The 57,671-nt window shown below is 51.7% G+C and carries 50 protein-coding genes and 1 pseudogene (1 of these 51 only partly in view); 16 read left to right on the top strand and 35 right to left on the bottom strand.

Going from position 1 to position 57,671, the window contains the following annotated elements; all coding sequences use genetic code 11:
- Positions 1–171 precede the first annotated feature (171 nt).
- Both KQI79_RS06135 and KQI79_RS06130 read right to left on the bottom strand, forming a co-directional pair.
- Positions 172–1,164 carry a PstS family phosphate ABC transporter substrate-binding protein gene (locus KQI79_RS06135; RefSeq protein WP_216537341.1) on the bottom strand — a complete coding sequence of 331 codons (993 nt, stop codon included), beginning with the start codon at positions 1,162–1,164 and terminating at the stop codon, positions 172–174.
- A gap of 101 nt (positions 1,165–1,265) precedes the next feature.
- Positions 1,266–2,393, bottom strand: a complete 1,128-nt coding sequence (locus tag KQI79_RS06130) for a methyl-accepting chemotaxis protein (RefSeq protein WP_301287888.1) — start codon at positions 2,391–2,393, stop codon at positions 1,266–1,268.
- A 342-nt stretch (positions 2,394–2,735) separates the two neighbouring features.
- Between KQI79_RS06130 and KQI79_RS06125 the strand changes: the two genes are divergently transcribed.
- The 3 genes from KQI79_RS06125 to cydS are packed head-to-tail and all read left to right on the top strand — an operon-like array spanning position 2,736 to position 5,249.
- A complete protein-coding gene (locus KQI79_RS06125; RefSeq protein WP_216537340.1) occupies positions 2,736–4,079 on the top strand; it encodes a cytochrome ubiquinol oxidase subunit I in 1,344 nt (447 codons plus the stop codon).
- Between the two features lie 31 nt (positions 4,080–4,110).
- Positions 4,111–5,133 carry a cytochrome d ubiquinol oxidase subunit II gene (locus KQI79_RS06120; protein WP_216537339.1) on the top strand — a complete coding sequence of 341 codons (1,023 nt, stop codon included), beginning with the start codon at positions 4,111–4,113 and terminating at the stop codon, positions 5,131–5,133.
- Positions 5,134–5,150: 17 nt separating this feature from the next.
- Positions 5,151–5,249 (top strand): cytochrome bd oxidase small subunit CydS family protein, encoded by a 99-nt coding sequence (gene cydS / locus KQI79_RS28445; protein WP_483311369.1) that lies wholly within the window; start codon positions 5,151–5,153, stop codon positions 5,247–5,249.
- Positions 5,250–5,276: 27 nt separating this feature from the next.
- Here the strand turns inward: cydS and KQI79_RS06115 are convergent, their stop codons facing one another.
- The 4 genes from KQI79_RS06115 to KQI79_RS06100 form a co-directional block, all read right to left on the bottom strand.
- On the bottom strand, positions 5,277–5,999 hold the full coding sequence (locus KQI79_RS06115; protein WP_216537338.1) for a response regulator transcription factor: 723 nt from the start codon (positions 5,997–5,999) through the stop codon (positions 5,277–5,279).
- A 102-nt stretch (positions 6,000–6,101) separates the two neighbouring features.
- A complete protein-coding gene (pnpS, locus tag KQI79_RS06110; RefSeq protein ID WP_216537337.1) occupies positions 6,102–7,940 on the bottom strand; it encodes a two-component system histidine kinase PnpS in 1,839 nt (612 codons plus the stop codon).
- Positions 7,941–8,039: 99 nt separating this feature from the next.
- Complete coding sequence (locus KQI79_RS06105; RefSeq protein WP_216537336.1) at positions 8,040–9,581, bottom strand: fumarate hydratase; 1,542 nt, start codon at positions 9,579–9,581, stop codon at positions 8,040–8,042.
- A gap of 343 nt (positions 9,582–9,924) precedes the next feature.
- A complete protein-coding gene (locus KQI79_RS06100; RefSeq protein ID WP_216537335.1) occupies positions 9,925–10,818 on the bottom strand; it encodes a transposase in 894 nt (297 codons plus the stop codon).
- 461 nt (positions 10,819–11,279) lie between these two features.
- On the opposite strand from KQI79_RS06100, the gene yfbR reads away from it, so the two are divergent.
- Entirely contained in the window at positions 11,280–11,867 is a 588-nt protein-coding gene (gene yfbR, locus KQI79_RS06095; protein WP_216537334.1) for a 5'-deoxynucleotidase, read from the top strand.
- A 41-nt stretch (positions 11,868–11,908) separates the two neighbouring features.
- Here the strand turns inward: yfbR and helD are convergent, their stop codons facing one another.
- The 5 genes from helD to citZ all read right to left on the bottom strand — a co-directional run bounded on the left by helD (position 11,909) and on the right by citZ (position 18,900).
- On the bottom strand, positions 11,909–14,257 hold the full coding sequence (helD, locus tag KQI79_RS06090; RefSeq protein WP_216537333.1) for an RNA polymerase recycling motor HelD: 2,349 nt from the start codon (positions 14,255–14,257) through the stop codon (positions 11,909–11,911).
- A gap of 157 nt (positions 14,258–14,414) precedes the next feature.
- Positions 14,415–15,284, bottom strand: coding sequence for an SDR family oxidoreductase (locus KQI79_RS06085; protein WP_216537332.1), 870 nt, complete (start codon positions 15,282–15,284; stop codon positions 14,415–14,417).
- A 123-nt stretch (positions 15,285–15,407) separates the two neighbouring features.
- Positions 15,408–16,349, bottom strand: coding sequence for a malate dehydrogenase (gene mdh / locus KQI79_RS06080; protein WP_216537331.1), 942 nt, complete (start codon positions 16,347–16,349; stop codon positions 15,408–15,410).
- A 22-nt stretch (positions 16,350–16,371) separates the two neighbouring features.
- Entirely contained in the window at positions 16,372–17,667 is a 1,296-nt protein-coding gene (icd, locus tag KQI79_RS06075; RefSeq protein WP_216537330.1) for an NADP-dependent isocitrate dehydrogenase, read from the bottom strand.
- A gap of 120 nt (positions 17,668–17,787) precedes the next feature.
- Positions 17,788–18,900, bottom strand: a complete 1,113-nt coding sequence (citZ, locus tag KQI79_RS06070; protein WP_216537329.1) for a citrate synthase — start codon at positions 18,898–18,900, stop codon at positions 17,788–17,790.
- Positions 18,901–19,177: 277 nt separating this feature from the next.
- On the opposite strand from citZ, the gene ytvI (KQI79_RS06065) reads away from it, so the two are divergent.
- Complete coding sequence (gene ytvI, locus KQI79_RS06065) at positions 19,178–20,296, top strand: sporulation integral membrane protein YtvI (protein ID WP_216537328.1); 1,119 nt, start codon at positions 19,178–19,180, stop codon at positions 20,294–20,296.
- On the opposite strand, the gene KQI79_RS06060 is transcribed toward ytvI (KQI79_RS06065), so the two are convergent.
- The 8 genes from KQI79_RS06060 to KQI79_RS06025 form a co-directional block, all read right to left on the bottom strand.
- Entirely contained in the window at positions 20,274–20,669 is a 396-nt protein-coding gene (locus KQI79_RS06060; RefSeq protein WP_216537327.1) for an FxsA family protein, read from the bottom strand. The two genes, ytvI (KQI79_RS06065) and KQI79_RS06060, sit on opposite strands and share 23 nt — an antisense overlap.
- A gap of 34 nt (positions 20,670–20,703) precedes the next feature.
- The gene (locus KQI79_RS06055; protein WP_216537326.1) at positions 20,704–21,189 is read right to left on the bottom strand and encodes an acyl-CoA thioesterase; all 486 of its coding nucleotides are present in this window, start codon (positions 21,187–21,189) and stop codon (positions 20,704–20,706) included.
- A gap of 174 nt (positions 21,190–21,363) precedes the next feature.
- Positions 21,364–22,788, bottom strand: coding sequence for a pyruvate kinase (pyk, locus tag KQI79_RS06050; RefSeq protein WP_216537325.1), 1,425 nt, complete (start codon positions 22,786–22,788; stop codon positions 21,364–21,366).
- A gap of 134 nt (positions 22,789–22,922) precedes the next feature.
- Positions 22,923–23,888 (bottom strand): acetyl-CoA carboxylase carboxyltransferase subunit alpha, encoded by a 966-nt coding sequence (locus KQI79_RS06045; RefSeq protein ID WP_216537324.1) that lies wholly within the window; start codon positions 23,886–23,888, stop codon positions 22,923–22,925.
- Positions 23,878–24,783 carry an acetyl-CoA carboxylase, carboxyltransferase subunit beta gene (accD, locus tag KQI79_RS06040; RefSeq protein ID WP_216537323.1) on the bottom strand — a complete coding sequence of 302 codons (906 nt, stop codon included), beginning with the start codon at positions 24,781–24,783 and terminating at the stop codon, positions 23,878–23,880. The genes KQI79_RS06045 and accD overlap by 11 nt, the downstream gene beginning before the upstream one ends.
- A gap of 140 nt (positions 24,784–24,923) precedes the next feature.
- A complete protein-coding gene (locus tag KQI79_RS06035; RefSeq protein ID WP_216537322.1) occupies positions 24,924–25,112 on the bottom strand; it encodes a glutamate decarboxylase in 189 nt (62 codons plus the stop codon).
- 97 nt (positions 25,113–25,209) lie between these two features.
- On the bottom strand, positions 25,210–25,722 hold the full coding sequence (locus tag KQI79_RS06030; RefSeq protein WP_216537321.1) for a phosphatidylglycerophosphatase A family protein: 513 nt from the start codon (positions 25,720–25,722) through the stop codon (positions 25,210–25,212).
- 133 nt (positions 25,723–25,855) lie between these two features.
- Positions 25,856–29,449, bottom strand: coding sequence for a DNA polymerase III subunit alpha (locus tag KQI79_RS06025; RefSeq protein ID WP_216537320.1), 3,594 nt, complete (start codon positions 29,447–29,449; stop codon positions 25,856–25,858).
- A gap of 158 nt (positions 29,450–29,607) precedes the next feature.
- Here KQI79_RS06025 and KQI79_RS06020 point away from each other — a divergent pair, with 158 nt between their 5' ends.
- The 3 genes from KQI79_RS06020 to KQI79_RS06010 all read left to right on the top strand — a co-directional run bounded on the left by KQI79_RS06020 (position 29,608) and on the right by KQI79_RS06010 (position 30,809).
- Positions 29,608–29,934 (top strand): YtrH family sporulation protein, encoded by a 327-nt coding sequence (locus KQI79_RS06020; RefSeq protein WP_216537319.1) that lies wholly within the window; start codon positions 29,608–29,610, stop codon positions 29,932–29,934.
- 3 nt (positions 29,935–29,937) lie between these two features.
- Entirely contained in the window at positions 29,938–30,423 is a 486-nt protein-coding gene (locus tag KQI79_RS06015; RefSeq protein WP_216537318.1) for a sporulation membrane protein YtrI, read from the top strand.
- An 89-nt stretch (positions 30,424–30,512) separates the two neighbouring features.
- Complete coding sequence (locus tag KQI79_RS06010) at positions 30,513–30,809, top strand: YtpI family protein (RefSeq protein ID WP_216537317.1); 297 nt, start codon at positions 30,513–30,515, stop codon at positions 30,807–30,809.
- Positions 30,810–31,230: 421 nt separating this feature from the next.
- On the opposite strand, the gene KQI79_RS06005 is transcribed toward KQI79_RS06010, so the two are convergent.
- The 4 genes from KQI79_RS06005 to KQI79_RS05990 all read right to left on the bottom strand — a co-directional run bounded on the left by KQI79_RS06005 (position 31,231) and on the right by KQI79_RS05990 (position 37,068).
- Entirely contained in the window at positions 31,231–32,571 is a 1,341-nt protein-coding gene (locus KQI79_RS06005; RefSeq protein ID WP_216537316.1) for a DRTGG domain-containing protein, read from the bottom strand.
- Positions 32,572–32,685: 114 nt separating this feature from the next.
- Entirely contained in the window at positions 32,686–35,415 is a 2,730-nt protein-coding gene (locus tag KQI79_RS06000; protein WP_216537315.1) for an Ig-like domain-containing protein, read from the bottom strand.
- A 101-nt stretch (positions 35,416–35,516) separates the two neighbouring features.
- Positions 35,517–35,789: a hypothetical protein gene (locus tag KQI79_RS05995; protein ID WP_230190722.1), complete on the bottom strand. Its 273-nt coding sequence runs from the start codon at positions 35,787–35,789 to the stop codon at positions 35,517–35,519.
- 109 nt (positions 35,790–35,898) lie between these two features.
- Positions 35,899–37,068 carry a DUF445 domain-containing protein gene (locus KQI79_RS05990; protein WP_216537314.1) on the bottom strand — a complete coding sequence of 390 codons (1,170 nt, stop codon included), beginning with the start codon at positions 37,066–37,068 and terminating at the stop codon, positions 35,899–35,901.
- A gap of 217 nt (positions 37,069–37,285) precedes the next feature.
- Between KQI79_RS05990 and KQI79_RS05985 the strand changes: the two genes are divergently transcribed.
- From KQI79_RS05985 to KQI79_RS05960, 6 genes are read left to right on the top strand one after another with little or no spacing between them, the layout of a single operon-like run.
- The gene (locus tag KQI79_RS05985; RefSeq protein ID WP_216537313.1) at positions 37,286–38,653 is read left to right on the top strand and encodes a YheC/YheD family endospore coat-associated protein; all 1,368 of its coding nucleotides are present in this window, start codon (positions 37,286–37,288) and stop codon (positions 38,651–38,653) included.
- Between the two features lie 53 nt (positions 38,654–38,706).
- A complete protein-coding gene (locus KQI79_RS05980; RefSeq protein ID WP_216537312.1) occupies positions 38,707–39,825 on the top strand; it encodes a YheC/YheD family endospore coat-associated protein in 1,119 nt (372 codons plus the stop codon).
- On the top strand, positions 39,822–41,195 hold the full coding sequence (locus tag KQI79_RS05975; protein WP_216537311.1) for a YheC/YheD family endospore coat-associated protein: 1,374 nt from the start codon (positions 39,822–39,824) through the stop codon (positions 41,193–41,195). Before KQI79_RS05980 ends, KQI79_RS05975 begins: the two co-directional genes overlap by 4 nt.
- On the top strand, positions 41,192–42,304 hold the full coding sequence (locus tag KQI79_RS05970; protein ID WP_230190724.1) for a YheC/YheD family endospore coat-associated protein: 1,113 nt from the start codon (positions 41,192–41,194) through the stop codon (positions 42,302–42,304). Before KQI79_RS05975 ends, KQI79_RS05970 begins: the two co-directional genes overlap by 4 nt.
- 11 nt (positions 42,305–42,315) lie before the next feature.
- Positions 42,316–42,822 carry a GNAT family N-acetyltransferase gene (locus tag KQI79_RS05965; RefSeq protein WP_216537310.1) on the top strand — a complete coding sequence of 169 codons (507 nt, stop codon included), beginning with the start codon at positions 42,316–42,318 and terminating at the stop codon, positions 42,820–42,822.
- 42 nt (positions 42,823–42,864) lie between these two features.
- Positions 42,865–43,974 carry a YheC/YheD family endospore coat-associated protein gene (locus KQI79_RS05960; RefSeq protein ID WP_253297962.1) on the top strand — a complete coding sequence of 370 codons (1,110 nt, stop codon included), beginning with the start codon at positions 42,865–42,867 and terminating at the stop codon, positions 43,972–43,974.
- A gap of 6 nt (positions 43,975–43,980) precedes the next feature.
- On the opposite strand, the gene mnmH is transcribed toward KQI79_RS05960, so the two are convergent.
- Both mnmH and selD read right to left on the bottom strand, forming a co-directional pair.
- Positions 43,981–45,009: a tRNA 2-selenouridine(34) synthase MnmH gene (mnmH, locus tag KQI79_RS05955; RefSeq protein ID WP_216537308.1), complete on the bottom strand. Its 1,029-nt coding sequence runs from the start codon at positions 45,007–45,009 to the stop codon at positions 43,981–43,983.
- A gap of 24 nt (positions 45,010–45,033) precedes the next feature.
- Positions 45,034–46,095: a selenide, water dikinase SelD gene (gene selD / locus KQI79_RS05950; protein WP_216537307.1), complete on the bottom strand. Its 1,062-nt coding sequence runs from the start codon at positions 46,093–46,095 to the stop codon at positions 45,034–45,036.
- Between the two features lie 192 nt (positions 46,096–46,287).
- Here selD and KQI79_RS05945 point away from each other — a divergent pair, with 192 nt between their 5' ends.
- The gene (locus KQI79_RS05945; protein ID WP_216537306.1) at positions 46,288–46,914 is read left to right on the top strand and encodes a LysE family translocator; all 627 of its coding nucleotides are present in this window, start codon (positions 46,288–46,290) and stop codon (positions 46,912–46,914) included.
- Positions 46,915–47,350: 436 nt separating this feature from the next.
- On the opposite strand, the gene KQI79_RS05940 is transcribed toward KQI79_RS05945, so the two are convergent.
- The 9 genes and pseudogenes from KQI79_RS05940 to KQI79_RS05900 form a co-directional block, all read right to left on the bottom strand.
- Positions 47,351–47,920: a manganese catalase family protein gene (locus tag KQI79_RS05940; RefSeq protein WP_216537305.1), complete on the bottom strand. Its 570-nt coding sequence runs from the start codon at positions 47,918–47,920 to the stop codon at positions 47,351–47,353.
- Between the two features lie 46 nt (positions 47,921–47,966).
- Positions 47,967–48,236 (bottom strand): spore coat protein CotJB, encoded by a 270-nt coding sequence (locus KQI79_RS05935; protein ID WP_216537304.1) that lies wholly within the window; start codon positions 48,234–48,236, stop codon positions 47,967–47,969.
- Positions 48,237–48,242: 6 nt separating this feature from the next.
- The gene (locus KQI79_RS05930; RefSeq protein ID WP_216537303.1) at positions 48,243–48,458 is read right to left on the bottom strand and encodes a spore coat associated protein CotJA; all 216 of its coding nucleotides are present in this window, start codon (positions 48,456–48,458) and stop codon (positions 48,243–48,245) included.
- Between the two features lie 180 nt (positions 48,459–48,638).
- Positions 48,639–49,670 carry a sporulation integral membrane protein YtvI gene (ytvI, locus tag KQI79_RS05925; RefSeq protein ID WP_216537302.1) on the bottom strand — a complete coding sequence of 344 codons (1,032 nt, stop codon included), beginning with the start codon at positions 49,668–49,670 and terminating at the stop codon, positions 48,639–48,641.
- A gap of 30 nt (positions 49,671–49,700) precedes the next feature.
- Positions 49,701–50,849, bottom strand: a complete 1,149-nt coding sequence (gene yfkAB / locus KQI79_RS05920) for a radical SAM/CxCxxxxC motif protein YfkAB (protein WP_216537301.1) — start codon at positions 50,847–50,849, stop codon at positions 49,701–49,703.
- A 25-nt stretch (positions 50,850–50,874) separates the two neighbouring features.
- Positions 50,875–51,284, bottom strand: a pseudogene (locus tag KQI79_RS05915) (MMPL family transporter); the annotation flags it as partial.
- Between the two features lie 182 nt (positions 51,285–51,466).
- The gene (locus tag KQI79_RS05910; protein WP_216537300.1) at positions 51,467–52,555 is read right to left on the bottom strand and encodes an HD-GYP domain-containing protein; all 1,089 of its coding nucleotides are present in this window, start codon (positions 52,553–52,555) and stop codon (positions 51,467–51,469) included.
- A 94-nt stretch (positions 52,556–52,649) separates the two neighbouring features.
- Positions 52,650–53,480 (bottom strand): undecaprenyl-diphosphate phosphatase, encoded by an 831-nt coding sequence (locus tag KQI79_RS05905; protein WP_216537299.1) that lies wholly within the window; start codon positions 53,478–53,480, stop codon positions 52,650–52,652.
- Between the two features lie 45 nt (positions 53,481–53,525).
- Complete coding sequence (locus tag KQI79_RS05900; protein ID WP_216537298.1) at positions 53,526–54,992, bottom strand: bifunctional metallophosphatase/5'-nucleotidase; 1,467 nt, start codon at positions 54,990–54,992, stop codon at positions 53,526–53,528.
- A 358-nt stretch (positions 54,993–55,350) separates the two neighbouring features.
- Between KQI79_RS05900 and KQI79_RS05895 the strand changes: the two genes are divergently transcribed.
- Entirely contained in the window at positions 55,351–56,400 is a 1,050-nt protein-coding gene (locus KQI79_RS05895) for an HD-GYP domain-containing protein (RefSeq protein WP_216537297.1), read from the top strand.
- 1,064 nt (positions 56,401–57,464) lie between these two features.
- Here KQI79_RS05895 and sufB read toward each other — a convergent pair.
- On the bottom strand, positions 57,465–57,671 hold the end of the coding sequence (gene sufB / locus KQI79_RS05890; RefSeq protein ID WP_216537296.1) for a Fe-S cluster assembly protein SufB. The gene runs 1,191 nt beyond the window's last position; the window shows 207 of its 1,398 coding nt (coding positions 1,192–1,398); its start codon lies off the right edge, out of view; it ends in the stop codon at positions 57,465–57,467.

Below are 57,671 nucleotides of genomic sequence, written 5' to 3'. Positions count from 1 at the left end.
ATATTTTTATTTTTCAACTGCAGTTTGGGCCGCTTCGTTTGCAATTCCAAATCGCTCATTTTTCCTTAACCTCGCTTTGTTATCGTTTCGTGTGCGTATCCACAAAAAGGTGATGCCTCGCTTTCAAAGGTTGAGACATCACTTTTTTATGGATTCGTGTTGCGTTAAGGATTATTGACTCAGCTTCGCTTTTTCAGCGTCGTATTGCTCATCCGGGAGCGGAACGTATCCGACTTCACCCGCCACGCTTCCGGCATGCTGCATGAAATATTCGACGAAAGTTTTCACTTCCGGTTTTTCCATCGCTTGTTTGCTTACATAGATCAACAATGGGCGGGCAAGCGGAGAATAGCTGCCGTCTTTGATCGTTTCCATCGAAGGCGTTACCGTCGCCGTACCGTTGTCGACCGGAACGAGCTTCAATTGATCCGCGTTCTCTTCATAGAAGGCGTAGCCGAAATACCCGATCGAATATTTGTCGCCCATGACGCCCTGCACGACCGCATTCGTGTCTGCGCTGAACGTAATTTGGTTGTCGTTGCGGCTTTCTTTCGCCGTGCCGATAATTTCTTCCGTGAAATAATCGAACGTTCCGTGATCCGCGCCCGGCGAATAAATTTTGATCGGCTCTTGCGGCCATCCGGCGCGAACGTCAGCCCATGTTTTCACCGTGCTGTTCGGCTCGTATATTTTTTTCAGTTCGTCAACCGACAATTTATCTACCCAGTCATTATCTTTGTTAACGACAACGGACAACCCGTCATACGCTACTTTTAATTCGATATAATCGACGCCGTTCGCCTTCGCTTCTTCCGCTTCGCTGTCTTTAATGGCGCGGGAAGCGTTGCTGATCGCCGTCTCGCCTTTCGTGAAACGTTTGAATCCGCCGCCGGTGCCGGACGTGCCGACCGTTACGCGAACGTCTTTATACTCTTTGCTGAACTCTTCCGCAATCGCTTCTGCCATCGGGAATACCGTGCTGGAACCGTCAATTTCTATCGTACCCGACAGCGCCGCCGTTTCTTCCGCATTCGATTCGTTGCCTGCCGCCGGCGTTTCCGCAGCAGGCGTCTCTGCCGCTTTCGTACCGCCGCAAGCCGCAAGCGTAAGCGCGACAATAATAATTAGCAGCGTTAGCAAACTCTTTTTCCCCGGTTTCAACATCTACAACCACTCCCCTGATTCATCGTACTTTTATCCTTTTTCTTCGCTACGTTTCCAATGGTAGCGAAAGATTGTTAAGCCTGTTCGAAAGTTTTGTTAACTCAGTGTAAAAATTTCAAGATGCTCCGAATCGCCTGTTTGACTTCATCCGTTTTTCGATCGACGACGGCGGCGTTTGCGAACATTTCCTGCACTTGTTTCCGGTGGTCTTCCGCAGCGTGCAGCAGCTTCTCGAATGCTTCCGCCGCTTCGCGAACATACGCCGCGCTGTTCTCCGTCTCCGCGCGTCCCGCCTGCACCCATTGCGCCGTTTCCGCAACGGATTCCCCGACTTCGCCGAGCATGCCGGCGATAGCGTCGGCCGACGCTTTCGTGCGGTCCGCAAGCTTGCGCATCTCGGAAGCGACGACGGCAAATCCTTTGCCGTACGCGCCGGCTCTGGCCGCTTCGATGCTCGCGTTGAGCGCCAGCAGATTGCTCTGTTCGGCCAAGTCGCGAATCAATTGCGTGATCGCGGAGATGCCCGCCGTTCGCTGCTGCAAATGTCGAATATGCCGTTCCTGCTGTGCCGTATTATGCATGATGCCGGCGAACGCGTCCGATACTTTGCTTAGTTCCTTCTTCCCTTGCAGCGTCAATTCGACCATCGCTTCCGAATCTAGAATTCCGTTTCGCGCCGAAAGCGTCACGTTCGCGGCCGCTTCGTGAATTTGCGCGATCATGGCGTCCGTACCCCGGGCAATGCGATGCTGCGATTGAACGGCCGCTTGCTGCAGCGTTAACGACAATTGCAGCAGCGACCCCACCGTTACAATGCCAAGAAGCCGCCCTTGCTCCGTTACGATGACGCAATCGTAGCATTGTTCGTTCGGACGGTTCAGCGCCAAATCGATCATTTCCTGCACCGGCAGGGAGATGTCCACCTGCAGCGCATTCGCGTCCATCAGATTAGCGACCGATTTCGAATCGTACAAGTCGATTCCGTACGTTTGCCCGATGATGCGGAAAAAGCGGGTTTTCATCAACAAGCCGAGCGGCGCATCTTGTTCGTCCACAACGACCATGCACTCCTCTTCGGGCGTTTTTCCTAGCAAGGCGATCGCTTCCCGGCACGTATGAAACGGTCCCAGAACCGTCGGCGCTTGTATGTAGCGGCGAACATCCACACTCCCGCTTTCTTCCGCTTTTTGCGGAAAATCAATTATTTTTTGGAGCGCCTGCGCGGACATATCGGTTCCCTCCTCGATAGACGATGCGGCGAGCATCGTAGTTCTTTCTTCCTATCCCTACGGCACCAGTGTAGCAGCGAACGGTTAACGGAATGTTTGCGGCATATTAATTTCATGTAAATTGTGGCAAATACAAGGTTGGTGTAATAACGGAAAAAGAGGGAAAATTAATCAATATTGCAACGCACAAACTCGCGGCAAAAGACGGAGGAAGTATGACGAAACGCTATCGTTCCGATCCCATTCGCAAACAGGAGAGCAGATTAATCGCGCTCTGTTTCATTATCGCGCTGATTATGCTTTTTTCTATTATCCGGCACTTATGAGAAGGAGTGACGCGGGATGTTCCCTTACGATCCGGTCGTTTACAGCCGGATATTAACCGGTTTGACGCTGGCCTTTCACATCGTGTTCGCCACAATCGGCGTCGGGGTGCCGATCTTCATCGCGCTCGCGGAATGGATGGGCGTAAGACGCCGCGATCCGCACTACTCTTTGATGGCGCGCCGCTGGGCTCGCGGCTATACGATTACGGCGGCCGTCGGCGTCGTGACGGGTACCGCGATCGGGCTGCAGCTTAGTTTGCTGTGGCCGAGTTTTATGCGCGTCGCGGGCCAATTGATCGCATTGCCCTTGTTCATGGAGACGTTCGCCTTTTTCGTGGAAGCGATCTTTCTCGGGATCTATTTATACACATGGGATCGGTTCAAACAACCGCTGCTTCACCTGTATTTGCTCATACCCGTGGCGATCGGTTCCTCGGCTTCCGCCTTTTTCATTACATGCGTCAATGCGTTTATGAATACGCCGCAGGGATTCAGGCTCGAAGACGGAAGCCCGACGGACATTCGGCCGATCGCGGCGATGCTGAATCCGGCGATGCCGACCAAAGTGGCGCATGTGCTCGCCACCGCCTATGTCGCATGCGCGTTTCTTCTGGCGGCGATTGCCGCCGTTTCGCTGTTGAAAGGCCGAAGCCATATATATTATCGCAAGGCTTTGAAACTAACGATGACTTCCGGATTGGTGTTTGCGTTGACGACTTTTGTCCTCGGCGACCTGTCGGGCAAATTTCTCGCTTCGTACCAACCGGAGAAACTGGCGGCGGCCGAGTGGCATTTTGAAACAGGCACGCATGCGCCGCTCATTCTCGGCGGATATCTTGACCGGAATAACGAAGTGAGGCTTGGCCTCAAAATTCCGTACGCGCTCAGCATTTTGGCGCATGGCGACCCTGGCGCCGAAGTTCGCGGGTTGAGCGAGACGCCCAAGGAGCTTTGGCCGCCGCTCGTGACGCATTATTTATTCGACTCGATGGTGGCGATCGGCATGTATCTTATCGCCGTCGGCGTCTGGTACGTCATCGCCTACCGCAAACGGCGCAAGCATGCCGTTCCGCGGACGGCGCGCCTGCTTCACTATTTTATCGTCCTCGGCGCTCCGCTTGCTTTCCTGGCGATCGAATTCGGTTGGATGTATACGGAAGTCGGCAGACAACCGTGGATTCTGGTTGGCATCATGAGAACGGCGCAAGGCGCCACGACATCGGGGCATGTCGATACGATGCTATGGCTGTTCGCGCTCCTGTACGCAATACTAGGCGTCAGCAGCTCGGCCATCTTGCTGAGAATGTTCCGAAACAACCCGGCGGAAGCGGAAATTCGCGCGCGGAATATGGATGATTAACATTTGTGCGCATTGAGGGGGCCATGTTTGAATGGGCTATGAATTGTTGGGGATCACGGTGCTATGGGTGTTCTTGTTCGGCTATCTTATCGTCGCCTCGATCGATTTCGGGGCGGGCTTTTTCAGTTATTACAGTCTAATTACGGGAAAAAGACATCAAATCAACCCTGTCATCGAACTCTACTTGACGCCGGTATGGGAAGTGACGAACGTATTTCTCGTATTTTTCTTCGTCGGCATCGTCGGTTTCTTTCCGGATACGGCTTACTACTACGGAACCGCCTTGCTGGTTCCCGGCAGCGTCGCCATCGTTCTGCTCGCGATTCGCGGCTCCTATTATGTATTCAGCACGTATGGGAACCGGGAAAATACGTTCTATATGTTCTTGTACGGCGCAAGCGGCCTGCTCATTCCGGCCGCGTTGTCGACGGTGTTGTCCATATCCGAAGGAGGATTTATCGAAGAGAGAGGCGGCGGCGTGTCCATTTCGTACGGCAAATTGTTTACGAGCGGCTACGCCTGGTCGGTCGTCCTGCTCGCTTTGGTTAGCGTACTCTATATTTCCGCCATGTTCCTGACCTATTATGCCGACAAAGCGAAGGATGCCGAAGCTTTGAAAGTGCTGCGCCGCTATGCGCTCAGTTGGTCCGCGCCGACGATCGCAAGCAGTCTGCTCGTTTTTTTCGCCATTCGCGCTCATAATCCGCTGCATTTTGACAATATGGTCGCCAATGCCTGGATGTTCGCCGCTTCGTTCGTCTGTTTTGCCGTCGCGGTTTATTTCGTATGGAAGGGCCGTTTCTACAATTACGCGTTCGCACTCGTTATTTTGCAGTTTGGATTCGCCTTTTTCGGATACGGAAAATCGCACTTGCCTTATTTGCTATACCCTTACTTGACGATTTACGAGCACTTTACGAATCCGGAGATGGCCGTCGCATTAATCGCCGCGTTTCTTCTCGGATTGCTTGTGCTCATTCCGTCCTTATATTTGTTGCTCCGCCTCTTTTTGTTCGATTCCACTTACGTCCAAGGCAAGCTGGGAAGAAAATAGAAAGGAATGACGTTTCCATGCACGCGTTTTTTCTTTTTTACGCGCCGATCCTACTTCTTATCGTGTCGGTCGTTATTGTGTTTTGGTGGGCGGGACGCAGCGAGGATCCTTCGTAATGCAACGAAAAAAAGTCTCCGTATTCCTTAAACGGAATGAGAAGACTTTTTTACGACCAGTTTGTATCCGACGCCGCGAATCGAGTCGATTTGCACCGTTTGTTGATTCATCTCCAGTTTTTTGCGCAAGGAACTGACGTGAACGTCTACCGTTCGCTGACCCCCGATATAGTCGAATCCCCACACGACATTCATCAAATCGTCCCGCGAAATGACCATCCCCGGCCGCTGCACCAGATAGAGCAGCACTTCGAACTCTTTGGGCCGCAGCGGGATCGAGCCCCCGTGAAGAAGCACTTCGTAACGTTCCGGGTAAATTTTCAGTTCGCCGATTTCGATCGTTTTCTCATGGTCGGCGGCCGCTTGGAGCGGAACCTCCTCCCCGGAGAAGCGCCGCAGCACCGCCGATACGCGCGCCAGCAGCTCCGCAACGCCGAACGGTTTCGTAATATAATCGTCGGCGCCGCTTTTCAAACCTTGCACCACTTCTTCCTCCGCGTTGCGAGCGGTTAATATAATGACCGGCGTCCGTTTGCCGGCTTGTCTCATCTTCGCCAATATTTCAAATCCGTTCATGCCGGGAAGCATAATATCCAGTATGATCAAATCGAAATGCTCGCTCAGCCCCGCCTGCAGCCCTTCCGTCCCATGGTCGACCACCTTGATGTCGTAACCTTCCTGCGCTAAATTGTACGATAGCAATCTGGCGAGCGTCGGTTCGTCTTCTATTATCAGCACCTTATGCGACATGACAACCTCCTTCGTTTACCAAAGAACTGAGCCGAGTTAACATTTTTATCTTATCATACATTTGTAAACGGAGTGTAAATTTCGTGTAAACGGATCGTTAATTTACTCGATTTGCTGTTGGATGACCGGTATATCGATGATGAAGCTGGTACCTATTCCTAGCTCGCTTTCCACTTGAATCGTCCCTTTATGCAGTTCAACCAAGTGCTTCACGATCGATAAGCCCAATCCGGTGCCGCCCGAGCTGCGGGAACGCGCCTTGTCGACGCGGTAGAACCGTTCGAAGATACGCGGCAAATCCGGCTTCGGTATCCCGATGCCGGTATCCGAAATCGTAATGCGTATCGTTTCATACTCTTCGGGATCCGCATCGCTTGCCTCGTCATTCCGTTCGCCCGCGGCTTGCGCGATCGGCTCTGCGGTAACTTTCACTTTGCCGCCTTGCGGCGTATAGCTGATGCCGTTGGACAGCACGTTAATGAGAATTTGGCGCAGCCGATCCTCGTCCGCTTCCGCAAATAAATATTCGGGCACCTGCGATTCGAGGGCGATATTTTTTTTCGCCGCTTCCGTGCGCAACATTTCAACCGTCTTATCGATAAAGCTTTGCAAATGTACCGGAGAAAATTGCAGCGGCGATCGTTTCGACTCGATCTTGGACAGTTCGAGAATGTCGCCGATCAACCGGTTAAGCCGATCGCTCTCGTCGTATATAATTTGCAAAAACGCTCTTGTCGTTTCCGCGTCGTTAACGGCTCCGCTGAGCAAAGTTTCCGCAAACCCTTTGACCGCGGCAACCGGCGTTTTCAATTCATGCGACACGTTGGCGACAAATTCGCTGCGCATCCGCTCGAGGCGGCGAATCGCCGTCATATCTTGCAGCAGAACGAGCATGCCGACCCATTTCCGATCGTCGAAATACATAGGCACCAGGTTGACGTCGAGCAGTTTTTCTTCGGGCAAATATACGGTTACCTCGTCGCGCATCATTTCTTTTCGTTCCAAGCCTTCCGCAATAAACTGAACCAAAGCATGATGCTGCTTAATGTCCTTGTAATTTTTCCCGGCCAACTGTTTCGCTTCCAGCCCGAGTATCGTTTCGGCAGACTGGTTGGCAAGCACGATCGTGCCGTGCTGATCCGCCATCATGACGCCGTTGATCATATTTTCCAGTACGTTTTGCAATCGGTGCTCATTTTCGCGGATATGATTCATCTGTTCCTGCAGGCTGTCCGCCATCGTATTGATCGCCGCGCCGAGCTGGCCGATTTCGTCGATTTTACGGACGTCGACCCGCGCTTTATAATTTTTGCGCGAGATCATGTACGCCACTTTCGTAATATGCTCGAGCGGCCGCGTCAGGCCGAATGCGATGCGAAAACTGACGAGCGCCGCCAGCGCGAACAGAACGAGCAAACCGCCGAACAAATAGATCCAAAGCTGGCGGATGTCCGCTTCAACATCGTTGATGCTCATCGCAAGCCTGACGTATCCTTGAAAAGAAGGATTCTTCGCAGGGATTGCCACATACAGCATATTATGTCCCAATGTTTCGCTGAAACGAATCTGGCTGCCGCGGCCCGTCCGATCCGCCGCTATAATTTCCTCGCGTCCGGCGTGGTTTTCCATCGTACGCGGATCGTGCTCGGAGTCGCCGATCACCTGCCCGTCGCTGCGAATAAACGTAACCCGCGCTTCCGTGCTTTCGCTCAATTGTTTGGCGGCATCGGTATAATAAGCGAACTGTTCCGCTTCGTCTTCCGAAGCCGGCAGCCAAGGAAACATCTCAAGTATCATTTTAATTTCACGGTCCATATTTTCCTCTAATGCCGACAAATGCGATTGTTGGAACATGCGAACGGAGAGCATGCCGGCCGCAAGCACGGACAAACCGACGATCGCGATCAAAATCACCGTTAAGCGTACGCGAAATTTCCGCATCGAATTTTCATTCCTTTTCATGAAATCCATTATGACGTACGAAACAAGGGTAACAAAAAGAAACCCAGGTATCAACAGGATACCGGGTTTCCGCACATTTTAAAATACGCGTTCTTGAAATTGCGCCAATTTGGCAAGAGAGTCCTTCTCCACGTCGGCATGCAGGCTGTTGCCATGCGAATCCATCGTAACGATAGCGGCAAATCCTTCTACTTGCAAATGCCACATCGCCTCGGGAATGCCGAACTCCATAAAGTCTACGCCGTTCACTTGCTTAATGCATTCGGCATAATATTGCGCCGCGCCGCCGATGGCGTTCAAATAGACCCCTCCGTGCTCCTGCAGCGCTTGGAGCGTCTTCGGTCCCATTCCGCCTTTGCCGATGACCGCTCGTATGCCGAATTTTTTAATAATATCGCCTTGATACGGTTCCTCGCGAATGCTCGTCGTCGGTCCTGCCGCTTTAACATGCCAGCCTTGCTCGTCTTTCAGCATGACCGGTCCGCAATGATAGATAACCGCACCGTTCAAATCGACCGGAGCGTCGTGGTCCATCAAATATTTATGCAGCGCGTCGCGGCCTGTATGCATTTCGCCGGAGATAACGACAACATCCCCTACGCGCAAGCTGCGGATTTGTTCTTCCGTAATCGGCGTCGTCAGTACGACCTCGCGGCGCTGTTCTTCGTTTTGCTGTTCCGTTGCAGGTGCGGCCGCGGCTTCGTCCCTCATCGCCGTTTCACTGCCGCGTTCGTAGATCCATTCCTTGATTTCGCCCGTTTCGGCGTTAAGCAGAACGCCTTGGCGGCGGAACGCCCAGCAGTTATACGCGACCGACACGAAGAAGCTGGCCGGCAGCCGGTCCATCGCGCCGATTTTGCAGCCGAGAAGCGTCACTTGCCCGCCAAATCCCATCGTGCCGATGCCCAGCTTGTTGGCGTTTTCCATGACATACTCCTCCAACTTCCGCAAATCGGGATTCGGATTCGTGTCGTCGACGCGGCGGAACAATTGTTGTTTCGCTAGTTCATAGCCGGTCGTCCGGTCGCCGCCGACGCCTACGCCGATAAACCCGGCGCTGCATCCTTGGCCTTGCGCCTGGTATACCGCGTGCATAATGCATTTGCGGATGCCGTCCAAGTCGCGGCCCGCTTTGCCCACACCTTCCAGTTCGGCGGGAAGGCTGTATTGAATGTTTTTATTTTCGCAGCCGCCGCCTTTTAGTATCAAACGAATATCGATCTCTTCTCGTTCCCATTGTTCGAAATGGATCACGGGCACACCCGGCCCGATATTATCGCCGCTATTCGCTCCGGTCAAAGAATCGACCGAATTCGGGCGCAGCTTTCCGTCCTTCGTCGCCCGTTGGATCGCGCTTTGAATTTGCCGTTTCATGACGATCTGGTTGGCGCCGACAGGCGTATGCACGATAAAGGTAGGCATCCCCGTGTCTTGGCAAATCGGGGACACATTATATTCCGCCATTTCAATATTTTGCGCGATCGTGGACAACGAGAGCCCGGCGCGCGTCGCCCGATCTTCCGCTTCCCGCGCCGCTTTCACCGCTTTGCGCACATCCGCGGGCAAATTGGTGGATGTCTCAACGATCAAGTTGTACACGCTTTCTTCAAAATGGTGCATATGATTTGGAACTCCTCTCTGTTAGCGCTTCTTATATATTATTTCTTTAAAATTATTCTTATCTTTATCTTACACCTTCGACAACGTTCTTACAATGGAATTGCCCGTTTGCAGGCGAGCTTCATCGGATGTTTCCCTATTGCAACGCTCTATTAAAACATAAATTATATGCCGTAACTTTTTTGAAATGTAGGGCGGATCGGTTGTTGCCTTTTCGGTATCTCCTTTTTCCGCCCTTTGTCGATATCCCTCTCGTTCAGGAAAATGGTACTCAGTTATGTCTCTGCCACGGAAGTGATAAAAAGGGACATCTCATGAAAACAGTCGTAATAAGGATAATGGATCAGGACGCGATTTTATAAGGAACTTTACCTGTATCGACAGCACGGCCGACGAGTTTGGGATACGTAATCGTTCGAGAAGTAACGCAACTGTTGAATAGCGATTTCAGCGAGGAATTGCTATGGTTGAACATATAACAATAATGATTCAAATAAGCTTGCAGATGCTTGCTTCCAATGCCGCCGAACCGGCAAGCAAGCCACGTTTCTACTTCCCGTCCAAGCCGTATTAACGTTAGGTTCCTGTCGCGTCCGATGCGGCGCGTCACAATCGCGCAGGCAGCCGCCTTCGGATCCACGTAACGATCGATAAAATGATCGACCGGAAAAGGCTTAAAGCTAGTTTGGATCGGTTCTTTCCGTTGTTTTTCGATTTTTATTTTCACGATAACCCCGTTCTCGTCCTCCGAAGCGCCGATGAGCAGAGGTTGTTCTTGTTTATGCCAGTTCGAGCCAGGCGTGGGCCTCCAGGCATAGATCGCTTCCGAAATGCGAACCAGTCCGGACAACAGCTCCGTCGATTCCGTCTGGGACATGGCATACCGCAGCTTGTGGCAGATGAGCCAAGCGGTTTTGTAAGTTACCTCGATGATTCGGGATAATTGTATCGCGTTGATGCCCTCCGGCCTTGCATGGAGATAGATCGCCTGAAACCATTTGCGCAGCGAGGTGCGGCTGCCTTCCATGACCGTACCGGCAATGAGCGAAGTTTGCGCCCTACAGGATTGGCATTCATATAGAGGGAGTTTGCGGGTCGTAATGACGTAAGCGGCATGATGCTGACACCGGGGGCATCGGAACCCGTCCGGCCATCTCATGTCGTACCATGCTTTCGCGCATGTCTCTTCCTTCTCATAATAAGCTGAGAACGCTTCAAAGGATAACAAATCGGTCATTACAATCCCTCCTGGCATAACAACTAGAACCTATGTTCCCTTTAATTATACCAAACGTATGTTCCGATTGCAAGTTTCATTTTTATTTTTTGGAAGAAAAACCAATACGGCTTTGCCCAATTAAAAGTCTTCACTGTTAAATGTGAATATATGAAAGAAACAGGTGTTCTACGCTTTCTGAACGATGGGGATTTCGACAGAAGAGGGACGGAAAGAGGTGGTACGGATGAAGTCAGGGGCCAAGAGAAAACGAAACAATTTTCTGAACCTTTCTGAGTGAAAGGGATTTCGACAGAAGGGGCGGGAAAGAGAGGGATACGAACGAAGTCAGAGCCGACGACCGAACGATACAGCTTCCAGAGCTTCTGAACGAGTGGGATATATCGCTAAAAAGATTGTTGATCCCGCAAGAAAGTCGTAATATAAAATGAGAGTCTTTCCACGAAAGGGTTGAAACACAAATGGAGAATCATTTTTCGGCTTATATGTACCGGCTGCGATATATTGAAAGATGGAGTTTGATGCGCAATATGGTCAAGGAGAACGTGGCGGAGCATTCGTTTCACGTCTCCTTGCTGACCCATCTGCTCTGTACGATCGGCAATGAAATATACGGTCGCGGCATCGATACCAATCGGGCGGTAACGATGGCGTTGTTTCATGACGCGACAGAAGTATTTACCGGCGATATACCGACTCCTGTCAAGCATCACAATCCGCAAATTCTTAAAAATTTCCGCGAAATCGAAAATATCGCCGCCGAGCGGCTAATCGGCATGGTGCCCGAACCGTTGCAGAACGTGTATGCCCCGCTCCTCGACCCGAAGCGAAGCAATACGCCGGATCTGCTCGCTTATGTGAAAGCCGCCGATCTGCTCGACGCCTATTTGAAATGCGCAACCGAGCTTGCGGCCGGAAACCGGGAATTCGCCGAAGCGAAGCGGCAGGCGGAGGACAAGCTGCAGCAGCTCCGCATGCCGGAAATGGAATATTTCCTCGCTTATCTAGCGCCCAGCTTCGAGAAAACGTTGGATGAACTGTCCAGTTGATTCAACCCAACGCCAACGCTATCTGCGACGATCGTGCGGAATTACAGGCGTGCATATAAGGCCGGATTAAGTCCTGCAATGAAGGGAGTCGGTTCGGAAGCCGTGTAGAGCCGCAAATGGTGCATGGCCCGCGTACAAGCCGTATAGAACAGTTTGCGTTCGTTTTCCTGCCCATACTGTTCCGCAGAAGCGTCGTAAATGAGGACAGCGTCGAACTCGACGCCTTTCGCCAAATAGGCCGGAATGACCATCGTTCCTTCGGTGATCGAACGCGACGTTTTGCCGATCAATTGCAGGGACCCATATGGCTTCAACGCTTCGTACGCTTGCTCGCTTTCCGCCGACGTCTTGCAAATAACGGCGACCGATTCGGCGCCTTCGGCCTTGAAATGAGCGATATGTTCAGCCATTTTCCCGAGAAGTTCGTCCCGGTTAGGCGCCGTCACAACGGCAGGACGCTCTCCGGAACGGTTGAACGGTTGTATCGCTTCCCCGCCGGGCAGCATGCCCCGGGTGAACTCGACGATTTCCTTCGTCGACCGGTAGCTCTTCGTCAATTGGAATGTTTCGGTCTCTTCATCTCCGAAAATGCGCGCAATCGTTTCAAAGCTATCCTGCTGCGCGGTCTGCATTATGATCGCTTGGTTGAAATCCCCCAATATCGTAAACTTGCTGTGCGGAAACAACCGTTTCATGAACAGATATTGAAACGGCGAATAATCTTGTCCTTCGTCGATCAACACATGACGGACATTCGTGACGGTGCGGAAGCCTTCGATCAATTCTTTGAGCAGCAGCAGCGGCGTTGCGTCTTCGTAAGGCAATTCGCCCCGCTCAAGCTTCTCCGCCGTCTGCGAGCAAACCTCCCGCCAATGTTCCGGGAGCGCGATTCCTTCCGCAACCTTCGATAACAAACGTTCATCCGTAAACAGCCGTTTATACAGTCCCGGGATATCGATGAACTTCAGACGTTTGACTTTTTTGCGAAGCGGCGCGAAATGATCGTGCACCACCTTTTTGCTAAGCACTTCATATTCGTCCTGCGCATCGTTAAAGGTATCCCCGCGCATTTTTTTCGTCCGGTATAACGCCTCGAACGCTTCTTGGAAGTCGTCCTTGTCAAGCAGTTCGACTTCATCCTGAACCCAATCCTTCACGCGTTCTTCCTTCTCCAGGCGGATCAATTCTTTGTTTATGGCCGACCTCAGCGCCTCCAAACGATAATTGAGCTTGCCCGACATATCTCCCGCATAGAAACGCTCCGCAATCTGTTCGCCCTTTATTAGCGTGTCCCCGCGGAAGTGCAAATCTTCGAACAGCATTCCTTCCGTTTTCAAAAGCTCGACATAAGATTCAATCATACGGTAAAAATTTGCCGACGCTTTAAAGCGAATGCCTGCCTGTCTGGCGCGATATGCCGGCCCGTCGGACACAGTCAACATATATTCAAGCTGGCTATATGCGTCCTCGACTCGAAAACCGGCTCCCAATCTCCGATCCAAGTAGTCTTGAAACGTCGTCTGTTGAATATTCGCTTCGCCCAATTCCGGCAATACGTTGGATACATAATTGGAGAAAATCGGGTTCGGCGAAAAAAGCACCATATTGCCGGCATTCAACGTTTCTCTATATTTATATAAAAGATAGGCGACCCGCTGCAAAGCGACCGATGTTTTGCCGCTCCCGGCCGCTCCTTGCACGATGACGGTACGTCCGCGCACATGGCGGATAATGGCGTTCTGCTCCTTCTGAATCGTGGCGACAATGCTCCGCATCTGCGTATCGCTGCTGCGTCCGAGCGCTTGCTGCAGCACTTCGTCGCCGATCGTTTCGCCCGTATCGAACATAAACTTCAGTTCTCCGCGGCGGATGACAAATTGCCGTTTTAAATCGACCGTGCCTTGTACCGTCCCCATCGGGGCCGTAAATTCCGCGGGTCCAAGCGCGTAATCGTAAAAGAGGCTCGAAATAGGGGCCCGCCAATCGTAAACGTAGTGCTCGTGAGTATCATTATCCACAAAAGATGCGATTCCAATATAGACCCGATCCGTCTCCGGATATCCCGTTTCCGTGAAATCGACTCTGCCGAAATACGGGGATTCGTGAAGTCTCCGCAACGTGTTAAGCGATTCGCTGGAATGTTTATGGTGACGCTCCATTTCCGCAAGCACCATGGATTGCTGGCGGATACTGTCCAGCGTTTCTTGAGCGTCCTCATGGTTGTCAAAATTGACGGTAACGTCGTCCCAGAAGTTTTTGCGATTTTCCACTACTTTCGATTTCAATTCGCCTACGTCAATTTGCAATTGCTCGATCTTTTCGCCAATTTTGGCAATGACTTGCCGTATACGCCGCTCTTCCCCCTGAAAGCCGTGATTTGAGTTCGACATTCTAGCGCACGCTCCTTTAATTTAATTCCCAAAAACATTTGACAAACTGCTCTCTTTGTTATATAATTAAATTAAGGATTTATAGCTTAGTTTGCGAAAACTTGCTATAAATCCTTTTTATTTTACCATTACACGCCCGCTTCTACAAGATTAAATTTTATCCGTTTACGATTTCTCCCCCATTGATATGCAGCATCTGCCCCGTCATATAGGTAGAATCGCCGCAAGCCAAAAATACGTATGCGGCCGCCAGTTCCTCCGGCTGTCCCGGACGCTGCATCGGGGTATCGGAACCGAAAGTTGCCACTTGATCGGCTTGAAACGTGGACGGTATGAGCGGGGTCCAAATCGGCCCCGGCGCTACCCCGTTGACTCGTATTCCTTGCTGAACGAGCTGTCCGGATAACGAACGGGTGAAGGAAACGACCGCTCCTTTCGTCGCAGAATAATCAAGCAACTGCGGACTGCCTAAATAGGCGGTAATCGATGCGGTATTGATAATGCAGCTTCCCGACTTTAAATGCGGGAGCGCCGCCTTCGTCACATAGAACATTGCGAACACGTTCGTTTGAAACGTCCGCAGGAGTTGATCCGACGTAATATCGGCAATGCTGTTCTGCGGATGCTGCTCTGCCGCGTTGTTCACTACAAGGTCTATCGTCCCCAATTCCTTGACGGTACGCGCGATCGCCTCCCTGCAAAACGTTTCGTCTCCCGCGTCGCCCGGCAGCAGCACACATTTGCGCCCCGCCTCTTCCACATGGCGCTTCGTCTCTTCGGCATCCTCGTGTTCGTTCAAATAAACGATCGCCACATCGGCCCCTTCTTTGGCGAAAGCGATCGCGACCGCTCTGCCTATGCCGCTGTCTCCGCCTGTAATGACCGCTTTTTTCCCTTGCAGCTTGCCGGCCGGTTTATACATGCTGCCGCCAAACAGCGGCCGCGGTTCCATCTCCGCTTCCAGCCCCGGCTGCCTGTTTTGATGCTGCGGCGGTAAAATCTGTTTTTTCGTTTGATTCGAAGACATGCTAGATCACCCTCGTTTCTATAATGAATATTAGTTAGCATGCTTCCTTACGGGGAAGTTAATTCGGCGTGAAAAAAAGCCACCCGAACATCGAAAGTTCGGATGGCTTGGTCTTGAACATGATTACCCTGTAATGACTTTGATGACGTTGCGTACGGATTGAGCGGATCGATCCAATGCCGCTTTCTCCTCGGCAGTCAAATCCAGTTCGAATACTTTCTCGATACCGTTGCCGCCGAGAATCGTCGGAACGCCCATAAACAAATTATCGTAGCCGTATTCGCCCTGCAGCAAAGCGATGACCGGAATAATGCGCTTTTTGTCTTTAATAATCGCTTCCGTCATTTGAACGAGCGAAGCCGCCGGCGCATAATACGCGCTGCCGTTGCCGAGCAAATTGACGATTTCCCCGCCGCCTACGCGCGTGCGTTGTACGATTGCTTCGATGCGGTCCGCCGGAATGAGCTTCTCGATCGGAATGCCGCCTACGTTGGAATAGCGCACCAACGGAACCATGTCGTCGCCATGGCCGCCGAGAACGAAACCGCGTACGTCTTCGACGGATACGTTAAGTTCCTGCGCGATGAACGTGCAGTAACGAGCCGTATCGAGCACGCCGGATTGGCCGATGACGCGGTTTTTCGGAAATCCGAGCGTTTCATATGCGACGTAAGTCATCGCATCGACCGGATTGCTCAAAATGATGACGATTGAATCCGGGCTCGTCTTTTTCACATTTTCGCAAACGGATTTGACGATTCCCGCATTCGTATTGACGAGATCGTCCCGGCTCATTCCCGGTTTGCGGGCAATGCCGGCCGTTATGATGACGATGTCGGATCCCGCGGAGTCCTCATAGCTGGAAGTGCCGACGATATTGCTGTCGAACCCTTGCACCGGGCTCGATTCCATCATATCGAGCGCCTTCCCTTTCGTAGGGTTCTCCAATTGCGGGATATCGAGCAAGACGATATCGCCGAGCTCTTTTTGCGCCAGCATGAGCGCGGTCGTCGCGCCGGTAAAACCGGCGCCGACTACAGTAATTTTTTTGCGTTGAATCGGCATGAGGCATCTTCCTCCCAATCAACTACATGTTTTTAATAATTTCATCCGCGAAGGCCGAGCATTTCACTTCGGTCGCGCCTTCCATCAAACGTGCAAAGTCGTAAGTTACCGTTTTGTTGTTAATCGATTTCTCCATTCCTTTATAGATCAAGTCCGCCGCTTCTTGCCAGCCCAAATGCTCAAGCATCATCACGCCGGACAAAATGACCGAACCCGGATTGACAACGTCTAGATCCGCATATTTCGGAGCCGTACCGTGCGTCGCTTCGAAAATCGCGTGTCCGGTAACGTAGTTGATATTCGCTCCCGGAGCGATACCGATGCCGCCGACTTGCGCCGCAAGCGCATCGGACAAGTAATCGCCGTTCAAGTTGAGCGTAGCGATGACATCAAAGTCGGTCGGACGAGTCAATACTTGCTGCAAAGCGATATCTGCAATCGCGTCTTTGACGATGATTTTGCCGGCAGCTTCCGCATCCTTTTGCGCTTTGTTCGCAGCGTCGACGCCTTCGGCTTCTTTAATGCGGTCATATTGGCCCCAAGTGAACGTTTTGTCGCCGAATTCTTGCTCCGCTACTTCATAGCCCCAGTTTTTGAACGCACCTTCGGTAAATTTCATAATGTTTCCTTTGTGCACCAAAGTTACGCTCTTGCGGCCATGCTTGATCGCATATTCGATCGCAGCGCGCACGAGACGTTTCGATCCCTCGGAGGAAACCGGTTTGACGCCGATACCTGACGTTTCCGGGAAGCGGATCTTTTTCACGCCCATCTCTTTTTGCAAGAATTCGATCATTTTCTTCACTTCGGCGGAACCTTCTTGATATTCGATCCCCGCATAGATATCTTCCGTATTTTCGCGGAAAATAACCATGTCAACGAGATCCGGACGCTTTACCGGGGAAGGTACGCCGCTGAAATAGCGAACAGGACGCAGGCAAGTGTACAAATCCAATTCTTGGCGCAGCGCAACGTTCAACGAACGGATTCCGCCGCCGATCGGAGTCGTAAGCGGCCCTTTAATCGCAACGATATATTCGCGGATCGCCGTCAACGTATCGTTCGGCAGCCATTCGCCGAATTGATTAAACGCTTTCTCGCCGGCGAACACTTCGTACCAGGCGATCTTCTTCTCGCCGTTGAACGCCTTCTCTACCGCGGCATCCAATACGCGCTTGGACGCTTTCCAAATGTCGCGGCCCGTGCCGTCCCCTTCGATAAACGGAACGATCGGCCGATTCGGAACTTGCAATTTGCCGTTATCGATCGTAATTTTTTCGCCTTCGGTCGGAAGCGCGAATTTTTCTAATTGCAGCATGATTCCATCCTCCTAAAATTTCATTCAATGAGCCGGCACTTCCGCGCCGAATCGCGATACAACTTGTCCGCACGGAAGCGTTCGCCCATTATCGATTTTTAATATAACATAACTTGAAGGTTAGCGCATTTCAATCGGAATATATTTTTGCCCGGTCTGTCCGGTATATTCCGCGCGCGGACGAATCAACCGGTTATTCTCGTATTGCTCCAAAATATGAGCCGTCCATCCGGACGTACGGCTGATGGCGAATACAGGCGTGAACAATTCGCGCGGAATGCCCAAAATCGTATAGACAGAAGCCGAGTAGAAATCGACGTTCGGCTTTAAGCCTTTTTGGCCTGTTACCATTTCTTCGATGCGAACCGACATATTGTACAGTTCCATATTGCCCTTCATTCGGCTCAATTCATTGGACATTTGCTGCAAATGCTTCGCGCGGGGATCGCCGTTTTTGTATACGCGATGCCCGAAGCCCATAATTTTCTCTTTATTGTTCAGTTTATCTTGAATGTAATCTTCAACCCGATCGTAAGAGCCGATTTCCTCCAGCATAACCATGACCGCTTCGTTTGCGCCGCCGTGCAGAGGGCCTTTCAAGGCGCCGATCGCCGATGTGACGCCGGAGTAAATATCCGACAACGTCGCAACCGTTACGCGCGCCGCGAATGTAGACGCATTCAATTCATGGTCGGCATGAAGCACCAACGCTTTATCGAGCGCTTTCACCGAAACTTCGTTCGGTTCTTCGCCTGTCAGCATATATAGAAAGTTGTGAGCAATCGAAACGCCCGCTTTCGGCGCGATCGGTTCAAGTCCGGATCGAATTCGCGATAATGCGGCAACAATCGTCGGCAATTGAGCCTGAAGTTTGATCGCTTTACGGACGTTGGCTTCTTGAGACATATCGTTTGCGGCAGGATCGTACAGAGCGAGAGCGGAAACAGCGGAACGAAGCGCCGCCATGGAATTCGTGTCGTTTGGATACGATTTCATTTGCTCTATCAATTGGGCCGGAATGCTGGCCGCATCGCTTAGTTGTTGTTCGAGCGAGGCCAATTCCGATTTGGTGGGAAGTTTGCCGTACCAGAGCAAATAAACGACTTCTTCGAAACTTGCGTTCGACGCAAGGTCGTCGATATTATATCCGCGGTAGGTAAGTACACCGTCGATAATCGAGCTGATTGACGACGTCGTTGCAACGATTCCTTCCAATCCTTTGGTAGCTGTCATGCATCTTCTCTCCTTTATAGATGAAATAACTGGGGTTGCCTTAATAATTTCCAAAAAAAATAACAGGCAAATCATTATGATGTTTTGCTTGTCAATGCAATACTTCACTTCTAATAATATAGGACTTTGACCTTTATGTGAACATGAAATCCGAAATATTTGATAAAAATCGCTTATTAATTTAATTTATAAATTTATCATTTTTCGCTTCTGTCTTGTTTTGCCCCGTACAAGCATATGAATGAAGTACGAACTACTTGCGAAGGGGGCGTTGCGATTGGAGAAGATTGTGCTGCAAAGAGTGCTTCGCGGCCTTTGGGTCGTATGTATTGCGAGCGTCGCCGTATTTCTGATGTACAAAGCGGCCCCTCTCGTCTATCCGTTCGTTATAGCATGGCTCATTGCGTACATTTTAAATCCGTTTGTCGATCTTTTGCAAAATAAATTGAAATTCCCCCGTTGGATGGCGGTCGTCTCTACCTTGATATTGTTCGTAGGAGCGGCGTTAACTGTCATTGCGGCGGCCATTACCCGCATTATTGTCGAAGTGCTGCATTTGCTGCAGAACATGGAGGGCAGCATCGAGAATTGGAAGCATATGATCGTCAACTTTATCAAAAACGTGGAAGTGCAGCGGTTCGTCAGGCAAATCGCGTTCCTGTACGAACAAAACCCGAACTACCAGGCGACGATCAACAACAATTTAAACAATACGGCGCAAACGGTAGCGAATGCTTTATCCTCGCTCATCCGATTTTTGCTGAACAGCTTCCTTAATTTCTTATATTCGCTGCCGAACATCGCCACCATCATGATCGTCATTCTGCTGTCCGTTTTCTTCATCAGCAAAGACTGGAAGCGGCTCACCCAGTTTATTTTGTCATGGTTTCCCAACCGTGTGCGCGATCCGGCGAGTCTCATATGGAACGATTTGCGCAAGGCATTGTTCGGATATATGCGCACGCAATGCCTCTTGATCTCGATGACCGCCGTCATTGTAACGATCGGGCTGCTCGTCCTCCGCGTAGAATATGCGATTACGATCGGCATGTTGATCGGCCTCGTCGATTTGCTTCCCTATTTGGGCCTGGGCGCTGCGATGATCCCATGGATCGCGTATTCGTTCATGAACGGCAACGAATCGCTAGGCATCGGATTATCCGTTATTTATTTGCTCGTGCTTATCATCCGGCAAATCGTAGAGCCGAAAGTGCTCGCCGCGAATGTCGGTCTCGATCCGCTCGCGATCCTAATCGGCATGTTCGTCGGACTGAAGCTGTTCGGGTTGCTCGGCATGCTGGCCGGACCGGCGGCGCTTGTCGTCCTGTCGGCGGTGAAACGCGCGAACGTGTTCCGCGACATCCGCAATTACATTATGGGCGGCGATAAAAAGTAATATGCCCGTTCTTCATCTTTTTCTCGATATATTTCAAAATGACGGCGCGATAGAGCGGCCGGGTCAGCGGAAAAACGAGCGTAAACCCGACGATATCCGTGACAAAGCCGGGAACGGCCATCATGATGCCGCCGGCGAAAACGCATAATCCGTCGATCATCGAACGGCCCGGCACTTGGCCTGCTTGCATCTGGGCCCGCATATCCTCGATCACTTTCCCGCCTTCGAAGCGGGCGACCGCCGCGCCGATCACGCCGGTCAATATAATTAGCAAAAACGTGTTCCATCCTCCGACCCATTGCGCCATTTGTATAATACCGAATATTTCGACGGCTGGAATCACAATCAACAATACAAATGCAATGCGTATCAAATTCGGATCCCTCCCTCTATCTCCGCGGTCCTTCCTAACTTCGCCCTATGGCATGCTGCAGCAATTCGAACAGATCGGGCGCCTCTCTATCGATGCGGGTCGGCTTCCACGCCCGGTTTAACCAGACATGCTTCGTCATGCCCGACACGAGCAGTTGCCCGGGCGGCTCATCGCCCTCCAGCCCGGCTTCGGGCAAACGAGCCAGTTCATCCGCCGATAATCTGCGCACTTGCGATTCGAAATGCAGCTGCAAAGAGGTCAATTCCGCAATGCGCGTAAACACGGTGACCCAATCGTCGTATTTCGCCGGCTGTTTGAATTGCGTCGCCAATTCCGTCACAGGCAGAAGCAGCCCTCTTGCTTCCACGTCGCGATAATCGTATCCGAGGGTTCGAATCGATTCGGTGCGTCCGATCTCGAACCAATTCAAATAATTGGCATGATAGACGACGCCCATCTGATCCGTCTCTTGATATCTTACCCTCAAATGATGGAAAAACCAGCGGCTGTGCAGTCTCATTCTTCTTCACTCCTTACGGTCGCCAAAGCTAACTAGGACGGCGAAATTATATATGAAGCCGGCCCTTTTCATCTAACGTAAAATATACCATGACAAATCCCGGGAAAGCAAAAAGAGCAACGGTGTGCCCATTGCTCTTCTGTATGTGTCGATATAACTGAAGCGGTTGATCGCTTACGCTTCCGGAATATGCACGATTTTCACCAAGTTTGTCGATCCTGTGCAGCCTAACGGCACGCCTGCCGTAATAACGACCAAATCGCCTTCTTGGACGATGCCGGATCGGCGTCCGCCTTCGATCGCATGATCGAACATTTCATCGGTCGAGGACGCGTGTTCCGCTTTGACGGGGATAACGCCCCAAGTCAGCGCGAGCCGGTTCATCACTTGCTCCACCGGCGTCACCGCAATAATCGGCGCTTTCGGACGATATTTCGAAACCATACGGGCCGTATACCCGGATTCGGTCGAGCTGATAATCGCCTTCGCGTCCAACTCCAATGCGGAGCTGGCGACCGCTTGGCTGATTGCCTCGGTAATCGTCGTTTGCTGCGCCAATCTTTGTTTCATATAAATTTCGCGGTAAGGCAATGCGGATTCCGCCTTTTCCGCAATCCGCGCCATCGTCAGTACGGACTCTTCCGGATATTTGCCTGCCGCGGTTTCCCCGGACAGCATGATCGCGTCGGTTCCGTCGAAGATCGCGTTGGCGACGTCGCTCGCTTCCGCGCGGGTCGGTCTTGGATTGCGCTGCATCGAATCAAGCATTTGCGTAGCGGTAATGACCGGTTTGCCAGCGCGATTGCATTTTTCGATCATGCGCTTTTGCACGAGCGGAACTTCCTCGGCCGGAATTTCTACGCCCAGGTCGCCGCGCGCAACCATCAAACCGTCGGACGCTTCCAAAATTTCATCCAGGTTGTCGACGCCTTGTTGGTTTTCGATTTTAGAAATGATTTGAATATGTTCGGCATTATGTTTTTTGAGCAGATCGCGGATTTCCATGACATCGCTCGCTTTACGCACAAAAGAAGCAGCGATGAAATCGATGCCCTGTTCAATCCCAAAAATAATATCGTTCGCGTCTTTTTCGGTAATGCCCGGCAATGAAATTTTTACCCCGGGAACGTTGACGCCTTTGCGGCTTTTGATCGTTCCGCCGTTTACGATTTTACATTTGATTTCCGTTCCTTGAATGTCCTCTACTATTAATCCGATCAATCCGTCGTCGATCAAAATCGTCGATCCGACCTCAACATCTTGCGGCAAGTTTGGATAGCTGACCGAGATCCGGTTTTTATCGCCAAGAATTTCTTCCGTCGTCAATACGAGATATTCGTCCTGCACAAGCTCGATCGGCTCTTCCGCCAATTTCCCGATGCGGATTTCCGGACCTTTCGTATCCAGCAAAATCGCTACCGATTTATTTAATTCTTTACTCGCTTGACGAATATTCTTAATCCGGTTTCCGTGCTCTTCGAAATCGCCGTGGGAGAAATTCAGCCGCGCCACGTTCATTCCGGCAGAGATCAATTTTTTTGTATTTTCCAACGACTCACTGGAAGGACCGATGGTGCATACAATTTTTGTTTTGCGCATGATTAGTTTCCTCCGTTTTCAAAAACATCCATAACAACAATTAAATTTACAACATTTTCAGTGATTTGTATATGAAAATTGTCATATTGTCATATGATTGTATCATTATTGGTTTCCAATTTCCATGTAAGCTATTACAACGGTTCTTCGTGCGTGAAGGTTCCGATCTTGCGGAATTTGGCGTACCTGTCTTCCTGCAATTGCTCCGGCGTCATTTGCGACAATTCGCGCAAATGCTTCCATAACGCCTGCTTGATCGATTCCGACTGCTGCTGCACGTCATGATGGGCCCCGCCTTTCGGTTCGGGAATTATCTCTTCGATGACGCCCATTTCAAGCAAATCCGCAGCCGTAATTTTCATCGCCTCCGCCGCCTGATCCGCTTTGGAAGCGTCTTTCCACAGAATCGAAGCCGCGCCGTTCGGAGAAATAACGGAATAGATCGCATGCTCCAACATGAGCACCCGATTGCCGACGCCGAGCGCCAATGCGCCGCCGCTTCCTCCTTCGCCGATCACAACGCATATGACCGGAACGCGCAGCATCATCATTTCCCGCAAGTTGCGGGCGATCGCTTCCGATTGGCCCCGTTCTTCGGCCGTATTGCCGGGATATGCGCCTTTCGTATCGATAAACGTCACGATCGGACGGCGGAATTTGTCCGCTTGATGCATGAAGCGCAGCGCCTTGCGAAAGCCTTCGGGATGCGGGCTGCCGAAAAAGCGGGAAATATTGTCCTTCGTGTCTTTGCCGCGCTGATGTCCGATAACCGTTACCGGAACGCCGTTTAATTTAGCCAATCCGCCGACAATCGCCAAATCGTCGCCGAACAGCCTGTCCCCGTGCAGCTCCATAAAATCCGTAAAAATATGCTGTATGAAATCGAGCGAAGTCGGCCGTTGCTGGTACCTGACGAGATGCATTTTCTGGGAAGGAGTAATATTGCTGTACACTTCTTCCTCCAGCTTCGCGTATCTCTCCTCCAACCGGGCGATTTCGTCGGAAAAATCGATTTGTTTCTCAACGCCGAATTGCTTCAATTCGTCGATCTTTTTGCGCATTTCAACAAGAGGCGTTTCAAAAGGCATTTCAGCCGCCATTAGAGACATCCCCCTTTACCGTATGCAGGTCGAGCAGTTTCGCGAGCGTCGCTTGCAAATCTTTGCGATGAACGACCATATCCAATTGTCCATGCTTCAAATTGAATTCCGCCGTCTGGAAATTATCCGGCAGCTTCTGACGGATCGTCTGCTCGATGACGATGCGGCCGGCGAATCCGAACAACGCTCCGGGCTCGGCCAGAATAATGTCTCCAAGCATGGCAAAACTGGCGGACACGCCGCCGGTCGTAGGATCGGTGATGACGGATATATAGAGGCCGCCCTGTTCATGAAATTTGGCGAGAGCGGCGCTTGTTTTGGCCATTTGCATCAGGCTGAGAATGCTTTCCTGCATGCGCGCGCCGCCCGACGTCGAAAATATGATCAGCGGATATTTCTTCAACATCGCCGTCTCGATCGCTCTCGTAATTTTCTCGCCGACAACCGAACCCATGCTGCCGCTGAAAAAATCGAAGCTCATTACCGCGACGACGACGGGAAATCCGCCGATGGTACCTTCTCCCGTCACGACCGCTTCGCGAAGTCCGGACTTCTCACGCTGCTGCTTCAGTTTGCTCTCGTATCCGGGAAATTGCAGCGGATCTTGCGATATCATATCGGCATCGTACTCGAACAGCCGCCCTTCGTCCAATGTCATTTGAATCCGTTCCAAAGCGTTTAACCGCATATGATGGCCGCAACCCGTGCAAACTTTCAAATTTTTCTCCAATTCTTTCGTGAATTGTATCGTACCGCATTTACTGCATTTGCTCATCAGCCCTTCCGGAATTTCCCGCTTCGGGCGTTCCCCTTCTTCGGATTGTTGGGCGCGATCGGCACGTTCGGAAGGGATTGTTGCGTATTTCCTTTTTTTCTGAAACAAATCCTTTAACACAACTACACCCCTTAAAACGTAAATTTGGCTTACATTGCTATATCCTTAATGCGCGCAATTCGCGCATCGTCAAGTTTTATTCAATAAACGACTTGCAAGGACAGCGTAACAAAAGTACGAACGAGGATGATTGCTCCCCTCTATGAATTCAGGATGGAGTTCAGCACTTCTTGAACTTCCTCCAATTCGCCAGAAGGAACCAATATTTCAAATTGCTGCTTCGATAGATTAATAGGACGGATTTGCACCAAAAAACCTTCTTCGGTCAATTTCGTTTTTATCATCTCGGCAATCTTTGCCGTAGGAGCGATATAAATTACCGTCCACATGCATATGAACCCCCTAACCTCATCTACTGAGCCCACATAATGCAATAATGATAACATAACTCCCTTTTTAACCGCAACAAATCGATTCCTTCGGCCTCTAACCGGCCGGCTCGCCCTGATCGGAATCCGCAGCGTATTCATGCGCGTTTTGGCCGGCATGGGCGATTCGGGCCGATGCCGCCGCCGCGAGCCCTGCGACGAGATCGTCGAGGAATACGTGGATTTCCGATTTTTTATTGTTGAGCGTCCGGATGATGCCTACTTTCTCCTTGTCCAAATATCCGAAGCTCGTCAATCCGATCATGCCGTATACGTTCGTAATGCCGAGAGCCAACGTTTCGTCGACCCCGTACAACGATTCGTCCGCTTCCATAATCGCCTGCAGCGGCTGAGGCAATAGGCGCCGTTCCGCCAATTCGTCCAAGGCGATGCCCGTATATAGCGTATATTGCACTTCACGCTTGCGCAATACCGCAATGACGCTTTCCTCGCATTCGGACAGCTGCAGGTGAGGATTATACGGTTTTTGCAGCTTATAAACGATTTCCGCGATCGACTCGACCGATACGCCGCGCCGTTTCAACAGATTTGCCGCCGTTTCGTAAGACATTGCTATTTCCCCCTGTCCAATTAGACTGTAACTAAATGTATGCCGGGAAAGGGGCAAATGTTCATTCTTTTTTTGTTGCCAGGCGAAATCTATGTCTCAAGCGAATCGGCGGACGGCTTGCGAACGCGTCCCGTCATTTCACCTTGACGGTGCCCCTGCCGAGCATCTCCTCGATCTCCCGGAACAATTCCGGGGAAGGCTTGACCCGGTAAGCGCCGCTTAGGCCGAGCGCTTTCTGGCTTCGCTCGTAGAACAGCACCGTATCCATCGGCCCGGGGTGTCCGAGCAGGAGCGTCTGCAAGCGCGATAAGATATGCGCCGTTTCCTGCGCCGCCCCGATCTTAATGTAGACGCGCTGGCCAGGCTTGGGCGGCCTTGTGCCGGTTCGGGCCGCCTGCGGCTGCGCCCCCTTCGCTTCGGCCGGACCGGCGGGACGGGACGGCGTTTCCGAACGCGCAGGCTGCCCGCTCGAACGCACCGCTCCCCCTCCGGCGGCGGAACGGCGCCGGGGGTGCAGCAGCGCTTCCGCTGCCCCCCGTTCCAGCGGAGCGACGTCGTCCGCCAGCAGCTTATATTCTTCGTCTTGATGCTGGAGCTTGGCCCTGACGGCGAGCAGCCTGCCCTTCCCGACGAGCGCCGAACGGCGCTTCCAAACTTCCGGGAACAGGACGACTTCGGTGCGGACGACGCGATCCTCCAGCTCGATGAAAGCCATCGCTTTGCCCTGTTTCGTCGTAATCGTCTTGAGCGAGACGACCATGCCCGCTACGACGGTCTCGCTCCCATCCGGCGCTTCCGCCAGATCGACCATACGGTCGATTCCTAAAGCGTCGAGCAGTTCGTCATGTTCGTCCAGCGGATGTCCCGAAATGTACAAGCCGAGCAATTCCCGTTCAAACTCCAATTGCTGCGCGGCCGAATAGACTCTTATGTCGGGATATTCGATCGTCCAATTATTCGTTTCGACGAAGCCGAACAGTTGGATTTGCAAGTCTTCCCGCTCTTTGCGCCATTTCACCGCCGCTTCGACCGTCTCGTCCAGCATGGCGATGAGCTGCGCGCGATGCCCCGGCAATGAATCGAAAGCTCCCGCTTGAATGAGCGATTCGAGCACCCGTTTGTTGCATACGCGCAAATCGACGCGGCGGCAGAAGTCCAGCAAACTGTCGTACGGGCGTTCCTTGCGCTCTTGCAATATGGTTTCGATCGCCTGCGTCCCGACGTTCTTGATCGCCGCCAGCCCGAAGCGGATCGCCGCGCCTGCGCCGGCCGCGACCGGAGTAAACAGCGTGCCGCTTTCGTTCACGTCCGGCGGCAGCACATCGATGCCCATGCGCCTGCATTCGTCGACATATTCGGCCACTTTGCGATGGCTGCCCATGACCGCGGTCAACATCGACGCCATAAATTGCACCGGATAATGCGCTTTAAGGTACGCGGTTTGAAACGCCAGCACGGCGTATGCCGCCGCATGCGCCCGCGGAAATCCGTAATCCGCGAAGCGGACGATCATATCGTATACGCGGTTGGCTTCCTCCTCCGCAAATCCCTGTGCGACGCTCCCTTTCACGAAGTGCGCCCGCTCTTCGTCCAGCACTTCCCGTTTTTTCTTCGATACGGCGCGGCGCAGCAAATCGGCTTCGCCGAGCGAAAAGCCCGCCATCGTCGAAGCGATCTGCATAATTTGCTCCTGATATACGATAATTCCGTACGTATCCGCCAGTATCGGCTTCAACGCCTCATGCGGATACTCGATTTCGATCAGCCCGTGCTTGGCCTGAATGAATTTCGGGATAAATTCCATCGGTCCCGGCCGGTACAGCGCCACGACGGAGATGATGTCTTCGAACGACGAAGGCTTCAAGTCGCGCAACACCCTGCGCATTCCGGCCGATTCGAGCTGGAACACGCCGGTCGTCGCGCCGCGGCCGAGCAGTTCGTACGTAGCGGGATCGTCGTCCGGCACGTCATGAAAATCGATCTTCGAACCCGCCTGTTCTTCCAGCCAGTTCAAAGTGCGTTCGATGATCGAGAGCGTGCGCAGCCCGAGAAAATCCATCTTCAACAGGCCGATCGCCTCCAAATGCTCCATCGAATATTGCGTGAGCGGCGCCGCTTCCGAGCCTTCCTGCAACGGCACGTAATGCGTCAGCGGCTCGCGCGAAATGACGACGCCCGCGGCATGCGTCGATGCGTGCCGCGGCATTCCCTCGACCCGGACCGCCATGTCGATCAATTCCGAGACGCGGGCGTTTTGCCCTCGCAGCGCTTGAAGCTCGGGACTAGTGCGAAGCGCCTCTTCGATCGTTACCCCGGGGTAGCCCGGAATCATTTTCGCCGTCTTGTCCACCTCGCCGAACGGCATATTAAGCACCCGGCCGACATCGCGCACCGCCGCCCGCGCCGCCATCGTTCCGAACGTAATAATTTGCGCCACATGGCCGGCTCCGTATTTGTCCGTTACATAAGCAATTACTTCATCGCGCCGTTCGTCGCTGAAATCGATATCGATATCCGGCATCGTGATCCGCTCCGGGTTAAGGAAACGCTCGAACAGCAGCTTGTAACCAATCGGGTCCACATCGGTAATCCGCAATACGTAGGCGACCAGGCTGCCTGCCGACGAGCCTCTTCCCGGCCCGGTCACAATTCCGTGTTCATGTGCGAAACGAATGAAATCCCATACGATCAGAAAATAATCGGAAAATCCCATCCGCTCGATCGTGTCCAGTTCGTACCGAAGCCGCTGCCTTGCCTGTTCGCGGAACGTCTCGGAAAGCCATGCTTCCGTATTGCCGTACCGCCGCTGCAACCCTTCCTCGCACAGGAGGCTTAAATACGCCGCCGCCGTCAAGCCGTCCGGAATCGGTTCGAATGCGGGCAATATCGCCTTCCCGAATTGCAGCTCCAGATTGCATCGTTCCGCAATCCGTTCCGTATTGGCGATCGCTTCCGGCACATGCGGGAATAAGCGGGACATCTCCGTCCCGTGTTTCAAATACAGTTGATCCGTCGTTATGCGCAACCGGTCGTCGCTGTCGATCGTCTTCCCGGTGCCGATGCATATCAGCACATCCTGTACGGCGGCATCCGCAGGCCGTACATAGTGCACATCGTTCGTGACTACAAGGGGGATGCCCGTCTCGCGGCTTAGCCCGATCAACGCCTCATTGACCCGCTTTTGCTCCGGCAACCCGTGATCCTGCAGTTCCAAATAGAAGTCTTCGCCGAATATTTCCTTGTAGCGGACGGCGGCTTGCCTCGCTTCGTCTACGCGTCCATGAAGCAAATGCTGCGGGATTTCGCCGCCTAAGCAAGCGCTTAAGCATACCAAGCCTTCCGCATATTGCTTGAGCGCGTTCAAATCGATTCGCGGTTTATAATGAAAGCCTTCCAGATGCCCGAGCGAGCACAGTTTCATTAAATTGCGGTATCCTTGCTCGTTCTTGGCCAGCAAAATGAGATGATATATCGGATTTTCCTTGCGCGTCCCCTTATCTTTCATGGAACCTGTCGTCAAATACGCTTCACAGCCGATAATCGGCTTGATGCCGTGCGCTTTGCAAGCTTTATAGAAAGGGATCGCTCCGTACATGACGCCGTGATCGGTCAAAGCGAGCGCCTTCATGCCGCAGTTCGCGGCTTCGGCTACCAACTCTTCAATGCGCGCCGCCCCGTCGAGCAAGCTGTATTCGCTATGAACATGCAAATGTACAAATCCGCCCATGCTCCGCTCTTCCTTTCTTCCAATCATCCCGCAAAACTTTCTTTACGTTCCTATTTTAGCATACTAGGAGGGACAAAGCCCACATATATTAGAGTAAGGAACCCCGCGTACAAGCCGGTTCCGCCCATTTTATAGTCAAGTGAGGTGCAAATAGCGCTATGTCACAATTTATTACCAGGGCTTTGCTCGATTATTTTATCGCGTTCGGCATCGTGATCGGCGGAGCGATGCTCGGCGGCATTGCCGCCGTTCTGACGCTGCAGTCCCCGGCGCTGACCATGGTAGCCGTATCGAAGCAATTGAAAATTTGGGCGCTCGCAGCCGCCGTCGGCGGGACGATCGATCCGATGCGGGTGATCGAAAGCAATTTCCTCGACGGCAATTTATCGCCGGCAATCAAGCAAATTTTATATATTTTATTCGCCTTTCTCGGAGCGCATATGGGGACGGAGCTTGTAGCCTGGATTTGCCGGGAAAGGGGATAAACGATGAGAGTGCCGCAGTTCTCCCGTTACAGCGGCTTGCTGCAATCGCTCGCGGTATTCGCTTTAGGCATGATCGCGGGGGCGATCGTTTACAACGCCATCTTCCATGTCACCGTGACGAAGCTCTACGCGATCAACATCGATCTAAAAACGCAGAACCAGCATTACGAAAATGAAATTAAAGAATTGAATAAATATAAAGACAATCAGATGGTCATCTCTGAAATTCGCGTATATGTGGAAAATAACGGCGAGCTCGATAAAGTGACCGAGACCGAAATTAAAGGGCGTCTGATCGATGAGTTGGACATTTTCCACGGACGCGATATTTTCAAAATCAGTTCCGACAGCAAGCTGGTCAGGCGGTTGCTGGACAAAAAAACGTACGCTGTCCGCGAAAAAAATTACGAGGTGCGCGTCAGGACGATGCTCGCCAACGCGGGATTGCTGCAGATCTGGGTCGAAGTCCGCGAAACTATGCCCCGTTAGCGGTTTGACTTCCTTTAGCACTTTTATGATACAATCGTTACTAGCAAACAATATACAAACGTTGTCGAGAAAAAAGGAGTGCTCCCCGCATGATTGAAACGATTGAATCGGTACTATACTTTTTGGCGGTAGCCGCCTTGATAGGTTCCGTCGTATACAGCTTCAAGTTCCGGCGGGCGGCCGATCCCCGGGTGCGCGGCCTGAATATGTCGAAGATGAATATATTTATGGGATTGTTGCTCGTCATCCTGGCGATCATTCAAATGTTCATGTTCAGCGGCTCTACGCTGCGCGTTATTATCGGCGCCGTCTTTATGGTGATCGGGCTGTTCAATATTTTCGCAGGCATTCGCAACCATAGCCATTACAAACGAATCAAAGCTTAAGACAACCGCCGGAGCGAATCGCTCCGGCGGTTGTAATCGCTGGCTAGCCGAAAAAGCGGGATGGCGAGCAGTTCGTCCCCCCACCTTTCGGAATAGCTCCAAAATGCGGAGCTAATTGGCCGCTTGATCGGCTATAGGACATATTACGGTAAAAACTGCCGCTAATCCATTGCAGATCAACCTTTTCGTCGCATCCGCTCAAGATTACCGCCGCAAAATACCGTTAATTGCCTTTTCTCTCTCCATATGATCGAATTAGCTCCAGCATTTACCGTTAGGTGCAAGAATGCAGGAAGGCAAGGGGGCAAGAAGGACGGTTTCCAAAGAGCGAATGCAAAATGACGGAATGTCTAAACGATAGAACGTTAGCCCCGCGCCCCCTCGGCTTGTCCCGGATGCCGGACGTTCCGGGCCGCAGCCTCTACGTTTCGTCGATCGCCTGCGCGGTCATCATCGCTTTGCACATTAACTGCCTGTCGTGGTACACGCCTACATCGAGCTTGCAAAACTTCCGCCCGACCTCGATCATGTGCGGCCGAATGACGATTTCGTGATCGATTTGTATCGGACGCACGAAATAGGTCGTCATATTTTCGAGCACATGCTCGTATTTGCGCAAATCTTTCACGGCGCGGTATGCCGCCTGCGTCATAATCGTCGTCAGTATACCTTCGGACACCATCCCCAATTCATTGGCCATTTGCGGCGTAATATGCCCCTGGAAGAACAAATTGCCTTGCTCGTCCCTCACCTCTTCGATCCCGTTCCATATTAAATCCTCGAACGTCTCTCCAAGCTGCGGCTGCCGATGCGAATCGCGCATCGCTTTCAGCACTTCCTTGCGCGTAATGACCGCGATCAGCTTCCGGTTGCGGTCGACGACCGGCAGCAGTTCGATACCTTCCCACATCATAATATGCGCGGCCGAGGCCAACGACGTGTTGAGCGTAACGGTAATCGGGTTGCGGGTCAAATATTTCTCGATCGTCTGCTCGCCCTTCGCTTTCGCCCCGATAATATCCTTGTACGTAATGATGCCGATCACACGGTTCCATTCGTCGACGACGGGAAAGCGGGAATTGCCGGTCCGCTCGCGCAGCTGCTCGAACTCCGCGATGTTGCTGCTCGTTTTCAACACATGCATCTTGGATTGCAGCGTGACGATGTCCTCGATCATCATAATTTTTTTCTTGATCAGCCGATCGAACTGCGCCCGGTTGATGAGCGAAGCGACGGTAAACGTATCGTGCCGCGAGGAAATGATCGGAAGCTCGAGCGCGTCGGCAATCCGGATGTTTTCCCTGCTCGTGCCGAAGCCTCCCGTAATGAGTACGCCGGCGCCTTGCTCCAATGCGAGCCGGTGAGCGTTGTTGCGGTTCCCTACGATCAACAGGCTGCCTTCGTAAATATACCGCACCATCGCGTCCAGTTCCATCGCGCCGATCACGTATTTATGGAGCGGTTTGTCAAGCCCTTTGTTGCCTCCGAGCACATGGCCTTCCACGATGTCGACCACTTCGGCGAGCGTTAAATAATCCGACGCGCTTCGCGCCTTCTTCTCGACGCGCACCGTTCCGATCCGTTCTTTCGTCACGACATATCCGATGCTCTCCGCTTCCTTAACCGCCCGATATGCCGTTCCTTCGCTAACATTCATCTCCTTGGCCAATTTGCGCACCGATATTTTCGTGCCGATCTCCAAGCTTTGAATATGCTGCAGCAATTGCTCGTGCTTCGTCAACGATTCATGATGGGAATCCATACTGTACCACCTCTTCCGTCCAAACTGTATTAAACTGTACTACCAGTATACCATGAATGGAAGAGAAAAAAACGAAAGCCCCAAGGCGTTGCCGCGCCCCAAGGCTTTCGTTTTTTATTTTGTGCCGAAATTGTACCAATCCGTGGACGGTGCTTGCCGGTTCTCGTCCTTCAATTGTTCCGCTCCCGCGGCGGAAACCCGCAAGCTTGCGAATTTGCCTTTCGGCATTTTCGGCACCGTCAGCGTAATCGCCTTGCCGTCTTTGATCGAACCCCAGGCAGGCGTTACCGTTTGGCCGTTCACGACAATGTCGAAATAATCGTTCTCGTTTTTATATCCCCAGATGTTTTCGCTGAACGTTATCTTTATTTTTGTCCCTTCAGCTTCTATTTTTTTAATGAACGGGCGCTCGTTCTCTTTGTTTACGCCTTTGAATCTCGCCGAATTCGCCTTTTCAGCCACGTCGAACGGTTTCCCTTGCAAATCGACGATCCTTCCGCCATCCGCATCGTATAGAACGGTGTAAGTTTTTCCCGCCTGAAGCGGAGGCACCGCGTCCGCATGCAGTTTGACCGTTAATTTCGTCCGATCCTGCGATTCGACCAATGTTGCATTATCCCCATTCTTTAAATTGATGGAAGTATTGTCCGTCTCGTTCCATAATGTATAAGGCCCCGACCCGCTATTGACAACCGGTTCGCTGAAAGCAATCTCGAAGTTGTAACGGTCGATGGGCGCGGCGCCGATTATTCTCGGCGCGGCATTCGCGTCGCCTACCCCGGCAAAAGCGATGACATAAGGCGACGAACCGTCCGGCGCTCTCATTCCGTTCCAGCCGGCCGCATCCGTAATTTGACGGTCAATCGTCATATAATAGGTTTGCCCGGATTGGAGCGGCGTCGCCAGTTGCAGGGTAACTTCCGTGACTACTTTCCGCTTGTCGCCCACCGAATCGCTGACGACGTGAATCGGCGTGCCGTCGGCGGTTTTGACCGTGAAGGATGATTTCGCGACGTTTTTGACCGGCTCGCTGAACCAAATTTGCAGTTGGGTGCTATTTACCGCCTTCGCATTGGAAATATACGGATCCGCGTTGCTCCGGTCCGTTCCGGCAAACAATCTTACGTTCGCGTCGTCCCGGGTATCGAGCCCCGATATGCCGGAGGCGGAAGCGAAATAAATATGTCCGCCGCGGAACAAGGAAGGATTGGGCTCGTCATTCGTACGATATTGTACTCTTACCTTCTTTTTATCCGTTTGCGGATGGACGTACGCGCTCCATCCCCGCATCGAGACCGAAGCGTTGTTGTCGCGTAAAATGTCCACTTTCAAATTCGACACGTCGTTCGACGTCAAATCTTTATCGAATGCAAGCTCGATCGTATTGGAATCGACCGCGCGGATCGATTGCAGCCTGATTCGGTGCTGATCCGATCCGATGCCGACAAACGAAGCTTTCGTATTCGATTTGATCTCGTTTCCGGCGCGGTCTTTCACGTTGTTGATCGTAATTTCGTAAATTTTGCCGGGCGTCTGATCCAATGTCGTCAGCTTGACGCTCATTTGCGAATCGTCATAAACGAGATTCGCGGGATATCCCAAATTGCCGCTTACGTAATAATTCGACACCGCTTCCGCCGTTTCCCGGTTCAATCTTTCGCTGAAATAGATCGTTACCGCATTCGCGCCGGGTACGACATGACGAACAGTCGGCGGCGTCGTATCCACTTTCTCGCCGAAATAGAGCGTCACCGGTTCCATCACATTTCCGGCTTGATCGGCTATGTTATAGATCGTAATGGCGTAACGCCGGTCGTCGCGCTGCGCCGAAGTCAGCAAGGTCACTTTTTTGCCGTCGGAGGAAAGATCCGCGCTGTGCACGGTCAAGCCGTTGTTGATCGAGTAATTCGTTTTTTCCGTCGCCGAACTTTCATCGACCCGCTCCGAGAAGGTCAGTTCCACAATATAGCCCGCCTTCGCTTCGACCGATACGACGCGCGGCTGCGTATTGTCGGCGGCCAGCGCGACGAAATGCTTCACATTTCCGTCAACCGTTAACGTATATTGATAGCCTCCGTCCTGCGGTTCCGTAACGAGAGTCACTTTTTTGCCGTCTTCGCTTAGAATCGCCTGAAGAACATCCAGGGCGCTGCCGTTGTTTTTGCGAATGACGAAGTTCTCCTTTTTCACAACCTGCACGGCTTCCGATAAGTGTACTTCCAATTTCGTATTGGAAACGGCATTCAATGATTTCACTTTCAAATCTTTGTATTCCGGTTCGTTCATGCGCGAGTACATCTCGTACACCGCTTCGACAAGCTGCGCCCGTATCGCCGGAACCGTATAATCGTTCTGCTCGGCGATATAACCGAGGTCGAGCGCGACCGGCACGATCGGCTTGGCCCATGCCGACACCTTGCCTCCAACTTGCCGCGTCGAGGAAAGTTCCTGGCCGCTTGCGCGCACAAGCGTCGCCGCAAGCTGCTCGATCGTCACTTTCGAGGTCGGCCCGAACTTGCCCTCGCCCATGCCGTTCATCAATCCCGCTGCCGTTACCGCCTCGATATAGCCGTAAGACCACCGCGACTTCAGCACATCCGTATAGCTCTGATTGCGCTTGTCTTCCCTCAGGTCGAGCAGGCGAACCAATACGGCGGCAAATTGCTCGCGCGACATTTCCTCGCCGAGTCTTGCGCTGCCGTCTTCAAAGCCTGTGAAAATGCCTTTGTCTTTCAGGACTTGAAACTTCTCTTCCGTGGACAGCGATTCTGCGGAGATTATTGCTGCGGATATGTTCAAGAGCACGAGAAATGACGCGAGCAGGAGCGAAATCCATCTCTTCATTCCATTACCTCCCATCATACCTTCCAATCTTGCGTTCATTGATAAAGACGACGCGCCGCAGCAAAAAGTTTCGTCCCTCCGTTTGGAAAATTTAGCCCTTCTCATTTTCCCATTTTTCGTTCAAGCGCACGCTGCCACCCGGCAATCTTCTGCTGCCGGATTTGCCGCAATCGTTCCCGCTTCTCCTCGTTTACGCCAAGCAGAAAATGAAGCTGCGCTCCGATGACAACAAGCGTGAAACCGACCCAGACGGCGCCGAACAAGGTCGCGAGCGTCCATTCGTTCGTAAATTCGATCTTCGGCAGAGCGATCAGCAGCATCGCGAATGCAAGACATAAGTATACAACTTGATTGGTTTTCGACTTCCGTTTCACAAAAAAACAGCTCCTTCGCCAGTTTGTCCATATTCCATCCGTATGCGGCCATACAGGGAAATATGAGTCCGAACCGAAGCGAAAGAGCCGCAAATGCAAATTCGAATTGTTACATACCCATCCACAGCATCAATGCCGATTGAACGAGCCCGATCATGCCTCCGAGCAAAGCGCCCAGCCAAGTAATGGCGCGGAATTCACGCCCCGAAACGCTCAAAATAATTTTCTCCAACCGTTCGACGGGAAATTGCTCCACTTGCTCCTGAACGAGCCGGGGCAATTGAATCGCCTGAACGATATGGGGCAAGGCGCGCTCGATCGCCTTCAAACCGCTCTGGATCAGCGGAGGCAAATTTTCAGCAACCCTCGTTTCATGCCTTCCGATCAAATCGCATAGCCGCGCCGACTCGAATCGCCCCATCCATTGCTCCCATTGCAATACGGCTCTGAGCTTATCCGACACCCACGGCCATGCCTCCTCGCCGGTCGCCGTTTGAATGGCCTGTCCGAGCGGAAGCTCGGCAATTTCGTCCAGCTTGCGCTCGATCATGCCGCGAATCGTGCCGCGCAGCGCATTCGATCGCAATTGCTCCACGATAACCGGCGTCAGTTTATGTACAAGCTTGTCTTCGTCGACAAAAATCGCCGCCATTGCGCCAAGGAATCCGCCGGCTTTGTCGATGAGGCTGGCAGCCAGCTTGCGCAGCGTGCGTTGCCCTTGCGCGGAAGCCAGTTCTTCGGCCACAGTCGCAACAATCGTATCGACAGCAAGCTCCGCAAACCGGCCTTTCATGTCGGCGGACCACCCCGGCACAAGTTCCTTCAGCGGTTTGTCCTGCATGCCGTACCGATCCCATAAGCGGCGGACGCTTCCATTCGCCGTTTCCGCCAATATGCGCGCCAGCTTGGACTTGAAGTTTTCCCATCCCTCTTCGGACCAATATGCCGAAGCGATCTCTTTCACCGTTCGTTCGTCTCTTGCCCATAACGCCAATCGCACCCGCAAATTTTGTTCTATTTTGCCGCGAAATTCGGGTTTGGAAACAAGCTGCTGCAGCCCTTCCGTCGTAACCAAATAATCGGCTACGACCTCGCCCAGGGAACGGGCGATTTCCTCTTTTCTTTTCGGAATCAGGCCGGGCGTGAAGGGGACGCGCCATCTTCCGATATGCCACGCTTGTCGCGGATGAAACAGCATTTTAATCGCAAAATGATTCGTCAGGCCGCCGACGAATGCGGCGACACAAACGCTGACGAGGATAAACAACCATGTTGGCATACGTACCATTCCTTTGTCGATGTTCAGTAAGTGATAGGCGGATCATACGGCCGCAAGCGCCCAAGGAATTCGGAGCGCACTTTTCGTATGTGGGTCAATCACCAAGGTATATATGTCCTCATATGATACATTATTCGATCCCAAAGCGGATAGCATGTTTTTCTTGACAAACGAACTGCAACAGCAACCACAAGATGATGTTGGAAGGAGATCCACGATGCCTAAATCAAAAGTGTTAATCCAAGTGATCAGTTCCGGCATCATGCAAGAACATGTTCTTATGTTAGGCGATAGCTACGTGAAACTGTGGAAAATTCCTACCAACCAAAACTTGACGCTTCGATTCGGTTCGTTCAAACAAAACGTGAAAGTGGTGCCGGTACCGCGTTACGACGGACTGCGAATCAATCAAGTTTTGGCTCGCAAAATGGGACTGATCTCCGGCTCATACATTCGAATGAACTATAAGCAAGGCATTAACACGTTAAGTATGGGCCCGCTCATTAGCGTTCTGATCAGCCGGGACTATCCGAACATGCCCGACAAGCCGTTCGGCTCCATTACGTCGTTCTGTAAAGAACTGGTTGACGCTTGTCAGAAGCAAGGCGCTTACGTCTATTTTTTCACTCCGGATCTCATCGGCTCGAATACGACTCAATTGCAAGGCTGGGTATACTCCGACGGCTGGCACCGGATGACGGTGCCGATCGCCGACGTCATCAATAATCGACTTACTTCGAGAAAACTGGAGAATAAACCTAGCGTACAGCATTTCATGAAAGAAGTAAAATCGCGCTATCGTACAAGTATTTTTAACGAAAAATTTCTCGATAAAACGGAAGTGTTCGACGCTTTGAAAAGCGACGCGGCTTTGTTGCGTTATTTGCCCGAATCCCACTTGCTTCGCAATTTCTCCATGCTGAAAACGATGTGCTCGCGCCATCAAGTCGTCTTCCTCAAGCCGGTGCGCGGCAGTCTCGGGAAAGGGATTATCCGAATCGCCAAATCGCCCGACAATCACTACAACGTATACTATACGACGATTAACGGCACGCGCAAGCAAACATTCAGCAGCTTGCACAAACTGTTCTCCAGCATTTCCGGCAAAATGAAGACGACCCGGTACCAAATTCAGCAAGGCCTCACGCTGATCGAAAACAATAAACGGCCTGTCGATTTTCGCGCGCTTGTGCAAAAAAACGATACCGGCAAATGGACCGTCACCTCCGTCGTCGCCAGAATCGCCGGCGATCAGCATTTCGTCTCCAATCTTGCCCGCGGCGGTTCGCTAAGCACGGTGAAGGAAGCGGTCGTCAAATCGGTCGTTTCCCCGCAAACGAAAATGGATGCGCAGGCGAAACTGCATAAGGCGGCTCTGGAAATCGCCAAAGGGGTGGATACGCATATCCCCGCCCATTTCGGCGAGCTTGGCATTGACCTCGCGCTTGACACGAACGGGCGCGTCTGGCTGCTTGAAGTCAATTCCAAACCGTCCAAAAACGACAACACGCCGCTGAGCGACACGAAGATCAGGCCGTCGGTCAAACAGATGATCCAGTACGCCTGCTTTTTGTCGGGTTTCTAAGGACGCAGCTTTCGAAGCGCGTGCAACTTCGTAACAACTTAGGAGCGTTGCCTATGAACAAGGCTGAGCATTATCTTGGCATTATGATATGTGAAACAAGAGGAAAGCTTCCGTTTCCGGAACAATCGTTTTTTCGCAAATTATGCCTGATCGGCCGCCGATACGGTTTGTTCGTTTACGTCTTCTCGCCTTTATGGCTGCGGGCTGAAGGCATTGTATCAGGCTATACGTACACGAAGCAGGGTTGGACGCATAGAATGTTCCCTCTCCCTTCGATCATTTACGACCGGTGCAGTTACTCGAGTTGGGAACAGTACGCCAAAGTCCGGGAGGCGTTGGAACGGATGATGAAACGCCGTAACATTTTGTTTTTGGGAAACGGGCTGAAAGGCAAATGGAGCGTATACCGCATGTTGATCAAAGACGCCGCAATTCTGCCCTACGTTCCGGAAACGGTGGAATACGAAGGCTCGCAGCAACTCCGGAGCTGGCTTGACGATCATGATGGCGAAGCGTTTCTGAAACCGCATAGCGGCAGTCACGGGAAAAATACGTTGTACGTGCGTCTCGATGAGGAAAACGGCAAAATGCACGTTCATGGACGGGATCAGGCCAATCGTTTGATCCGCAAAACATTTCGGGAAGCGGCGGCAGGCTTCGGATGGATTCGCCGGTTTATCGGATCGCGCAAGTTTATCGTGCAAACTTATTTGCGCTTGAACAACCGCAACGGCGAACCGTTCGACATTCGCGCCTTAGTGCAAAAAGGAGAGAACGGCTTATGGCAATTGACGGGCATGGCCGTCAGGAAAGGAAAAACCGGCACCTTAACCTCCAATTTGCACGGCGGCGGGCAAGCGGCGAAAGTATCCCCTTTTTTGGAACAGGAATTCGGCAAAGAAAAAGGAGAAGCGATCATCGAGCAAATCCGGCAGCTTTCCGCCCGGATTCCCGAGATATTGGAATCCGGCCACGGAAGACTTGTAGAACTCGGCATCGATTTCGGCGTCGATTGGCAAGGGCGTTTATGGATTTTGGAAGTGAATTCCAAACCCGGACGTACCGTTTTTTTACGAATAGGCGATACGGAAAGCTCCGCCGAATCCGTTGAAAATCCGATTCGATATGCCCGCTATTTAGTGCTTCGACAACTTAGGAGGGTCAATTCATGAGTTTGACTTTTTGTAATGTTCATTTTACGCAGCAACCCGAAAAGGTCGTCTATGTATCCAATTCCTTGCTGAAAATGCTGAAACTGTCCGGGAAGAAATCGATTTATTTGCGTTTGGGAAAGATTAGCGTCTCGGCGACGATCAAGCCGATCAAAAAGTCGGGCAAACATCTTTATTTGCCGGCAGGAATACGCAATTCGATCCGAGTGCCGAAAGCCGGCAGCATCATGCTCTTGAACAACAACGACGAAGTCCATATCGGCCCTTTAATCGGCGTTTTATCCGACAGCGCCGTCCGGTCCGTCACGCATCCGTTCGGAAACCGTACCGGTTTTATTAAGCAGCTTCTGCGCGAAGGGAACAAGAGAGCGTATATATTCGCCTTTACGCCGCGGGATATCAATTGGCAGCAGGAAACCATTTTGGCATATTTTCTTAGCGAAACGGGCGGTTGGACGCGCAAAACCGTCCCTTTGCCCGACGTGATCTACAATCGGCTGCCAAGCAGGCGGGCGGAGACGGGCGCCGCCGTCAACAGTTTGCGGGAAAGGTTTATTCGCAAAAAGATCCCTTTTTTCAACTGGAGCTTTTTCAATAAATCCGATGTCTACGCATTGCTGGAAAACGAACCGGAGTCGTACCGGTACGTTCCCGAATCGTTCAACGGTCCCAGTCCGGATAAAATGAAGGAAATGCTCGAAAAGCATCATTTCGTTTATTACAAACCAACGGCGGGCAGCCTTGGCAAAGGCATCTACCGTTTAATCTATCATCCGAAAAAAGGCTATTTCGCCCGATATCGCCGAAGCGGCTCGAACGTGCTGCTGCGGTTCAGCAGTTTCAACAGCATGATGAGAATGCTTCATGCCAGGCATGGGCGCTCCTTGCGCAATTATGTCGTGCAGCAAGGCATCCGGCTGATTGAAATCGACAGCTGCCCGATCGATTTTCGCTTTCATATGCATAAGAACGGCAAGAACGAATGGGTTGTCGTCGGCATCGGAGCGAAAAAAGCCGGGAAAGGGAGCGTGACGACCCATTTGAAGAACGGCGGCCAGCTGCTCACTCCCGAGCAGGCATTATCCCGTACGTTCGGTTCGCGCGCGTCCGACGTACTGCATAACGCCAAACAAGTGGCGATCAAATTAGCCGAAGCGATCGAGCGCAACTACCCGCATCTGCTCGGCGAACTTGGTTTCGACATCGGGATCGACCAAGACGAACGCGTCTGGATGTTCGAGGCGAATTCCAAACCGGGACGCTCCATATTCAAGCATCCCTCGCTGAGGTCGGAAGGAAGATCTTCGTTAACCCATATTTTCGAGCATTGCCTCTACCTCAGCAAATTCCGGAGGAGGGATGAACAGTGAGCGCCAACGCTGAACCAAATTCGACCCGGCCGACCATCGCCATCTTGACGGTGGATGACGACAAGCTGTTTTTCCGCGGCAATCGCGACAATTTTATGGATTTGCTGAAATTGGGAAAGGAGGCCGGCTATCCGATCTATATCGTTACGGCGAAAGATTTAAAGCTTTCGGCCAAAAAAGTGATTGGCTACACGTTCGATTTCGAGCAAAAGGTATGGGTGCAGCAATGGTTCCCGCTGCCTAACGTCATCTATAATCGGATCCCGCTGCGCGAGGACGAACTTGCCCCTTCCGTGCAGCGGAAAATCGACGAATGTTTGAAGCATCCGAACATACGCATATTCAACCCTTATTTTTTCAATAAATGGAACTTGTTCGAGTGGCTGCGCAAATCGAAGACGACGCGTCCCTTCATTCCGCTCACCCGCAGAATGACAAGTTCGACGGAGCTCGGGAAACAATTGCTCAAACATCCGTTTTTATTTTTGAAACCGGAAAGCGGTAAAGCCGGGGCGGGTATTATGACAATTAAATATCAACCCGCCAAACCGCTTCCTTTCAAACTTCAAATCCAAAATAAGAAGAAAAGTTCGACTTACAGATGCGCCACGATTGGCAAACTTTGGGCACGTATTAAGAAGGAAGCCGGATCGATGCGCTATATCGTACAGCAAGGCATCGAACTCGTCTCCACGAACCGGCGCCCGTACGATTTGCGCGTCCTCGTGCAAAAAAATCAAAAAGGGCAATGGGATATTTCCGGGGTCGGCGCCCGCGTAGCCGGTTCTTCAAGCATTACAACCCATGTTCCGCGCGGCGGCAGCATCGAAGACCCGGTAAAGCTGCTGGAAGCGTCCTTCGGGCCCGAAGGATCGAAGCGAATCCTGGTTCGCGCCAAAAACACGGCCTTGCTCATCGCCAGACAAATCGAGCGCGGTTCCGGCTATTTGCTTGGCGAAATGTCGATGGATCTCGGCATCGACCAGCAAGGCGGCGTTTGGTTTTTCGAAGCGAATTCCAAGCCGATGAAATTCGATGAGCCGCATATAAGAAAGCGCTCATTGGAACGCATTTTTCAGTACAGCCATTTTTTGGTAAAAGCGAAGTGAGGTTATAGGCGATGAAAATACGAGTCATTGAACCGGGCAACGCGGATAAGTGGCCCAAATCAAAGCAAATGCTGCTCCGATTTGTTACCAAATACGGCGACGGCCGAATTACGACGGACGCCTTCGATCGGTTGGCAAAGCTCGCTCCCGAGCATTTGCGCAGGCGGGGAACGCAAATCGTCACCGCGACCGTATCCGTCGACGGCAAAAAGCGGCTGGTTGGCTTCTCTTTCGTCTCCGATTTCGGCCGGGAAACTTGCATCGTCATCGTCCATCCGGACTATCGGAAGCAAGAGATCGGCACCAAGCTGCTTCTGGAACAAACTTCGCGTTTGGGGCAGTTGATGTGCCAGGTGGCGCTGGACAATGCGGCCAGCATACAGATGTGTTTTAAAGCGGGGCTTGTGGCGGCGCACATGTCCGACGGACCGACCGGAAAGCCTACCTTTCATTTCGAAAGCCGGCCGGTTGCCGTCAAAACCGCACAGTCTCTTACAAAAGGATCGCAAAGAAGGTGAATTTGTTTGCCTCAACCCGTCCTAGGTATTTTAACGATATATATGAATGAGAAAAAACAATTGGAAGAGCGGTCCATCTATCAAAAAATGACGATCGCCGGCAAAAAAATCGGCATCGATTTATTCGTTTTTACGCCGGAGGACGTCGATCAGCGCAAAAAGCTGATCAACGGCATGTTTTATCAAGTTCAATCGAATAAATGGACGCGTAAATGGACGTCCTTTCCCAATCTCATCTTCGACCGCGCGCGTCTGCAAAAAAGCTACCGTTTCACCCAGTTAAGGCAGTTCCGTTCCCGCTATCATTCGCTCCTGTTCCTTAACCGTCCGCTCGGCGACAAATGGAGTACGTATCAAACGCTCAAGGAAAATTCGCTCATCAGCCCCCATTTGCCGGCTACCAAAGTGTTTACTTCCCCCGATGATGTGCTTCAAATGTTGAAACGGGAAGGAATCGTGTTCGTCAAGCCGATCAACGGCACCGGGGGCCGCGGCATTATGCGGATCGAAAAATGTAAAAATCCGAAATTATTTTATATTCAAGGCCGCGATTTGCGCCGTAAAATCATTCATCCGCAAAAAATTCACGCCGCCACGTTAGGAGCGAAGCTGAACGTTTGGACGTCCAACCGTCCTTATATCGTTCAAAAAGGAATACAGGTGAAGCTGCCTGACGGGCGCGTGCACGATTACCGCATGCTGGTGCAAAAGGACGGCAGCGGCAATTGGGGGGTGACAGGCTGTGCCGGGCGCGTCGGTCCGCAAAAGAGCGTCACGTCCAATTTGCACGGCGGAGGAATTGCCGTCGGAATGTTAAAGCTGCTTGAAGTGTGGATCGAAGACGAAGAGAAAATCAAGCAGGTAAAAGAAACGGCCGAGAAGCTAGGCGTGGAAACCGCCAAACATTTGGAACAAAAATATGGAGCGCTCTGCGAGCTGGCGCTCGATTTGGCCATCGACCGCGACGGAAACGTCTGGCTGCTTGAAGTGAATCCGAAGCCGGCCCGCGAAGTGTTTCAGCTAGCCGGTGAAAAGGAAACTTACAACCAGGCGATCTCGAAACCGCTCGAATACGCGTTATGGTTGTATAACCAAAAAGCGCTCAAAGTAAAACGAGCCAAAAAAACGGCCACAAGCAAAGAACGGAAATAATCTTCGCTATGGATGCAAGCGTCTGATTTGTTCGGCGACTTGGCTGGCCGCATCGGCTACGTCCGCCGCTTCGCAAACGATTTGCGCTTGATTGCCGGCAGCGTAATCGTAACGCGGGTCGTAGTAATGCTCAAGCAGAAGCGATATCGCTTCTTCGAACCGGTCTTCGCCCAGCAGCGATTCGATGAGAGCCGCGACAGGCGTATGGATTCGCTTTTTAATCTTTTGAAACGCCTCAATATATTGCTGCTTGCGCTCTTGCGGCTTGTACACTTCCATAATATTGCGAACTCGTTGCGCTAACGGCATGTCCACATAGATGGAGATGCCGTTAGTTTTCGCTTGGACGAGGAAATCGGGCAAAACCGCCTTGCCGATCCGTTTGCTCTCCGCCTCGATAATGATATACGGAGTGTCGCGCCACTTCTCCAATTCCTGTACAAGCAGCGACTCGAATGTTTTCTGGTTGCTCGCTTTCATGCCGATATGCCCGAATACCGATCCGCGGTGTTGCGCGAGTCGCTCCAGTTCGATCACGGGATACCCGAACTTCGCCAGGTGCCGCAATATTTCCGTCTTCCCGGTTCCGGTACGGCCGGCGACGACAATCATTTGCGAACGCAGATCGTAATTCGCCAGCGTCTCCACGACCCAATTCCGATAGGCGCGGATTCCTCCCGACAAGCGATCGGCTTGTATGCCCATCAACGAAAGGACGGTTGCCGTCGTTTTGCTGCGCATGCCGCCGCGCCAGCAGAATACGGCCTTCCTTCCTTCGATTTGCCGGAACTGCCTCACCAAATGCGGCAGCTTGGCCGAAACGATCTCCAGGCCGCGGTCCTTGGCAGCCTGGATGCTTATCTGCTTATATATCGTGCCGATTTCGGCGCGTTCCTCGTCATCGAAGAGCGGAATGTTGACGCTTCCCGGTATCGTAAATTCCGCAAATTCCCCCGGAGAGCGAACGTCGATGAGACGAACGCCTCCGGCGTTTTGAAGTTCTCGCAATTGTTCGATCGTTATGTCTTGAAACATCGAGCGGCACTCCTTTTTCTAGTTCTACTCGATCGTACCCACTACGATACGCCCCGGATGTTCGGCGACCGCTTCGCCGACGATCCTTGCTTCCACCCCTGCCTGACGGAGCGCAGCCAGCAAATCGTCGGCGCCTTCCCGGGCGGCGGCGATAAGCAGTCCGCCCGACGTTACCGCATCGCAAAGGATCCATCGATCCGTTTGATCCAGATGCGAAGCGAACGTCACCGTATCTTGCACATGCGCATAGTTGTTCTTCGTTCCTCCCGGTACGAAGCCCGCTTCCGCCAGTTCGCGGACCCGCGGCAAGACCGGAACTTGGCCGGGGTCGATCCGGAGCCCTACGCCGCTTCCTTTTGCCATCTCCGCGGCATGGCCGAGCAGTCCGAAGCCCGTTACATCCGTACAAGCGTTCACCGCGTACGGTTCCATCGCTTCCGCAGCTGTTTTATTCAATGTCGTCATCACTTGGGTGACCCGCTTGATTTCTTCTTCGTTCAGCTGATCCTTCTTGATCGAAGTCGTCAAGATGCCTACGCCGATCGGTTTTGTCAGTATCAGCTTGTCCCCCGGTTTGGCGCCCGCGTTCGTGCGCACTTTGTCCGGATGAATCGTCCCCGTTACCGCCAATCCGAATTTCGGTTCGTTGTCGTCGATGGAATGCCCTCCTACGAGCGTTGCTCCGGCTTCGCTTACTTTGTCGGCGGCGCCGCGCAATATCGCGGCAAGCACGCTTTTGTCGAGCTTTGTAATCGGGAAGGCGACAATATTAAGAACCGTCAGCGGCTTCCCTCCCATCGCGTATACGTCGCTGAGCGCATTGGCGGCTGCGATTTGCCCGAACGAATAAGGGTCGTCCACAATCGGCGTAAAAAAATCGACGGTCTGGACCAGCGCCAGTTCGTCATTGATGCGGAACACGCCCGCGTCGTCGCTCGTCTCCAGTCCGACAAGCAAATTCGAATTCGGCGTCCCTTGCGGAATGTCCCGCAACACCTGGCTTAATTCGCCCGGTCCGATTTTGCAGCCGCATCCTCCTTTGCTCGAATAAGCGGTCAATTTGATATGATGATCCCGTTCGTTCATGCGAACTCCCTGCCTTTCGATTACTTAACCTATGTATTCCATTATAATACGATTGAAGCGAATATGCGATTTATCTATGTTTGCTACCGTTAATTCGGCACGTTTGCCAAGGCTATTTTACTAACGCGCGATTTTTGTTATAATTACCTCTAAATTTATTGGAAACACGATGTGATGTGGAGGGGAAACAATATGTTCGATCTTACTACGTTGAGCACTTTTGTAGTGATTGTAATCGGCCTTTTTCTTGTGCCGGGGCCGGCCGTTCTTCTCGTCGTGACCCGTACGGCTCAGGGCGGGCGCAAAGCGGGAGTGATGGCCGGGCTTGGGATCGCGACCGGCGATTTGATTCATACGCTATGTGCGGCGGTAGGGCTTTCCGCGATTTTGATGACTTCCGCGGTCGCGTTCAATTTTGTCAAATTTGCGGGAGCGGCTTATTTGATTTACTTAGGAATTCGCGCGATATTGGAGAAGCCCGCAGATCCAGAGATGCCGAAGGTAGCCCCGGTGTCGGCTTTCCGTTCTTACGGTCAAGCCATTATGGTGGAAATTCTTAACCCGAAAACCGCCCTCTTCTTCCTGGCGTTTTTGCCCCAGTTCGTGAATCCGGAACTAGGGCCGACGATTCCGCAATTTTTGGCGTTTGGCCTCATCTTCGTACTTCTTAGCGCGGTTTATACAACGCTCATTGCCATGAGCGTCGGCGTTCTCGGGCGCTTGATCAAGCGTATCTCCTGGATCGGCCGCTGGAGCGGCAAATTTGTAGGGGCCATCTATATCGGACTCGGATTGAAAGTGGCGTTTCAAAGCCGGTGAGCACAGCAAAAAGCCTCTTCCGCGTCGAATGGAGGGGGCTTTTTCACTCTTGCTCATTGCCGCAAGCGGATCGTCTTTTTTCGCCTTTTGTGGAAATCCCTTTCGTTCAGAAAGATACCGGGTCCGCCGCGATCGTGCCGCGCCGGCATTGCCGGGGACCGTCGTTCCGTGATTTGAATCGTATCTGCGTTGGCCTGAATGAGGGGGATATCGAGCCACAGATCGCTGAATCAAACTACTGAATGAGGGGGATATCGACAGAAGGGCGGGATAAAGAGAGGTCCGAGTCGTCAGAACCGGAATAATGGACTGTTTATCCGCGTTACCCCCAATACCGTTACCCTGCCAAAAAACTTTCGATAACGCCGCGCATAAAAAATAAAGCATCTTCTGCCTGAACCAAGTTCGGCGTAAGATGCTGCCATTTTTCGTATTCTCAAAACACCTTCTTTTTATCCCGCTCGTCCTTCAATATTTCGACCGCTTCCCGGAAACGAAGGGAATGAACGATTTCCCGTTCGCGCAAAAACTTCAGCCCGTCCTGCAAATCGACATCGTCCGTCATATCGATCAGCCATTGATACGTAGCGCGGGCTTTTTCTTCGGCTGCGATATCCTCGTAGAGATCCGCGATCGGATCGCCCTTAGCCTGAATGTATGTAGCCGTCCACGGATCTCCGGCGGCATTTTGATAAAACAGCGCCTTGTCATGATTGACATAATGCGGGTCCAATCCCGCCGCTTTGATCTGCTCCACCGTCGCGTCTTTTACGAGTTTGTAAACCATCGTCGCAATCATTTCCAAGTGCGCAAATTCTTCCGTGCCGATATCCGTCAGCAGGCCGATCACCCGATCCGGAATAGAATACCGTTGATTTAAGTACCGCAATGCTGCCGCAAGCTCGCCGTCCGCTCCGCCGTACTGCTCCAGCAGCAATTTCGCCATATGCGGATCGCACTTGCTGACGCGCACCGGATATTGCAATTTTTTTTCATAGATCCACATGGATACGTTCCTCCTTATTTAGATATGACAACCGGGCGAACCGCGCTTACACCTGCCACGGCCAAGGACTCTCCACCCATTGCCATGGATACTTGGAGAAGCTGTGCCCGAATTGCATCAGCGGACCGTATGCCTGCTCGAATTGATAAGCGCATTGCATCCGCTCTTGAGCCAACTGGTTGAATTGTTTAATGGCGTTTGCGTCGGTCGGATGCGTATTCAAATAAAGAGAAAGTTCAACAAGGGCGAAATCCAACGTTTGCAATTGCTCCAGCATTTGATAATATCTTTCGTCCAAACGGTTTTCCGTTTCCATAGCGGATTACCTCCCTTTCCCCCATTTCGACTCGTACGGACTGTAGAGCGCCGGCCATAACGTTCCCCGCTTAAGCGCCTCACGCAGCGGAAACTGCGGTAAATTCGGCGGCTGAAACACGATGAATTGATTCGGCGGGACAACGTACGATTTCACCCTAATCGGCGGACATGGATCGAAAGGTCCGATAAAAGGGTAGTAATATCTAACCTGCGAATTCACTATTTTTCGACCTCCTAAAAAGTGATTTGCGATTCGCTTCGCTTCCGTTTTCTTTTACTAACATATGACGTTCGCCCATGAAAGTGACCGCTTTTTTTAGACAAAAAAACCTTCCAAGCCCGACAAGCTTGAAAGGTTTGTCACAAAACAACGATGAAACGTTTGGTTGCCGTTGCGGATTTAAAACCTGATTTTGATTTGCAGCAGTCCCGCTTTGCGCATCGCCTGATAAATAATGACGACGAGCGGACCGAGAAACAGTCCGACAACGCCCACCAGTTTAAATCCGACATAAAGGCTGATTAACGCGGACAAAGCGCCGATTCCGACGGCATCGCCCAATATTTTCGGTTCGATGACGCGGCGCAGTACGGTAATGAAGATAAATAAGACGATCAAACCGATTCCGACAAACCAGTCTCCCGTCAGCAGACAATAGATCGCCCACGGAACCAATGCCGAACCGACGCCCAAAATCGGCAAAATATCTACAATCGTGACAAGCAAAGCGATGGCCAGCGGATATTCGACCCGCAATATTAACAGTCCTGCCAATGTCGTAATATAGGTAAACAAGCTCAGTATGATTTGCGCGCGAATGAAGCCGAAGATCGATTGTTTCAAGCTGCTCATCACTTCGTTCACTTGCTTATGGGACCTTTCCTCGAACAAAGATAGAATCGACGCTCTCATCGTCCCCATGCCGAAGCTGAACATATAAACGGCTACCAAGAATACGATGAAGAACACGAACAATCCCGGAATGCCTTTGGCAAGAGACAGAAACGTTTGCGACAACGTGTTAACCACTTTCCCGAGCTGACCGCTCAATCCGGACAAAAATTGCTCGATGGAGCCTGCGACATCCGGCGAGAAATTTTGGTACAATCCTTGCGCTTGCGCGAACGCGGATTGAATATAAGCCTGTACGTCTTGAAAGTAGACGGGAGCGTATTGCCAGTAGTTCATAAATTGGACGAATACTTGCGCGCCGACGATATAAATGCCGCCGATCAGAAGAAGGAGGAATACCGTGCAAGTCAACGTCGCTGCAGGAATGCGCTTCAGTTTCAACGACCGCATCAAAAACGCGGTGATCGGCTCGAGCAGCACGGCAAGCACAATCGCGAGCAGAAAGGGCGCGCCGACCGTGAACAGCCCGTACAAAAAGCCGAGACCGAGCGCAATGACAATCAGTTGCTTGACAGACATAACTCACAACCTTTCCCGTAGATCATCTCGTTATACGATGTCAGGAAATGCGATTCTCGTTGTAAAGTCGATATTTTTGTAGTACATATCCGCTACCAGCAGATTCGGTCCGCAGCAGTTCGCAGCCGGGCAATGGCAGTTCACTTGCGCGGCAAGCGGATGCTTCCGCAACCATTCGTTAAAAACGGAATCAAGCGTCTGTTCGCGGATGTTGCCGAACGAAGGAATTGCGGCGAAATCGGTCACGAACACATCGCCGGTAAACAAATTGACATTAAGCCGGTTGCGCCCGTCGGGATCGTTGCGGAGCGTTACATTCGGTTCTGCCTGCAGCCGCCGCAACAACCGCCGGTCCTCGTCGTTGTCATTGCAGCGGAAGAACGGCAGCGTCCCGAAGAGCATCCATAACTCCGGATTGCGGCCGTCGAGCAGCCGATGAATGGCTGCGCGCATTTCGTCCAGCGACAGCATCGGCAAATTGGATGCGAACGCCGACGGATACATCGGATGCACTTCATGCCGGCGGCAGCCCATCTCGTCGATGAGCCGATGAATTTCGACGATCTTATGATGCGTGCGGTAATTGATCATCGATTCCGCCGATACGAACATACCCGCCGCGCTCAGCTTGCGCGCGTTCTCGATCATTCTTTCATACAGCTTCGCCGCGGCGTTGTAATTGACCTCATGCCCCGTACGGGCGAAACCGACCGCGTGAAAGTCTTCGGCGCTCGTATAGTTGAAGGAGATATGCATAACGTCCAAGTAAGGAGCAAGCGCCTCGTACCGTTCGTAATCCAACGTGACGTTCGAATTAAGCTGCGAGCGGACGCCACGTTCGCGGGCGTATTTCAGCAACGGGATCATGTATTGTTCCACCGTTTTCCGTTGAAAGGAAGGTTCTCCTCCCGTTATGCTGATCGTTTCCAAATGCTCTACTTCATCGAGCCGCTTCAACATCAGTTCGAGCGGAATATGCTCTCCCTCCGTCACGGATAGCGAGTATCCGACCGCGCAATGCTCGCACCGCATATTGCATAAATTCGTCACCGTCATCTCGACGCTCGTCAATACATGCTTGCCGTACATTTGCAGGGAACGAATCGGATCCCACGGATCGTATTCCGGCGATAAAGGCTGCGCCGTTAATGCTTCTGCTACACTATTTCCATTCTTCATCTTGCAAACACCCGTTCCTATTCCGTTATTTTGACCGGGGACGAATCGGGTTCATCCATTTGGGCGCCCACCAATTCGCCTTTCCCATCAGTTTCATGAAAGCCGGCACGAGAAAAATACGAACCAGCGTTGCGTCCAGCAACACCGCCGTCGCAAGCCCTAAACCGACCGCTTTCATCATTTCATTATCCGTGAAAATAAACGCTCCGACCACCGTAATTAAAATAACGCGGCGCTCGTAATCATGCCTCCGGTCTTCATCAGTCCTTTAGCAGTACTACGCATGTTATCGCCCGATGTTTCATATTCTTGGGAGATGCGCGAAATGAGGAATACTTCGTAGTCCATCAAAATGCCGAACACGACGCAAAAAATGATCAGTATCATAAATACGGTGCCGGTCGACGTTGCCTGAAACAAATCTTTCAAATAGCCCGATCCAATGGCCCCATCGCCAAAAAACGCCCTTCACGGCTGCTTCTCTCAACTGCTATGCTCCCTACGGTCGATGTTCGTTCCGCGGCTTGGCTATCCATCGATGAAACTCGAAAAAAACCTGGCGCGTTGCCAGGTTTCATGCGAAACGACTTGTGCCGATCGAAGCATGCAACGTCGATCTAACCCACTTCCGTAATGATCAAATTCAGGCGGGTGGACAGATCGATCTCGTAAGGAGCCGAGAGCACGGTATTGTCGGGCGACTGCAGCACGCGGACGACCGGACGCTGCGGGTTGCTCGGATGAATCCGTACAACGACGCCCTTCTCCCCCGTGTTTAGCCGCACGTCGATTCCTAGCGGGTAGATGGCTACCTTGTCCCGAAACGTTTCCAGCATGCGCTGCTCGTACAATGTTCCCGAACCGGTATACAATATTTCCATCGCCTGATGCGGAAGACGGGCTTGCCTGTACACGCGATGACATGTCATGGCATCGTATGAATCGACTACGCCGATCCATTTGGCGTATTCATCGATCGCGTCCCCCTGCAGTCCGCGCGGATACCCGCTTCCGTTAATCCGTTCATGATGTTGAAACGCGCAATGGGCGGACAACAACGGAATATTGGGCTCGTCCTTCAACATTTGGAAACCTAAGACGGTATGCCGTTTCATCTCCGCAAATTCCGACTCCGTCAGCGGTCCGGGCTTAAGCAAGATGTCATCGGATATTTGCGTCTTGCCGATATCGTGCAGCAGCGCACCGAGTCCGAGCGTCATTAGCTCATCGCGCGAATACCCGTTAGCGATGCCTAACAGCGTCGCATACATGCATACGTTCAAGGAATGACGAAATAAATAATGATCGGTCGAGTTGATTTCCGTAAGCATAATCATCGCATCTTCGTGGGCGCTCAAATCGTCAATGACCGATCCCAGCACTTTGCGAAATTGCTTGCCCAATTGCGGATAGGAGAAAGCCTGTTTGTGCTTCTGCACGGGCTGCTCCATTAACCTGCGAAATTGGGATCGTATTTCAAGCATCGCCGCTCGCCTCGTTGTTTCCGACAATAGTTCGGGAACGACGACATCCTCTGTCATCGGGTCTGCGATATACACGAAATCGATTCCTAGACGCTCCAGCCGCTTCAAAATCGAAGCGGTCAATTCGGCGTTCTCCGCCAGCAATACAAGTCCTTCATCGTTGATTATTTTTTTGGCAAGCCTTATGCCGGGCTTGCAAGCATGAATGGATAACAAACGCAATGACAAAACCCCTGTTCCGCTCCGTGAATATTTCTTAGCAATCGGCAAGGGGCAGAAATTCCGTCCCTTTTAGTATTGGCATGTTTGCCAAATTTTAACGCATCACGAAAAACCAAAATAATGCGGCGATCAGAAAACGATAATACGCAAAATGCCGAAGCTGAATTTTTTGAATATATTTTAAAAATGCGACAACCACGATATAGGCGACGACGAATGAAACGATGAAGCCGACGATGAAAAAGCCAAGGTCGCCCGATAAAATAGCTTTGTAGCTGCTCAGCAGTTCATAGCCTGTGGCGGCGCACATAATCGGAATGGCGATCAAGAAGGAGAAATCCGCGGCCGCTCGATAGCTAAGACCGCTTAACATTCCCCCGGAAATCGTCGCGCCCGAACGGGAGAAGCCGGGCCACAAGACGGAAATACATTGATATAAACCGACGATGGCCGCTTGCTTGTATGTAATGCCGTCCATATCATGCGCCGTCGTTCTCACTTTGCTGCGCGACATAAGTTCGGCGAACAACATGAACACCCCTCCGGCCGCCAGGGCGAGAAGCACCGTCTTGGCGCTGAACAAGCTTTTAATATAATCTTTGGCGAAAAAAGCGACGATTAATGCCGGCGCAATCCCAAGAGCGACATGCAGCAAATTCAGCGTCTTCTTCGGCGGTTCGTTCAATTTCCGCGATTCCGTGCGGTAAATGCCGAGCATATTCATAATCCGCTGCCTGTAAACGACGGCAATGGCCAAAATGGCCCCAAGCTGAATAATGACTTCAAACGATTTATGCAATGCGTCCTGGTCGTTAATGCCCATTAATTCCGATGCCAAAATCATATGCCCTGTCGACGAGACAGGGATAAATTCCGTCAAGCCTTCCACGATGCCCAAAATGATTGATATGAGTATGGAATTCATACCGCATCATGCCCCTTCCGCTATAAGAGGTAAAATAGAAAGCCCTCATTCATCGTTTCGCCTATCGTGTTCTTCTGCTCCGCTTCGATGCCAACGGCGTTGAAGGCTTCGGCGCACTTGATCGCCGTCCTGCAATTCCATTCTGACAAGGTCGCGAATGAATTCCGGCAAATAATATTGCACGTCCGCACCTTCCTTCAACGTCTGATAGCCGATGCCGAACGTGAACATGTCGATCGTTCCGACGTTATAGGTTCGTTCGGCGTCAAGCGGTTCCCCGTTGACGGTAACCTGTACAATTTTATCATACGGGAAGTTGTTTGGGTTAAACATAATTTCCATCCCGTCTATGCATAATGTGCCGAGCGTCTTGCCGCGGAAGCCGAATCCGCGAATTTCCAGTTGCGTGAACTCGGGCAGCAGCGCTTCCTCCAGCGCGCGAAGCAGTCCCGCGCCCGTTAACGTTATGCGGCACGGGTTGATCGGCGAAGGGCAAATGCGATGCAGCATTCCCCTCGTTACGGGGCCCGCAGCCAGCGGCGCAGTAAATTGTCCCGCGTTGACCAGTCCGAGGTCCGCTTTCGTCCATTTGCGCAGGGCGGCGGCAAGCAAGTTGCCCAAAGACGATTCTTCGTCCGTTTTCGCCGAAAGATCGCAAGCCAATTCGGCCACCGTCTCGTTTAAATTTCGTTCCGCTTCCGTCTTGCGACCCCTTATTAACGACTCGATCCCCTCATGCGGCGGCAGATCGTCAACCGGAACGCAGCCGGCTTCAAGAACGCGGCATCGCCTTGAAAGCCGATCGAATTCGATCACGACTTTGCCCACATGATGTCCGAATTTGCCGGCAGCGCAAACATAGGTTTGTCCGATCCGTTCGGCCTTGTCAAACAAATGATGCGTATGACCTCCCAGAATCAAGTCGATGCCTGGAATTTGCTCTGCCATCATGCGGTCATGTTTAATGCCCAGATGGGACATAACGACGATGAAATCGACCTGTCCGCGCAATCGAGTCACGCATTCCGCTACAGCCGCCAAAGGATCGGTCACATGCCAATCGATCAAACGGTAGAAATCGGAGAAAGCGGCTGTCACTCCGATCAAGCCGATCGACATTTCTCCTTTGCCGATGATGGCATAGGGTTTCAACCAAGCCGGTCTCTTCCCATCGCCGGAGCGTACCATATTGCTGCCGATAATTTGGAACGAGATGGGATCGGCATAGGCTTGGGCCAACTGCTGCGGCGTATAGGTCAACCCTTCGTTGTTGCCGAGTACGACCGCTTCGTAGCCCGTTGCGTTCAGCACCTCGACGTTCGCCAGACCGCCGGTTCCTTCCGTTTCGACGCGCATCCGATCCATATGATCGCCGATATCGAGCAGCAGCGTCTCCTCCCCGGTTTTCCCTTGCCGTTCCCGACGCACGAACGTGGCGATTTTGGCCATTTGCTCGAAGTGGCTGTGAATGTCGTTCGTATGCAGTATCGTCAAAATTTGTTGGTCACTCATAGCGTCTCCCCTCGCGTGTTTACCTGCCGGATTCGATCAAGATTCGCGACGGCTTTCATCGCTTAAATGCGGCCGCTCGTCCGCGAAGGACCCCGATAGTCGTCTCTCTCATATATACGGCGTCATAGATCGTTTCAGTACAACCTTAAGATGGCGATGCAACCGGATCCGCATGCCGCATAGGCCTTTGGAACCCGTTATCATCGATGCCGGCGATATACCGGCCCTGTTCCGATACTTAGGTCTTAGTCCTATTTTCGCAAATCATATGAATCTGTCGAAACCTTATTGTAAGAGCATAATTTAGTTGATATCATTATAGCAAGAAAAATATGGCATAAAAAAGGTGGCGTCCTAGTTGAAAATACATGTATCCGAACTCTCCGTAGGAGACATAGTACTAACGGACATTTTCAATTCCTATGGACTTCATGTATTATCCAAAGGAACGTGCTTGAACGAACAAGATATTTCCAAGCTGTACAACCATCAGATCGAATATGTCGATATTGAGCCCAGATCCAAAGAATCGTTTCTGACGGAATTCGACGAATTGTCCCAAGAAGCGTTCCACAGAATTAAACCGTATTATGACCAAGCGGTGGAAGGCTACGGCGAAATATTCCACGAAACCGCCAGAAGCGGCACGATCGACAAAAAAGCGGTACAGGAAATGGTTACACCGCTCACCCAACATATTAAACAGCAGAGCGATGTCGTCAATTTGCTGCTCATGTTGAATAATAAAGACGATTATACGTACCAGCACTCCATCGAGGTCGGTATGCTATCTTATTATATCGCCGTTTGGACAGGTTATAAAGAGGAAGAAGCCTTAATCATAGGCAATGCCGGTTTCCTGCACGATATCGGCAAATGCCGCATCGATTCGGATATATTGAACAAAACGGAAGCGTTGACGAAGGAAGAAGCGGAAGAGGTTGCCAAACATACCATTTACGGCTACGAGCTGATCCGCAACTCGCTGTATCAATATTCGATCGCCACGGCCGCCCTCCAGCATCACGAGCGGGCGAACGCGTCGGGATATCCGTTTGGGATGCCGGGCGACAAAATCCACCCCTATGCCAAAATCGTCGCCATCGCCAACGAATACAGCACGATGATTTCCGCCAGAAATTCGCAGGCCCAGCGGGATTTGCTGACCGTACTGCATGAATTGCATCGGCTTAGCTTCACGGAACTGGATCCGACCGCGACGCATACGTTTATTGCGCATATGATCCCGAATTTCATTGGAAAGAAAGTGGTGCTCCAAACCGGAGATGTCGGCAAAATCATTATGACCAACAAAGACGATTTTTTCCGTCCGCTGATCCAAATCGACGACCGTTTCATCGACCTGTCGACGGAAAGGGATTTGGTTATTAAAGATATTTATTTATAGGAACGTTCCTGAGCGGAAGCTCAGGAACGTTTTATTCTTGTAGCAGCGAGCGAGGGACGATAGGATATGCGGAACCACGATCTGCGGCGATACCGACGAGGTATGTTCAGCGGCCGGAGCGAGGGTATCGATTTATTGCGGACCGTTTTGACGTGAGAGAACGGAACAGAAAACGAAAATGATTTTTCGTTTACATTTAGACGGATTAGGGTGGATTAAGGTTCAAATATCACGGTTTGTGTATGAAATTTCGAACAAAATCGACGGATTGGATCAGTGCGGTCATTGTGTATGATTTATCGTACACATTTACGAATTAGGGCTCAAATCCACCGGCGTTTCCTCGAAATAGGCTGCGAATTCGATTTCATGAAAGTAATCATACGTGATTGGCCGGCAACTCACCGAATACCAATTCCTGCGAACATGCATGTATTTGCCCAACTAAACAGGAAATGAGTCATAAAGCGTGCGATTAGAGTTAATTTCATCATTCGCCACCGTTGGTTATTGCGCATATTGAAGGGTCTACCTCCCTAGGTGATCCGTGCGGACCTACGCTCCTTATTGGCGCTAACGAAACTGGCAAACCTTATTGGGCTCAAAATGAAGACGTTCCCAATTTAACGAATATACGTATCGTTATTCATAGGAAATCGGCGGTTTTATCGCATTTTTTCCCTCATTAGCGTGTTTCCGTTTCATTACAAAGAACAACAAGGTAATTTACAGGCGATTAGCGTGTATGCGTTTCGTTAGCGCTACGATGAGTCGTCGGCCGCAAGCGGTATTTTGAAATTGACTCATTATGCAGGAATTCCGCCCTAAATCATCCCACTCGCCATCGAAACGAGAAAAAAGATGCATTTACCAGGCTTTGCTGTAGCATCCGCTACTTGGCCATCAACAATAGTGACAACTTCTGACACAGACTCGGTATAGCGCAAAAAAATAAGAAGACGAACTTTAAAAGTTCGCCTCCTATACGAAAAGAAAAAATCTGAATCGGCACAAATTCGGCACGTGCCTTTTTGTAAGAGCGGAAAACCATTCTGGAATAAGGCTTATCCGATACTTCCTTCCATCTCGAACTTGATCAACCGGTTCATCTCAACCGCGTATTCCATCGGCAGCTCTTTCGTGAACGGCTCGATAAAGCCCATGACGATCATTTGCGTCGCTTCCGCTTCGGTTAAGCCGCGGCTCATCAAGTAGAACAATTGATCCTCGGATACTTTCGATACGGTCGCTTCATGCTCGAGCGTAATGTT

This window comes from Paenibacillus sp. MSJ-34 (assembly GCF_018918005.1).
Lineage (GTDB): Bacteria > Bacillota > Bacilli > Paenibacillales > Paenibacillaceae > MSJ-34.
This window is presented reverse-complemented; position numbering and strand designations above follow the sequence as displayed.

What these genes read in the sequence shown, in the direction of transcription:
- KQI79_RS06085 (WP_216537332.1), bottom strand. Translation starts at nt 15,284, where the DNA reads ATGTCTTCGAATCAAACGAAAAAACAGATTTTACCGCCGCAGCATCAA.
- KQI79_RS05945 (WP_216537306.1), top strand. Translation starts at nt 46,288, where the DNA reads ATGTTCGATCTTACTACGTTGAGCACTTTTGTAGTGATTGTAATCGGC.
- KQI79_RS06120 (WP_216537339.1), top strand. Translation starts at nt 4,111, where the DNA reads ATGGGCTATGAATTGTTGGGGATCACGGTGCTATGGGTGTTCTTGTTC.
- pnpS (WP_216537337.1), bottom strand. Translation starts at nt 7,940, where the DNA reads ATGCGGAAATTTCGCGTACGCTTAACGGTGATTTTGATCGCGATCGTC.
- KQI79_RS06125 (WP_216537340.1), top strand. Translation starts at nt 2,736, where the DNA reads ATGTTCCCTTACGATCCGGTCGTTTACAGCCGGATATTAACCGGTTTG.
- KQI79_RS05965 (WP_216537310.1), top strand. Translation starts at nt 42,316, where the DNA reads ATGAAAATACGAGTCATTGAACCGGGCAACGCGGATAAGTGGCCCAAA.
- KQI79_RS06000 (WP_216537315.1), bottom strand. Translation starts at nt 35,415, where the DNA reads ATGAAGAGATGGATTTCGCTCCTGCTCGCGTCATTTCTCGTGCTCTTG.
- KQI79_RS06045 (WP_216537324.1), bottom strand. Translation starts at nt 23,888, where the DNA reads ATGGCGGCTGAAATGCCTTTTGAAACGCCTCTTGTTGAAATGCGCAAA.
- KQI79_RS05940 (WP_216537305.1), bottom strand. Translation starts at nt 47,920, where the DNA reads ATGTGGATCTATGAAAAAAAATTGCAATATCCGGTGCGCGTCAGCAAG.
- KQI79_RS05905 (WP_216537299.1), bottom strand. Translation starts at nt 53,480, where the DNA reads ATGAATTCCATACTCATATCAATCATTTTGGGCATCGTGGAAGGCTTG.
- yfkAB (WP_216537301.1), bottom strand. Translation starts at nt 50,849, where the DNA reads ATGAAGAATGGAAATAGTGTAGCAGAAGCATTAACGGCGCAGCCTTTA.
- mdh (WP_216537331.1), bottom strand. Translation starts at nt 16,349, where the DNA reads ATGCCGATTCAACGCAAAAAAATTACTGTAGTCGGCGCCGGTTTTACC.
- KQI79_RS06015 (WP_216537318.1), top strand. Translation starts at nt 29,938, where the DNA reads ATGAGAGTGCCGCAGTTCTCCCGTTACAGCGGCTTGCTGCAATCGCTC.
- KQI79_RS05935 (WP_216537304.1), bottom strand. Translation starts at nt 48,236, where the DNA reads ATGGAAACGGAAAACCGTTTGGACGAAAGATATTATCAAATGCTGGAG.
- KQI79_RS06030 (WP_216537321.1), bottom strand. Translation starts at nt 25,722, where the DNA reads ATGTCTTACGAAACGGCGGCAAATCTGTTGAAACGGCGCGGCGTATCG.
- KQI79_RS05990 (WP_216537314.1), bottom strand. Translation starts at nt 37,068, where the DNA reads ATGCCAACATGGTTGTTTATCCTCGTCAGCGTTTGTGTCGCCGCATTC.
- mnmH (WP_216537308.1), bottom strand. Translation starts at nt 45,009, where the DNA reads ATGTTTCAAGACATAACGATCGAACAATTGCGAGAACTTCAAAACGCC.
- KQI79_RS06105 (WP_216537336.1), bottom strand. Translation starts at nt 9,581, where the DNA reads ATGCACCATTTTGAAGAAAGCGTGTACAACTTGATCGTTGAGACATCC.
- KQI79_RS05975 (WP_216537311.1), top strand. Translation starts at nt 39,822, where the DNA reads ATGAGTTTGACTTTTTGTAATGTTCATTTTACGCAGCAACCCGAAAAG.
- KQI79_RS06010 (WP_216537317.1), top strand. Translation starts at nt 30,513, where the DNA reads ATGATTGAAACGATTGAATCGGTACTATACTTTTTGGCGGTAGCCGCC.
- KQI79_RS06100 (WP_216537335.1), bottom strand. Translation starts at nt 10,818, where the DNA reads ATGACCGATTTGTTATCCTTTGAAGCGTTCTCAGCTTATTATGAGAAG.
- KQI79_RS05985 (WP_216537313.1), top strand. Translation starts at nt 37,286, where the DNA reads ATGCCTAAATCAAAAGTGTTAATCCAAGTGATCAGTTCCGGCATCATG.
- icd (WP_216537330.1), bottom strand. Translation starts at nt 17,667, where the DNA reads ATGCTGCAATTAGAAAAATTCGCGCTTCCGACCGAAGGCGAAAAAATT.
- KQI79_RS05960 (WP_253297962.1), top strand. Translation starts at nt 42,865, where the DNA reads ATGAATGAGAAAAAACAATTGGAAGAGCGGTCCATCTATCAAAAAATG.
- selD (WP_216537307.1), bottom strand. Translation starts at nt 46,095, where the DNA reads ATGAACGAACGGGATCATCATATCAAATTGACCGCTTATTCGAGCAAA.
- yfbR (WP_216537334.1), top strand. Translation starts at nt 11,280, where the DNA reads ATGGAGAATCATTTTTCGGCTTATATGTACCGGCTGCGATATATTGAA.
- helD (WP_216537333.1), bottom strand. Translation starts at nt 14,257, where the DNA reads ATGTCGAACTCAAATCACGGCTTTCAGGGGGAAGAGCGGCGTATACGG.
- ytvI (WP_216537302.1), bottom strand. Translation starts at nt 49,670, where the DNA reads ATGTCTGTCAAGCAACTGATTGTCATTGCGCTCGGTCTCGGCTTTTTG.
- cydS (WP_483311369.1), top strand. Translation starts at nt 5,151, where the DNA reads ATGCACGCGTTTTTTCTTTTTTACGCGCCGATCCTACTTCTTATCGTG.
- KQI79_RS06035 (WP_216537322.1), bottom strand. Translation starts at nt 25,112, where the DNA reads ATGTGGACGGTAATTTATATCGCTCCTACGGCAAAGATTGCCGAGATG.
- KQI79_RS06055 (WP_216537326.1), bottom strand. Translation starts at nt 21,189, where the DNA reads ATGAGACTGCACAGCCGCTGGTTTTTCCATCATTTGAGGGTAAGATAT.
- KQI79_RS06020 (WP_216537319.1), top strand. Translation starts at nt 29,608, where the DNA reads ATGTCACAATTTATTACCAGGGCTTTGCTCGATTATTTTATCGCGTTC.
- KQI79_RS05980 (WP_216537312.1), top strand. Translation starts at nt 38,707, where the DNA reads ATGAACAAGGCTGAGCATTATCTTGGCATTATGATATGTGAAACAAGA.
- pyk (WP_216537325.1), bottom strand. Translation starts at nt 22,788, where the DNA reads ATGCGCAAAACAAAAATTGTATGCACCATCGGTCCTTCCAGTGAGTCG.
- KQI79_RS06135 (WP_216537341.1), bottom strand. Translation starts at nt 1,164, where the DNA reads ATGTTGAAACCGGGGAAAAAGAGTTTGCTAACGCTGCTAATTATTATT.
- KQI79_RS06005 (WP_216537316.1), bottom strand. Translation starts at nt 32,571, where the DNA reads ATGGATTCCCATCATGAATCGTTGACGAAGCACGAGCAATTGCTGCAG.
- citZ (WP_216537329.1), bottom strand. Translation starts at nt 18,900, where the DNA reads ATGACAGCTACCAAAGGATTGGAAGGAATCGTTGCAACGACGTCGTCA.
- KQI79_RS05900 (WP_216537298.1), bottom strand. Translation starts at nt 54,992, where the DNA reads ATGAGTGACCAACAAATTTTGACGATACTGCATACGAACGACATTCAC.
- KQI79_RS06115 (WP_216537338.1), bottom strand. Translation starts at nt 5,999, where the DNA reads ATGTCGCATAAGGTGCTGATAATAGAAGACGAACCGACGCTCGCCAGA.
- KQI79_RS06025 (WP_216537320.1), bottom strand. Translation starts at nt 29,449, where the DNA reads ATGGGCGGATTTGTACATTTGCATGTTCATAGCGAATACAGCTTGCTC.
- KQI79_RS06130 (WP_301287888.1), bottom strand. Translation starts at nt 2,393, where the DNA reads ATGTCCGCGCAGGCGCTCCAAAAAATAATTGATTTTCCGCAAAAAGCG.